The sequence below is a fragment of the Desulfovibrio sp. genome (assembly GCF_034006445.1).
Taxonomy (GTDB): Bacteria; Desulfobacterota; Desulfovibrionia; order Desulfovibrionales; family Desulfovibrionaceae; genus Desulfovibrio.
In genome coordinates, this window is record NZ_JAVESS010000008.1 from 1 (window position 1) to 57,671 (window position 57,671).

The 57,671-nt window shown below is 59.7% G+C and carries 43 protein-coding genes, 4 tRNA genes and 2 pseudogenes; 30 read left to right on the top strand and 19 right to left on the bottom strand.

The window, feature by feature from the left end:
* Nucleotides 1-94: 94 nt before the first annotated feature.
* The 4 genes from RBR41_RS08575 to RBR41_RS08590 are packed head-to-tail and all read right to left on the bottom strand — an operon-like array spanning nucleotide 95 to nucleotide 4,955.
* Complete coding sequence (locus tag RBR41_RS08575; protein ID WP_320352166.1) at nucleotides 95-2,680, bottom strand: L,D-transpeptidase family protein; 2,586 nt, start codon at nucleotides 2,678-2,680, stop codon at nucleotides 95-97.
* The gene (pyrE, locus tag RBR41_RS08580; RefSeq protein WP_320352235.1) at nucleotides 2,628-3,185 is read right to left on the bottom strand and encodes an orotate phosphoribosyltransferase; all 558 of its coding nucleotides are present in this window, start codon (nucleotides 3,183-3,185) and stop codon (nucleotides 2,628-2,630) included. The genes RBR41_RS08575 and pyrE overlap by 53 nt, the downstream gene beginning before the upstream one ends.
* A 32-nt stretch (nucleotides 3,186-3,217) precedes the next feature.
* A complete protein-coding gene (gene purB, locus RBR41_RS08585) occupies nucleotides 3,218-4,528 on the bottom strand; it encodes an adenylosuccinate lyase (RefSeq protein ID WP_320352167.1) in 1,311 nt (436 codons plus the stop codon).
* A 7-nt stretch (nucleotides 4,529-4,535) separates the two neighbouring features.
* A complete protein-coding gene (locus RBR41_RS08590) occupies nucleotides 4,536-4,955 on the bottom strand; it encodes a zinc ribbon domain-containing protein (protein WP_320352168.1) in 420 nt (139 codons plus the stop codon).
* Between the two features lie 221 nt (nucleotides 4,956-5,176).
* Between RBR41_RS08590 and RBR41_RS08595 the strand changes: the two genes are divergently transcribed.
* A complete protein-coding gene (locus RBR41_RS08595) occupies nucleotides 5,177-5,347 on the top strand; it encodes a hypothetical protein (RefSeq protein ID WP_320352169.1) in 171 nt (56 codons plus the stop codon).
* A gap of 335 nt (nucleotides 5,348-5,682) precedes the next feature.
* Here the strand turns inward: RBR41_RS08595 and RBR41_RS08600 are convergent, their stop codons facing one another.
* The 3 genes from RBR41_RS08600 to hisH all read right to left on the bottom strand — a co-directional run bounded on the left by RBR41_RS08600 (nucleotide 5,683) and on the right by hisH (nucleotide 8,282).
* Nucleotides 5,683-6,693, bottom strand: coding sequence for a PP-loop family protein (locus RBR41_RS08600; RefSeq protein ID WP_320352170.1), 1,011 nt, complete (start codon nucleotides 6,691-6,693; stop codon nucleotides 5,683-5,685).
* A gap of 169 nt (nucleotides 6,694-6,862) precedes the next feature.
* A complete protein-coding gene (gene hisF, locus RBR41_RS08605; RefSeq protein ID WP_320352171.1) occupies nucleotides 6,863-7,642 on the bottom strand; it encodes an imidazole glycerol phosphate synthase subunit HisF in 780 nt (259 codons plus the stop codon).
* Nucleotides 7,632-8,282: an imidazole glycerol phosphate synthase subunit HisH gene (gene hisH / locus RBR41_RS08610; protein ID WP_320352172.1), complete on the bottom strand. Its 651-nt coding sequence runs from the start codon at nucleotides 8,280-8,282 to the stop codon at nucleotides 7,632-7,634. Before hisH ends, hisF begins: the two co-directional genes overlap by 11 nt.
* A 337-nt stretch (nucleotides 8,283-8,619) precedes the next feature.
* Between hisH and RBR41_RS08615 the strand changes: the two genes are divergently transcribed.
* From RBR41_RS08615 to RBR41_RS08650, 8 genes are all read left to right on the top strand, one after another.
* Entirely contained in the window at nucleotides 8,620-9,543 is a 924-nt protein-coding gene (locus RBR41_RS08615; protein WP_320352173.1) for a sulfite exporter TauE/SafE family protein, read from the top strand.
* 45 nt (nucleotides 9,544-9,588) lie between these two features.
* A complete protein-coding gene (murI, locus tag RBR41_RS08620) occupies nucleotides 9,589-10,467 on the top strand; it encodes a glutamate racemase (protein ID WP_320352174.1) in 879 nt (292 codons plus the stop codon).
* A 355-nt stretch (nucleotides 10,468-10,822) separates the two neighbouring features.
* Entirely contained in the window at nucleotides 10,823-11,098 is a 276-nt protein-coding gene (locus RBR41_RS08625) for an HU family DNA-binding protein (RefSeq protein ID WP_022659096.1), read from the top strand.
* A 343-nt stretch (nucleotides 11,099-11,441) separates the two neighbouring features.
* On the top strand, nucleotides 11,442-12,545 hold the full coding sequence (locus RBR41_RS08630) for a hypothetical protein (protein ID WP_320352175.1): 1,104 nt from the start codon (nucleotides 11,442-11,444) through the stop codon (nucleotides 12,543-12,545).
* Nucleotides 12,546-12,609: 64 nt separating this feature from the next.
* On the top strand, nucleotides 12,610-13,416 hold the full coding sequence (locus RBR41_RS08635) for a hypothetical protein (protein WP_320352176.1): 807 nt from the start codon (nucleotides 12,610-12,612) through the stop codon (nucleotides 13,414-13,416).
* Nucleotides 13,417-13,738: 322 nt separating this feature from the next.
* Nucleotides 13,739-13,828 (top strand) — tRNA-Ser (locus RBR41_RS08640).
* A 368-nt stretch (nucleotides 13,829-14,196) separates the two neighbouring features.
* On the top strand, nucleotides 14,197-15,957 hold the full coding sequence (locus RBR41_RS08645; RefSeq protein WP_320352177.1) for a methyl-accepting chemotaxis protein: 1,761 nt from the start codon (nucleotides 14,197-14,199) through the stop codon (nucleotides 15,955-15,957).
* 453 nt (nucleotides 15,958-16,410) lie between these two features.
* Nucleotides 16,411-18,210 carry a methyl-accepting chemotaxis protein gene (locus tag RBR41_RS08650; RefSeq protein WP_320352178.1) on the top strand — a complete coding sequence of 600 codons (1,800 nt, stop codon included), beginning with the start codon at nucleotides 16,411-16,413 and terminating at the stop codon, nucleotides 18,208-18,210.
* A gap of 497 nt (nucleotides 18,211-18,707) precedes the next feature.
* On the opposite strand, the gene RBR41_RS08655 is transcribed toward RBR41_RS08650, so the two are convergent.
* The 4 genes and pseudogenes from RBR41_RS08655 to RBR41_RS08670 form a co-directional block, all read right to left on the bottom strand.
* Nucleotides 18,708-18,965 (bottom strand): hypothetical protein, encoded by a 258-nt coding sequence (locus tag RBR41_RS08655; protein WP_179980506.1) that lies wholly within the window; start codon nucleotides 18,963-18,965, stop codon nucleotides 18,708-18,710.
* A 216-nt stretch (nucleotides 18,966-19,181) separates the two neighbouring features.
* Entirely contained in the window at nucleotides 19,182-20,705 is a 1,524-nt protein-coding gene (locus RBR41_RS08660; protein ID WP_320352179.1) for a sigma-54 dependent transcriptional regulator, read from the bottom strand.
* Nucleotides 20,705-22,273: a response regulator gene (locus RBR41_RS08665; RefSeq protein ID WP_413785146.1), complete on the bottom strand. Its 1,569-nt coding sequence runs from the start codon at nucleotides 22,271-22,273 to the stop codon at nucleotides 20,705-20,707. The genes RBR41_RS08660 and RBR41_RS08665 overlap by 1 nt, the downstream gene beginning before the upstream one ends.
* A gap of 3 nt (nucleotides 22,274-22,276) precedes the next feature.
* Nucleotides 22,277-23,661 (bottom strand): annotated as a pseudogene (locus RBR41_RS08670) (ATP-binding protein); the annotation flags it as partial.
* Nucleotides 23,662-24,323: 662 nt separating this feature from the next.
* Here RBR41_RS08670 and RBR41_RS08675 point away from each other — a divergent pair.
* From RBR41_RS08675 to RBR41_RS08690, 4 genes and pseudogenes are all read left to right on the top strand, one after another.
* On the top strand, nucleotides 24,324-24,791 hold the full coding sequence (locus RBR41_RS08675; RefSeq protein ID WP_320352181.1) for a NapC/NirT family cytochrome c: 468 nt from the start codon (nucleotides 24,324-24,326) through the stop codon (nucleotides 24,789-24,791).
* Nucleotides 24,784-26,368, top strand: a pseudogene (locus tag RBR41_RS08680) (ammonia-forming cytochrome c nitrite reductase subunit c552). The gene RBR41_RS08675 and the pseudogene RBR41_RS08680 overlap by 8 nt, the downstream one beginning before the upstream one ends.
* Before the next feature lie 330 nt (nucleotides 26,369-26,698).
* A complete protein-coding gene (locus tag RBR41_RS08685) occupies nucleotides 26,699-27,109 on the top strand; it encodes a thioesterase family protein (protein ID WP_320352182.1) in 411 nt (136 codons plus the stop codon).
* 132 nt (nucleotides 27,110-27,241) lie between these two features.
* A complete protein-coding gene (locus tag RBR41_RS08690) occupies nucleotides 27,242-27,787 on the top strand; it encodes an NADPH-dependent FMN reductase (protein WP_320352183.1) in 546 nt (181 codons plus the stop codon).
* A gap of 511 nt (nucleotides 27,788-28,298) precedes the next feature.
* Here RBR41_RS08690 and RBR41_RS08695 read toward each other — a convergent pair.
* On the bottom strand, nucleotides 28,299-28,586 hold the full coding sequence (locus tag RBR41_RS08695; RefSeq protein WP_320352184.1) for a FeoA family protein: 288 nt from the start codon (nucleotides 28,584-28,586) through the stop codon (nucleotides 28,299-28,301).
* Between the two features lie 669 nt (nucleotides 28,587-29,255).
* On the opposite strand from RBR41_RS08695, the gene RBR41_RS08700 reads away from it, so the two are divergent.
* The 3 genes from RBR41_RS08700 to RBR41_RS08710 all read left to right on the top strand — a co-directional run bounded on the left by RBR41_RS08700 (nucleotide 29,256) and on the right by RBR41_RS08710 (nucleotide 34,685).
* Nucleotides 29,256-30,182 carry an acyltransferase gene (locus RBR41_RS08700; RefSeq protein WP_413785145.1) on the top strand — a complete coding sequence of 309 codons (927 nt, stop codon included), beginning with the start codon at nucleotides 29,256-29,258 and terminating at the stop codon, nucleotides 30,180-30,182.
* Nucleotides 30,183-30,220: 38 nt separating this feature from the next.
* Nucleotides 30,221-33,610: a DEAD/DEAH box helicase gene (locus RBR41_RS08705; RefSeq protein WP_320352185.1), complete on the top strand. Its 3,390-nt coding sequence runs from the start codon at nucleotides 30,221-30,223 to the stop codon at nucleotides 33,608-33,610.
* A gap of 142 nt (nucleotides 33,611-33,752) precedes the next feature.
* Nucleotides 33,753-34,685, top strand: coding sequence for a Dyp-type peroxidase (locus RBR41_RS08710; protein ID WP_320352186.1), 933 nt, complete (start codon nucleotides 33,753-33,755; stop codon nucleotides 34,683-34,685).
* A 441-nt stretch (nucleotides 34,686-35,126) separates the two neighbouring features.
* On the opposite strand, the gene RBR41_RS08715 is transcribed toward RBR41_RS08710, so the two are convergent.
* The gene (locus tag RBR41_RS08715; protein ID WP_320352187.1) at nucleotides 35,127-36,242 is read right to left on the bottom strand and encodes a polysaccharide deacetylase family protein; all 1,116 of its coding nucleotides are present in this window, start codon (nucleotides 36,240-36,242) and stop codon (nucleotides 35,127-35,129) included.
* 274 nt (nucleotides 36,243-36,516) lie between these two features.
* Here RBR41_RS08715 and RBR41_RS08720 point away from each other — a divergent pair.
* Together RBR41_RS08720 and RBR41_RS08725 are read left to right on the top strand one after the other, a co-directional pair.
* Nucleotides 36,517-36,592, top strand: a tRNA-Val gene (locus RBR41_RS08720).
* 8 nt (nucleotides 36,593-36,600) lie between these two features.
* Nucleotides 36,601-36,677 (top strand) — tRNA-Asp (locus tag RBR41_RS08725).
* 651 nt (nucleotides 36,678-37,328) lie between these two features.
* On the opposite strand, the gene RBR41_RS08730 is transcribed toward RBR41_RS08725, so the two are convergent.
* Entirely contained in the window at nucleotides 37,329-39,581 is a 2,253-nt protein-coding gene (locus RBR41_RS08730) for a putative bifunctional diguanylate cyclase/phosphodiesterase (RefSeq protein ID WP_320352188.1), read from the bottom strand.
* A 128-nt stretch (nucleotides 39,582-39,709) separates the two neighbouring features.
* On the opposite strand from RBR41_RS08730, the gene rimO reads away from it, so the two are divergent.
* Nucleotides 39,710-41,038, top strand: coding sequence for a 30S ribosomal protein S12 methylthiotransferase RimO (gene rimO / locus RBR41_RS08735; RefSeq protein ID WP_320352189.1), 1,329 nt, complete (start codon nucleotides 39,710-39,712; stop codon nucleotides 41,036-41,038).
* Nucleotides 41,039-41,202: 164 nt separating this feature from the next.
* Here the strand turns inward: rimO and RBR41_RS08740 are convergent, their stop codons facing one another.
* Complete coding sequence (locus RBR41_RS08740; RefSeq protein WP_320352190.1) at nucleotides 41,203-42,096, bottom strand: flagellin; 894 nt, start codon at nucleotides 42,094-42,096, stop codon at nucleotides 41,203-41,205.
* Between the two features lie 389 nt (nucleotides 42,097-42,485).
* Here RBR41_RS08740 and RBR41_RS08745 point away from each other — a divergent pair, with 389 nt between their 5' ends.
* Together RBR41_RS08745 and RBR41_RS08750 are read left to right on the top strand one after the other, a co-directional pair.
* Nucleotides 42,486-43,004 carry an Hsp20/alpha crystallin family protein gene (locus RBR41_RS08745; RefSeq protein ID WP_320352191.1) on the top strand — a complete coding sequence of 173 codons (519 nt, stop codon included), beginning with the start codon at nucleotides 42,486-42,488 and terminating at the stop codon, nucleotides 43,002-43,004.
* A 315-nt stretch (nucleotides 43,005-43,319) separates the two neighbouring features.
* Nucleotides 43,320-44,216 carry a flagellin gene (locus RBR41_RS08750; RefSeq protein ID WP_320352192.1) on the top strand — a complete coding sequence of 299 codons (897 nt, stop codon included), beginning with the start codon at nucleotides 43,320-43,322 and terminating at the stop codon, nucleotides 44,214-44,216.
* Nucleotides 44,217-44,629: 413 nt separating this feature from the next.
* Here the strand turns inward: RBR41_RS08750 and RBR41_RS08755 are convergent, their stop codons facing one another.
* Genes RBR41_RS08755 through RBR41_RS08765 form a run of 3 tightly spaced genes read right to left on the bottom strand, consistent with a single transcriptional unit; the run spans nucleotide 44,630 to nucleotide 46,087 of the window.
* Complete coding sequence (locus tag RBR41_RS08755) at nucleotides 44,630-45,325, bottom strand: metal-dependent hydrolase (RefSeq protein WP_320352193.1); 696 nt, start codon at nucleotides 45,323-45,325, stop codon at nucleotides 44,630-44,632.
* Nucleotides 45,326-45,360: 35 nt separating this feature from the next.
* Nucleotides 45,361-45,933 (bottom strand): UbiX family flavin prenyltransferase, encoded by a 573-nt coding sequence (locus RBR41_RS08760; RefSeq protein WP_320352194.1) that lies wholly within the window; start codon nucleotides 45,931-45,933, stop codon nucleotides 45,361-45,363.
* A complete protein-coding gene (locus RBR41_RS08765) occupies nucleotides 45,926-46,087 on the bottom strand; it encodes a hypothetical protein (protein WP_320352195.1) in 162 nt (53 codons plus the stop codon). The genes RBR41_RS08760 and RBR41_RS08765 overlap by 8 nt, the downstream gene beginning before the upstream one ends.
* A gap of 304 nt (nucleotides 46,088-46,391) precedes the next feature.
* On the opposite strand from RBR41_RS08765, the gene RBR41_RS08770 reads away from it, so the two are divergent.
* From RBR41_RS08770 to nrfD, 8 genes are all read left to right on the top strand, one after another.
* Nucleotides 46,392-46,468 (top strand) — tRNA-Arg (locus RBR41_RS08770).
* 212 nt (nucleotides 46,469-46,680) lie between these two features.
* The gene (gene phnD / locus RBR41_RS08775; RefSeq protein ID WP_320352196.1) at nucleotides 46,681-47,589 is read left to right on the top strand and encodes a phosphate/phosphite/phosphonate ABC transporter substrate-binding protein; all 909 of its coding nucleotides are present in this window, start codon (nucleotides 46,681-46,683) and stop codon (nucleotides 47,587-47,589) included.
* Nucleotides 47,570-49,834, top strand: a complete 2,265-nt coding sequence (locus RBR41_RS08780; RefSeq protein ID WP_320352197.1) for a sigma 54-interacting transcriptional regulator — start codon at nucleotides 47,570-47,572, stop codon at nucleotides 49,832-49,834. The genes phnD and RBR41_RS08780 overlap by 20 nt, the downstream gene beginning before the upstream one ends.
* Nucleotides 49,835-50,404: 570 nt before the next feature.
* Nucleotides 50,405-51,598 carry an alpha-hydroxy-acid oxidizing protein gene (locus RBR41_RS08785; protein WP_320352198.1) on the top strand — a complete coding sequence of 398 codons (1,194 nt, stop codon included), beginning with the start codon at nucleotides 50,405-50,407 and terminating at the stop codon, nucleotides 51,596-51,598.
* Nucleotide 51,599: 1 nt separating this feature from the next.
* Entirely contained in the window at nucleotides 51,600-52,724 is a 1,125-nt protein-coding gene (locus RBR41_RS08790) for a substrate-binding domain-containing protein (protein WP_320352199.1), read from the top strand.
* Between the two features lie 15 nt (nucleotides 52,725-52,739).
* On the top strand, nucleotides 52,740-53,261 hold the full coding sequence (locus tag RBR41_RS08795) for a hypothetical protein (RefSeq protein ID WP_320352200.1): 522 nt from the start codon (nucleotides 52,740-52,742) through the stop codon (nucleotides 53,259-53,261).
* Entirely contained in the window at nucleotides 53,258-54,013 is a 756-nt protein-coding gene (gene dsrO / locus RBR41_RS08800; protein ID WP_320352201.1) for a sulfate reduction electron transfer complex DsrMKJOP subunit DsrO, read from the top strand. The genes RBR41_RS08795 and dsrO overlap by 4 nt, the downstream gene beginning before the upstream one ends.
* Nucleotides 54,010-55,194: an NrfD/PsrC family molybdoenzyme membrane anchor subunit gene (gene nrfD, locus RBR41_RS08805; RefSeq protein WP_320352202.1), complete on the top strand. Its 1,185-nt coding sequence runs from the start codon at nucleotides 54,010-54,012 to the stop codon at nucleotides 55,192-55,194. The genes dsrO and nrfD overlap by 4 nt, the downstream gene beginning before the upstream one ends.
* A gap of 286 nt (nucleotides 55,195-55,480) precedes the next feature.
* Here the strand turns inward: nrfD and RBR41_RS08810 are convergent, their stop codons facing one another.
* Nucleotides 55,481-56,506 carry an aldo/keto reductase gene (locus RBR41_RS08810; protein ID WP_320352203.1) on the bottom strand — a complete coding sequence of 342 codons (1,026 nt, stop codon included), beginning with the start codon at nucleotides 56,504-56,506 and terminating at the stop codon, nucleotides 55,481-55,483.
* Nucleotides 56,507-56,698: 192 nt separating this feature from the next.
* Between RBR41_RS08810 and RBR41_RS08815 the strand changes: the two genes are divergently transcribed.
* The gene (locus RBR41_RS08815; protein WP_320352204.1) at nucleotides 56,699-57,625 is read left to right on the top strand and encodes a LysR family transcriptional regulator; all 927 of its coding nucleotides are present in this window, start codon (nucleotides 56,699-56,701) and stop codon (nucleotides 57,623-57,625) included.
* The last annotated feature ends 46 nt before the right edge of the window (nucleotides 57,626-57,671 follow it).

Consider the following 57,671-nt stretch of genomic DNA (forward strand, 5'->3'; position numbering starts at 1 on the left):
CACAAAACAGTGTAAAAAAGGCCCCGCCGTACGCGAAAACTGCGCCGGGGGCCGTTATCCCTCATAAAAATGATGGAGAGACTTTCCTTGTACTTCAAGGTCTGCTTTCCTCTGCTCCCCTGGCCTGCGCCATGTCAGTGGGGTTGCCGGTGGCGGCGGGCATGGGCGCCCAGTCTTCACGGACAATGAGCCACTGCTTGCCGTCATACTGGAGCAGCAATGTCTTGGTTCCCCGGTCGCTGTGCCCGGAACTGTCGGCATAGGTCTGGCTCATGTCGGCGCGGATGCCCTGCTTGTCCACAACGAGCCGCAGGCCCGAAAGCTGCACCTGAGTGGGCTTGACCCGCCCCCACAGTCCTTCTTTCTGGTTGCGGATGTTCTTGGCCCCCCAGCGGCCCTGCTGCACGGCGTTGCTGGCGTAATAGGCCATATAATCGTCCAGATTGCCCACTTCCCAGGCTTTGCGCCAGCCCTCAAGGGTTTCGCTCACTGCGCCGCCGACCTGGTCAAGATAGTCGGCAGCCAGGCCCAGGTCCTGCGGTTTGAACTGTGCGGCCACGATGCGCAGGTCGCCGTCATTGCCCCTGCGCCACCAGAGCGTGCGGATGCCTTCGCTGATGCCGCCGGGGCTGGCAATAAGTTCTTCGCACCGGCTGGTGACAAGGTTGCCGTGCGCCTCGAAAACGGGCTTGCGGCTGATATAGCGCAGCCAGGGCGCGCCAAGGTGCTTCTCAAGCTCGCGCCAGGTGCTGTTGTACGACAGGCCACGGGGCGTACCGGGTTCGCGGTTGTAACGGGCATGGTCATAAAAATCGGCGAGCGCGGGCGAACGCGAGGCCAGGGCCGCGCCCCATCCGCTGACTGCCTGCTGCAATTGCGCCTGTACCTGCGGCGTCAGGCCTGTATCCTGCGCGGCAAGGGCCTGGGGCGCAGGCTCCTGGGTTGCGACCAGCTTTTCGGCGGCACGTTTTTCAGCGGCCAGCTTTTCGGCAGCCTGCTGTTCTGCTGCAAGCTGTTCGGCTGCCTGTTTTTCAGCCGCGAGCTTGTCAGCCGCAAGTTTTTCGGCAGCGAGTTTTTCCGCGGCCTGCTGTTGCGCAAGCAGTTTGGCCTGCGCCTCCTGGGCGGCTTTTTCAGCAGCAGCTTTTTCGGCGGCAAGTTTTTCGGCGGCGAGCTTGTCAGCCGCGAATTTTTCAGCCGCAAGTTTTTCAGCAGCGGCCTTTTCTGCGGCTGCGCGGGCCTCGGCGGCCTGTTGCGCGAGCCGTTCTTGTTCAGCCTGCTGGCGCTGCGCCAGTTCTTCGGCTGCGCGCTGTTCAGCCGCCAATCTGGCGGAATCTTCCATGGCGGGGCGTGCGCCCCAGTTGACTTCCGCAGGAGGCGGCGTTGTCGAACGGCGCGGCACAAGGGGATCGCTCAAAGCCACAGATTTGCCGGGGACGGCCTCGGAGGCTGGCGTGTCCGACGCGGTTTTTTCCGGCGCGGCCTTGTCGTGCACTTTGCCGTTATCGGCGACGGCCTGGGTGGCGGCCTCGGCCGTCATGTCGCTGGCGGCTTCGGGCATATCAAGGCGCGGCGGCTGTGGCGCTTCGGAGTCAGCATCCGAGACCACCTGCAAGGGAGCCTCGGCCACAAGCTGCCCACGCTGGTACGCGGCGCGCATGCCGAGATCGCGCGGGGCCCACTCCATGCCGACGATACGGAATTTCTTGTCCTTGCCGCGCTGCCAGTACAGGCGGCGGATGCCCTCGGAGGAAAGGTTGGACGCAGCATAGAGCTGCTCTGACCAGGTAACCCAGTACCCCGGCCCTTCGAGCACATGTATCTTGCGGTTGTAAATCTTGACAAAACTGAGGATTTTGAACAGCCGTTCCTTGTTGAGCCTGAAAGCGGCAAAACTTTCGGACATGGCCTTGGTATAGGACTCGGCGTCATAGAACTCGAACATTTTATCCGAGCGCGCGGCCCAGGCGTTGCTCCAGGCCTGCATGAGGCGGCGCAGTTCACGGGCAGTGCCGCTGTCGGACTGCAGCATGGTGGTTTCGTCCAGCTTTTCAGCCAGCACCACTGCCGTTCCCGGCACAAGGTTCGGCCCCACCTCGTCAATTTCCTTGAGGCCGATGGCGACGCAGCCGCGCGTGGAAAGGGGTTCGATGCCCAGCCCCTTGCTGTGAATCCAGATGCCGTGCCCGGTTTTGCCGCGCAGCTTGTCCACGGGATTGGGATAGTTGAGCGTATAGGCTATGCCGCCGTATTCCTTGAAGTCCAGACCGCTGGCAATCTTGTATTCGACAAAATAGATGCCTTCCGGGGTGCGCAGGTCATTGAGGGACTGCTTGTCGCCGGGCAGCTGGCCAGTGGTGCAGGGGTAAGTGTAGCGGAGTTTGAAGGGGCTTTTTTTTTCGAAAAACATGAAGGTCTGGCGGTTCTTGTCCACAGCCACCAGATGCGACGGCAGGCCCTCGTTGTACAACGAGGGCTGCCATTCCGCAGAGTATGCGGAAAGTGGGGCCAGGGCGCACAAAAGCGCCGTCATGAAGCCCATAAGCCCGCGCATGGCAAAAACAGAAACTATGCGCAAATGCCGGAACGCAGTCCGTCTGACCGCGCCCCAGCCCACAGGGCTGGCAGGCTCAGCGAGCAAGGGCCACCAGTTCGGCGCGGGTGAAGAGGGCAAGCAGTTCATATCCCGCCTCACGGAGCTTTTCGCGGCCACCTTCTTCCCTGTCCAGGATTGTGCACACGGCGACGATATTCAGCCCCGCGTCGGTTACCCTGTGGCAGGCGTTGAGCAGCGAACCGCCCGTGGTGACCACATCTTCAAGCATGGCGACATGGTCGCCAGCGTTAAAATTACCAAGTCCCTCAACATACTGTCCGGTGCCGTGGCCTTTGGCCTCCTTGCGCACCAAGAGTCCATGCAGAGGCCGGCCCTGTTCGTGTGAAATGACTGTTGTGGCGGAAACCAGCGGGTCCGCCCCAAGGGTCATGCCGCCCACGCCCTTGATATCAAGGCCTTTGAGCATGTCGTTGAACAGGCTGCCGATAAGCCAGGAGCCTTCGGCATGCAATGCCGTGACACGACAGTCAAAATAATAGTCGCTTCGGCGGCCCGAAGCCAGCACAAAATCGCCTTCGCGATAAGATTTTTCCACCAGCAGCCGCGCCAGACGGCGCTTGAGTTCCATCATCTGTTCTTGACCGGCGCGCATCATGACCTCGACTAGCTCAATACGGGTTTGCTGTTGAACACACGGGCGAAAATTTCGTCCTCGTGCTGCAGATAGTAGGAGGGATCAAAAAGCTCATCAAGTGCGGCCTCGCCGAGGCGGGTGCGCATGTCTGCGTCGGCCCGCACAAGTTCGGGAAAGGCCACGCGGGTTTCCCAGCTTTGCATGGCAAGACGCTGCACGGCCTCATAGGCCTGCTGGCGCGGCATGCCGGTGGCGATAAGGGCCGTGAGCACACGCTGCGAAAAATACAGGCCAAAAGAACGATCCATATTTTCGAGCATGCGCTCGGGCTTGACCACCAGCCCGTCCAGAAGGCGGGTAAGGCGGGTGAGAATATAGTCCGCCAGGATGGTGGAATCGGGCATGATCACGCGCTCCACCGAAGAGTGGCTGATGTCGCGCTCATGCCAGAGGGCCTGGTTTTCGAGGGAGGCCAGGGCGTTGGAGCGCAACAGCCTTGAAAGCCCGGTCATGTTCTCGGCGGAAATGGGATTCTTTTTGTGTGGCATGGCCGAAGAGCCTTTTTGCCCCTTGGCAAAGCCCTCTTCCACTTCCAGCACTTCGGTGCGCTGCAAATGGCGCAGTTCAACGCAAAGGCGCTCAATGCCGCCGCCAAGAATGGCCAGCGAGGTAAAGAAGTGCGCGTAGCGGTCGCGCTGGATGATCTGGGTGGAGTGCGGGTCAACCCCAAGGCCCAGATGGATCAGGGCGCGCTGCTCCAGTTCGGGCGACAGAAAGGCGTAGGTGCCCACCGCGCCGGAGATTTTGCCGACGCGCACGCTTTCGAGCCCGGCCTGCACCCGCTCCAGATGGCGTGAAAATTCGGCGTAAAACCCGGCCATCTTGAGGCCGAAGCTGGTGGGCTCGGCATGGATGCCGTGGGTGCGCCCCATGCACAGCTGCCCCTTGTGACGGCGGGCCAGGGTTTCAATGCTTTGCAAAAGCGCGCGTATGTCCTTGAGGATAAGCTCGCCCGCCTGCACCAGCAAAAGGGCATTGGCCGTATCCACAATATCGGACGAAGTGCAGCCAAGATGGATGTACCGGGCGTCTGGCCCCACCTTTTCCTCAAGGGAGGTCAGAAAGGCAATGACGTCGTGCCGGGTCACTTCTTCAATTTCAAGAATGCGGTCAACGTCGATGGACGCCTTGGCGCTGATGTTTTCCACGGCCTCGGCCGGGATGCGGCCCATTTCGCTCCAGGCCCGGCACACGGCCACTTCAACGTCAAGCCAGGCCTGATAGCGGTTCTGCAGCGTCCAGATATTGCTCATTTCGGGGCGGGAGTAGCGTTCGATCATGACTGCCTCATGGAGCCGGTTTGGCGGCGCTGGCCTTGGGGGCCACGGTTGTAGGGGCTGGCGTGGGGGCTGGCGTGGGTACAGGAGCGGCAGCAGGCGCATTTGACGGGGAGGACGCGGCGCTGCCGCCGGTCTTCTCGCCGCCGCCTGCCGGCGCAGATGAAGCCTCCCCCGCGCCGGACGGCGAAGACCCTTCAGATGAGGTGGAAGACGCAGAAGGTGCGCCTTCGTCCTTTATGCCCTTGCGGTAGCCATAATCGTCAACATACCAGCCGCCGCCCTTGAGGACAAAAGAGGTCTGCGACATGATGCGCGGCGAGGCCGTGCCACATTTGGGGCAAGGCTCCTCGCCCTGGGCGGAGGGGCTTTTTACCCATTCCTCAAAGCGGTGCTGACACTGGGGACATTGATATTCGTAAATAGGCATGATTACGCTAAAAGACGGCTAAACACTGTTTTTGTTACGACCGCGCGCCACAGGCTTGCGCCTGTGCCGCCCGTCAAATGCCCAGGCCCGCCACGTCGGGGAGTACAAGCCCCCTCCGGCGACCGGAAATGCATGCGCAATTCACGCGCGCAACCTGCTCAAACTTGCACATGACACAAGAGGGCTGCTGCCGATGCAGCCCCCTCTTGGGCAGAGCACCCTTGAGAACCTGCATTCCCAAAGGGTACGACACGCCAGTTCTGACGCTTGCCAGCGCGGATGAACCGCGCCCGCGCCTTCACGGCGAGCGCCTGCTCACGCGGCCGCCAGAGCAGATTCACCACGAAAATGCTCCAAGCGACACGGCCCTGCGGGCCTCATCAAAAACCTGAGCCTAGGCAGCAGCCTTGGCTTCACGCACGCGCTGCTTCAGGCGCTGAGCGCGACGATGACGGCGACGGGCCAGTTCTTTCTTACGTTCGATCTTTTTGTGAGCCATGTTTCCCTCCGGGGTGAGCCCCATTGATATAAGTCGGTATTCATAGGCCCTTTCTTTTGCAAAGTCCAGCCCCATATGGCCGGAATGCGCGGCGGGCGCGCTTTTGCACAAGGAGACGCCAAATTTTTCCCTTTCGGGCAACGCGGCGGGACAGAAAAAAAACAGGCCGCGCACCGCCTTATGGCCCGCGCCACGCCTGACACGGCCAAAAGCAATGGTGGCTGGCGCTCATTCCAAAGAAAGGGCCTCCCGGTCAAAATACCCGCTGATGCTCTGCCCCACACACAGTTCACAGCCCGTAAATCCGTGCTGGACAAGAATCTCCTGCACCCGGCCCGCAAGCTCCGGGGGCAGCGCTTCCACCTGAAGCACAGGGGCTGGCGTAAGCCGCAGGCGCAGATCGCCCAAGGGCGAAACAGTTTTTTCAGCGTCAGCCCCGTGGCCCGCGACGCTTTCTCCATGTGCCGCACCTGGCGCGCATGTCGAGCATGCCGCGGCGGTGGGGGCCTTTTCAGAAAAACGCGGCGCTTCCAGATCTGCCAGCCCTGACAGCGCTTCTTCGGCAGCGGCCAGTCGCGCCAGCACGTCCGCATCCGGTGCAAGACCGTAGGCCAGCCGGGTAAGCAGGCAGGGCCGCGCACGCTGCTCGGGATCATCCAGCCCTGTGGCCCGCGCCGCCGCGCGGATGGCGGCCTTGTCCATGCCCGATTCCGCAAGGGGCGACATTACGTCCGCCTCCTGCAAGGCGCGCAGACCGGGCCGATACGCCACGAGGTCGTCGGCGTTGCTGCCGTCACAAAGAACGCGCCCCTGCTGACCGGCCTGCGCCAAAGCCTTTCCGATGGCCGACAGCAGGCCAATTTTACAGGCGTAGCAGCGCTGGTGGCTGTTGGTGGCCACTTCGGGCAGGGACAGGGGGTCGAAATCCACCACAAGCAGGGGCAGGCCGCGCCTCCTGGCCCAGGCGAGCGCATGGGCGCTTTCGCCAGCCGGAATATGCGGGCCGCGCACATGCACGGCCAGCACGTCGCAACCGCTCAGCAAGGCCGCGTGACTGAGAAAGCGGCTGTCAATGCCGCCGGAAAAGGCCACCACCAGTGGCGGCATGGCCCGCAGCCGCCGCGCCAGAACCTGGGGCAGAACCTGGGCCGCGTCCGTGAGCCCGGTTGCCGGGGCGTTTTTCACCGTGCTGACGGCTGCCCCGCCAGGGGCGTTTGTGGCGTGGTGCTTGTGGGTCATATGGTAGTGGCGCTCCTCTGGCTCTTCTCTGGCACTTCTCCGACACTGCTCCGGCGCTTCTGGAGGGGGAGGGGGGGGAAAACAGGCGGCATGCAGATCAAAAACGCCATACATGCGTCGAGGGGGCCGCACAGGCCCCCGTCCAAAAACCCGTTCCCGCTGCCCGCCCTTACCAGGTCAGGCGCATCTTGGCCCCGTGCGCGGCCATGTATTCCTTGCACTCGCGGATGCTGTACTGCCCATAGTGTACAATGGAGGCAATGAGGGCCGCCGAAGCCCCGCCCGTGGTCACGGCTTCCAGCATGTGGCGCGGTTCGCCCGCCCCGCCCGAGGCTATGACGGGCAGAGACACGGCATCCACAATGGCGCGGGTCAGTTTGAGTTCATAGCCGTCCTTGGTGCCGTCCGCGTCAATGGAATTGACGCACAGTTCGCCAGCGCCCAGTTCCTGACAGCGGCACGCCCAGGCAATGGCGTCCAGCCCCATGCGCTTGCGCCCGCCGTGGATGACAATTTCATAGCCGGACGGAATCTCGGCGCTCACGGGCACGGCCAGCACATCCATGCCCACCGTTATGGCCTGCGAGCCAAAGGCGTCGGCCCCCTGACTGATGAGGCGGGGATCCTTGACCGCTGCCGAATTTATGGAGACCTTTTCCGCCCCGGCCAGCAGCACGGCGCGCATGTCGGCCACGCTGGAAATACCGCCACCCACGGCAAAGGGAATGAAAATCTGTTCCGCGACGCGCTCCACCACATCCAGAAAAATGCCCCGCGCCTCGGCCGAAGCCGTGATGTCGTAAAAAACGATTTCGTCCGCGCCTTCTTCATAATACCGACGCGCGCTTTCCACAGGATCGCCGATGTCTTCGTTGCCCACAAACTTGACGCCCTTGGTCAGACGGCCATTACGCACGTCCAGACAGGGAATGACCCGCTTACTGAGCATGACGCGCCTCCCGCGAATTCTGGCAGTATTTGTGATAATTGCGCAGCAGATTCAGGCCGGGCCGTCCGCTTTTTTCCGGGTGAAACTGGGCGGCCCAGAGTCCCTCGCGCCCGTAAAGCGAGCAAAAGGTGCGCCCGTAGGTGGTGGTAGCCAGCACAAGCGAAGGATCGGGTTCCACATAATAGCTGTGCACAAAGTAATATTCCGCCATGGGCTCTATGCCTTCAAGCAGAGCGCAGGGCGCTACGGCCTCAAGACTGTTCCAGCCCATGTGGGGCACGGGCGCAGGGGTGCCGTCCTCCTGCAGCATCCCGTCTTCAAAGCGGCGGCAGATGCCGGGCACGATGCCAAGGGTTGTGGTGTCGTTCTCTTCACTGCGTTGCAGCAATATCTGACAGCCAAGGCATATGCCGAGCAGGGGCTGGCCCCTGCGCACAACCTGCCGCAGGGCTTCGTCCATGCCGGATTCCGCCAGCGCGCCCATGGCCTGCCCCGCAGCCCCCACGCCAGGAAAGATAACCCCCCCGGCGCTTTCAAGCGTTGCGGGGTCCGCAGTTATGGCGCAGGGTATGCCGAGATGTTCCAGAGCGCGGCGCACGCTCGTCTGATTGCCCGCCTTGTAATCCAGAATGGCCAGCATGGTGCTTCCTTACTGTGTTGCGCAGCCCAGGCCAAAGCCCCGACTGCCTTGTGCGCGAAGAAGGCGCAAGCATACATTTTTGCAGGACGACAGGCAACGCGCCGCCGCCGACCCTGGCGGCGGAGATCGCGTTGCACTGCTTTGTGGGGGAGGAACCCTTTTGCAAAAGGGTCTCCTCCCCCACGCCCCCTCCCCCCAAAACTTTCATTACGCCCACCTGCCCTAGTGACAAGAATTAAAATCACGCTTATTATAAAAACCGTGAAGAACACTATGGCTATTACACTGTTCTTTAAAACTTTTTATATTTTTATTTTGACAAAACCCGGGAGTCGCCATGTATTTTCCCACTGCGGGCATTGAGTGCAGTCCGCTGCTGCCCTTTGGCGTGGCCCTGGGCATCTCTTTTTTTACGTCCATGGGCGGCATCTCGGGCGCGTTTCTTTTGCTCCCTTTTCATATGAGCGTGCTTGGGTATGTGAACCCCAGCGTCAGCGCCACCAACCAGTTTTTCAACGTGCTGGCCTGTCCGCCCGGCGTCTGGCGCTACTGGCGTGAGGGCAGGCTTGTCTGGCCATTGACCCTCACCGTGGCCGCCGGAACCCTGCCGGGGGTTTTTATCGGGGCGCTCATCCGCATCAACTGGTTGCCGGATCCGGCAAAATTCAAGATATTTGCAGGGCTGGTACTGCTGTATGTCGGCGGGCGCATGGCCCTTACCACCTGGAAGACCCGGCGCAACAAGACAGAAAACATGCGGGCAGGCGGATCGGCAGCATTACGCGCCGCAGGTCGTCCATCGGCTGCTGACTGCTGTTCCGTACTGGAGTGGAACACCCGTACTCTTGTTTTTGTTTTTCAGGAAAAAAAACACAGCGTCTCTACCCGCAAACTGGCCCTGCTCAGCCTTGCTGTCGGCCTTGTGGGCGGAATCTACGGCATAGGCGGCGGCGCCATCATGGCTCCTTTTCTGGTTTCCTTTTTTGCGCTTCCGGTTTATGCCGTGGCCGGAGCAACACTTTTTGCCACCTTTCTTACATCAGTGGCAGGGGTGAGCTTTTACTTTTTGCTGGCCCCCTTTTATCCGGACATGGCCGTCGCGCCCGACTGGCGCATGGGTCTGCTGGTGGGGCTGGGCGGCATGTGCGGCATGTATCTTGGCGCATGCTGCCAGAAATACATGCCCGCCACTTTGCTGAAGTGCCTTCTGGCGGCCATTTTGCTCTTTACAGCCATACGGTATTTGGGCCAAGGTTTCTAACGGTCGCCTGCCTTTGTCTGGGGCGGCCCATTCAAAGGATACGGCATGAATTCGAATTCCCGGCTGCCCATTGGACTTTTCGATTCCGGCATGGGCGGCCTTACCGTTTTCAAGGCTCTGGCCAGGCGCTTGCCCGGCGAAGATCTGCTCTATCTTGGCGATACGGCCCGGTTGCCCTACGGCACAAAAGGCCGCGAAACCATCATCCGCTATACGCTCAGCGCCGCGCAAAAGCTGGTGGACATGGGCGTAAAAATGCTGGTGGTCGCCTGCAACACGGCTACAGCCGCTGCCCTGCCCGCCCTGCGCGAGCATTTTGCCCCTCTGCCCGTTCTGGGCGTGGTGGAACCAGGATCACAGGCAGCGGCAGAGGCCAGCCGCAACGGACGCATCGTGGTGCTGGCCACAGAGGCCACCATCAACGGCGGCGCTTACCAGCAGGCCATTGCGCGCATCCGGCCCGATGCCGTGGTGCTGACGCGCGCATGCAATCTTTTTGTCTCGCTGGCTGAAGAGGGCTGGATGAACGGCCCCCTGGTGGAAGGCATCATCCGCCGCTACCTTGAAGGGCTTTTTGATGCGCCGGAGAATACAACCGCCAATGACGCCGCGCTTCTGCCCGACACCCTGGTGCTCGGCTGCACGCACTACCCCCTGCTTCAGGACGCATTGCGTCAGGTCGTGGGGCCGGACGTGCACATTGTGGACTCCGCCGCCACCACAGCGGAATTTGTGGCGCAAGAGCTTGGCAAGCTGCATCTGTTGCATCCGGACAGGCCAGCTTTCGCCAGCGACGCCACTGACAAGCGCCAGGGTGAAAGCCATTTTCTGACCACAGACCATGTGTCCCGGTTTATCCGCACTGGCAGCTTGTTTCTTGGCCGAGAAATGACAGAGGGCGAAGTAACCCTGATAGATTTATAGATTGGAATTCTTATTTTCAAATATTTCATTAGACTATCAGTAATCATACGCGGACGAGCAGCCTCGCCAAATCGGTTTTTTTTTGGTACCGTGAGCCAAAAAGCTTGAACGGCGCGCATTTCACGCTTTTTCGTTGACAGAAAAACAGCGCTAACGTAATGAGACAACAGTCTGACGGCGCAATAAACGTCAATGTTCAGAATCCCCCATGGCGCGGCTATGCCGGGTTGGCATATCCGTAGCAATCCCATGCGAGATCGGCCCGTCGGGCCAACGCCTTATGGACATACCTTTGCGTATGGCCCAGTAAGGCATCAATCAGGGAACAAACCGAAATCCTTTATGGAGAAGCATCATGACTAAAGCTGAGCTTGTTGAAAAAATCCATGCCAAAGCCGGCCTTCCCACCAAGGCTAAAGCCGAAGAAGCCCTTGACGCTGTAGTGGCCTCCCTGCGTGAAGCCCTGGCCTCTGGCGAATCCGTGACCTTTACCGGCTTCGGCAGCTTCAAAGTTGTGGAACGTGCCGCCCGCAAGGGTCGCAACCCCCGCACCGGCAAGGAAATCACCATTCCGGCCAGCAAGGTTGCCAAATTCACGCCCGGTAAGGGACTGAAAGACGCCATCAAATAAATTTGACGTAATTTAGTTTTTGCGGCGCGCTCACCCTCCGGGGAGAGCGCGTCGTTGTTTTTCGTGGGGCCGTCAGAGTCGCAACCCCAAGCACCTGCCTGTTTACAACAGCGGGACAATCCGCGCCGCCTTTGCGTGAGGCCCTGCGAAAAGAAGCAAAGCGGTTGATCGCGGCGATCTTGAAAAGCGGGGAGTCACAAAAGAAGCACCAAGAACGTAAAAAACAAATTCATTAAAAACAGCCCAATCAGCTTAAATTCTCACGTGCTAATTGGACGTTTCTCCATGCTGAGTTGACTTTTATTCCAAATTTGCTCCAGTGAATGTAAAGCAAGGAGCAAATATGCGGCAGGAAGAATTTCGAGTCTGGCTTTGTCAGGTAAAAGGGTACAAAGCATCCACAGCCGGAAGCAGAGTGTCAAACTGCATGACAGTGGAAAAGCATGAAGGCCCTCTTGACGCCTTGTTCAAGCGAGACCAGTTTTCCGCTCTTTTGGGCAAGCTCTCCTACAGCAAAGAAGATCAACACCAAAGTCATCCTCCCCGGCATGTCATTCCCATAGACGGCGACATATACAACGGGACGGCAACGCTCCGTTCCGCAATTCGCTTATATCAAGAATTCTTGGGCACCGAATCCGTGCAGCCACTTGCAGAGCTTGTCATGCCCCCACAGCCACAAACGCGCAAGAAAGCTACTGGTGATTGGCCCATATGGGAAATCCCCTCATCGGATACGGCCTTAAAAATGGTCAAGATGGTCACGCCCTACGTCCGTTTTTTACATCCAGATATTGTAGGCGCAATTGTTGAAAACAATGAAAAAAATCGGTTTGCTTGGCGCAAAAAACTTATCAGCCGTGGTATTGACCCAGATTTTTACCTTTGGGAAAAATCAAGTTGCGCCTTTCCCGGCATCCGTCGCTACACAGGCAGCAAAGAGATCGCCTATTATCGCAAGCAAATAGCGCAAGATAATTTTCAGGTTTCAGATGCCCTGCGCCTGGATGACAATTCTTTCCCCAAGCATCTTTGGTCATTCCTTTTTCGAGGCAAAGTTTTTCAAAACTTTGGGCCAGAGGGATACTCCCTCGCCCATCTTGCAGACCATAAAGACTATAAAAATAGGAGAGATGAGGAGTTTGAAATAATCGGCGAGGCACCGGAAAAGCTTTACGGACTGTACAGTTCTGCTTCAAATACAGCCTACATGCCAACCAACCTACTTAAACTGACCGATTTCAATTCAGAAACAAGACTTTTATTACTTAACAAGGCACAGGATTTGTACGGCGAAATATGTAATATCCTGCCGCCCTCCTTGCGCGTGAAGCAACCAGCTCCAGAGTGGAATCTCGGTGATTTTGAATGGGCAGATCCGGTAGGCGCAGGGGCTTCTCTTGATAGCTTTTTTGAATTCCGTTTCAACGCAATAAATGTTTTGTAGGAGGCGGCATGGTGGGAATCCGTAGACGAGAAAAAAGCAATTTGCGGAGGAGTCGAAGAACAAAATGTCTACACTAAAAATGCATGAAAAATCTATAGTTGAAAAAATATTTAACCGCGGTGGCTATGTACTTGACTTCACGGACAACACATATTCAGCTTTTTTTCGTGAGCACCGTGTAAACATTGATGACCCCAAATATAAATTTAATGGCCAATCAAAGATGAAACGTCTCAGAGCTTTCTGGGAAATAGAGCCTGATTTTTTAGTTGGACGAATCCTTCACGCTCTGCTTGAATATGCATGTACAATTGACACTGTACATTCAGAAGATAAAATAAAAGTTGAAAAAATAATTAATCGCTTACTTGAAAAATCTACTTCAACTGCTGAAAGTTCATCAGAAGATAATTTTTTGGAAAAGACGTTCCCCCAAATAGGGTTACGTAATATCATTCAAGACCCTTGCTTGTTAGATGTTATTGAACAACGAATTCAAGAAATACAAAAGTCAATCCATATTGCTCCACTAGCGACTATCTTCTTGTGCGGTAGTACCTTAGAGGGGCTACTTCTTGATATTGCATGTGCAAATCCTAAGCAATTTAATTCCGCGAAGTCAGCCCCAAAAAAGGAAAACTGTGTTTTGCCATTCCAAGAATGGAATCTTGCTTCGCTTATTGATGCGTCTCATGAGTTAGGCTTCATTGGTCTTGATATTAAAAAACATGGGCATAGCTTGCGGGATTTTCGAAACTATATTCATCCCCGCGCCCAGGCAACGCAAAAATTCAATCCTGATAAGCATACCGCACGAATATCGTGGCATGTCCTACAAGCTGCAATTGCAGATTTGACAAAGAAAAGATGAGAAAGAAAAATAGCACCAGGGGGCTGCCCCGAAAGGTTCACACGTTCAGCGGCTTTCAAATGGATTTTTATTAAATAACTATTGCCACATACAAACTTTATCCAAACATTTAATATAGATGCTCGCCCATAACAGTTTTGAAGACTCGGAGGTTTTCAACGCCGGTGGAACCGATTTGAAGCCACTGAGCAAAATTCTTTGAATTTTCGCAAATTACTGCTGGAATGCTATCCTTGTAGCTGTAAGAAATCCATTTGTGTTTTTTCCGTTAATACCTTATAGATATCAGCTCTTGGAGCGTGTTTAGTCGCGCGCACCCTGCGGAGGGGTGGCAGAGCGGTTGATCGCGGCGGTCTTGAAAACCGTTGAAGGTGTGAGCCTTCCGGGGGTTCAAATCCCTCCCCCTCCGCCACAAAAGCATTGCATGCAGCCCCATAAAGCCCCAAAGGCCGTATGGGGCTTCTTTAGTATCCTGCGCTTTTTCTCAATTTTTTAGGGTGTTTTGCCGTTTCCCCAGTTGCGGAATACTGTGGAGGCTGCTACAAAAAACACATTGATCACAGCTAAGTATACAGAGGCGGGGCACAATGCCCGCCCTCTCTATCTGCGCCCTGTCCGGCCTTAATCAGTCAGGACAGGACTCCAGCGGAAGGCATCCCCCCACATTCCGTGTCATGACGGAATGGCCAAGTAGCCCGCAGTCTGGTCTGTCGGGCTTTTTTTGTCAGATGCAGGGCGCGAGCCCACGCATCGTACACCGGCCATCGTGAAGGAGAGCCAATGAAGTTGGGCGTCAAACTTACGCTGTCATTCCTGTCTGTCATCGCCATACTTCTTGTTCTTTCGGGCGTTGGCCTCAAAAACCTCGACGCAATGAACGCACGGGTGCGTGAAATCGACAGCACGTGGCTGCCAGCGGTCATCGCCGTTCAGGGCATGAACATCCAGCTCAATGCCGTTCGGGCTGACCTCGCCGCCATCATGTCGCAAAACTACGCGGACGAAATCCGCAAGTATGAGGCAAGAATCCAGCAGTCCCTGCAAATCATGCAGGAAAACCACGACGCATTTCTCACGCTCATGCAGACCCTGCCCGCAGGTCTTGGCAGCACGGACAAGGAACTCATGGAACGCCTTGACGCCATGTCTACCGAGGCCGCCGAAGTGCGCGAAGGGATGATCAAAAACATGCTCAATGGTCGGCGCGGCCTGGCGGCATCCACTTTTGACAGCAAGTACCGTCCCCTTTTCGACAAAATGGCCGACGCCTGCGCCGAACTGGTCAAACGCAACGTCAGCGGCAGCCAGCAGGCCGCGGCCGATGCCTCGGCCATAGGCGAACAGGCGCGCGCCACATCCCTGATTCTGGCCGCTATCGCCATCATTTGCGCGGCGGGCATCTGTATGAATCTCACGCGTTCCCTCAGCAGGCAACTTGGCAAGGATCCCAGCCAGTTGGCCCTTATCGCCCGGCGGGTGGCCGGAGGCGATTACAGTATGGACAACGACACGTCACGGCGCGGCGTCTACGCCGACATCGTCGCCATGGTGAAGGCCCTGCAAAAGCACATAGAACGGGCACGCCGTGAATCGGAAAAGGCCGTGGAGCAGTCGCGCATGGCGGCGGAAGCCCTGACCAAGGCGGAAGCCTCGGAAGAAAACGCAAAAAAGAAAACAGCGGCAATGCTTGCCACAGCCCAAAAGCTCGAGCGGGTTGCCGAGGCCGTGAGCGCCGCCTCCACCCAGCTTTCTGCGCGCATCGAGCAGTCCGACAAGGGGGCGGTCGCCTCGGCCCGGCGGCTGGCCGAGGCCGCCAGCGCCATGAACCAGATGAACGCCACCGTGCACAATGTGGCTCGCAACGCCGCCCAGGCGTCAGCGGCATCGCTTGATACGCGCGAAAAGGCCGTGGCGGGAGCCAGCATAGTGGAACAGGCCGTGCACAGCATAAGCCAGGTGCATGAGGTCTCGTTGCGACTCACGGAAAATATGGGGCAGCTCAATGACCAGGCCCAGGCCATCAGCAAGATCATGAACGTCATTTCCGACATTGCGGATCAGACCAACCTGCTGGCCCTCAATGCCGCCATCGAGGCGGCACGGGCCGGAGACGCCGGGCGCGGTTTTGCGGTTGTGGCCGACGAGGTGCGCAAGCTGGCCGAAAAAACCATGATTTCAACGCATGATGTGGGCAATGCCATCAGGGCCATCCAGGAGAGCACGGCCACAAGCATGGCTGCCATGGGCACCGCGGCCGCCCAGGTGAACAAGGCCACGGAATTCGCCAACCAGTCCGGCCAGGCCCTGGGAGAGATTGTCACCACTGTTGAAGGAGCGGCGGATCAGGTCAATGCCATTGCCGCAGCCAGCGAGCAGCAGTCAGTTGCCAGCGACGAAATCAACCGCAGCATCTCCACGGTCAACGAGGCCGTGCAGCAGACGGCTCTGGCCATGAGCGAAGCTTCACGGGCCGTTGGCGAACTGAGGCTGCAAACCGGCACCCTGACATCTCTTATTGCGGAAATACGAAACGAGGAGTAAAAACAGTAAACATTTCCGGTTAAATGTATTCTGAGGCCGAGTCGAGCGGCTTCAAAAGAATGCCATGCGTCGCCGTGTCTGCTTTTCAGGTAGGCTGGCGAAGTGCTGCACGCGTGCAGGCATGGACTGTTCTTTTTTTGTAATGCCATGAACCAGAACCTCAATCCCACGCTCACGTGGCTGTGGCTACCCTGCCCGGCCGCGCTGTACGCTGCTTGCTCACAGCCCATCCGGCCGTTATCAGGCAAGCGCCATTACCTCCCCTTTCCCAGCCCACCTTCCGGCACGGTCCCAATGCGGACCTGACGCCTGATTGTCTCAAAACTGCGGCATAACGCCCCATGTCCGGCGCGACCAGGATTTTCTTTCGCGCCCCCCTCAGCAACACCGAACCCGCTGTTTTCACACGGCTGCCAGGCGGAAAGTCCACCCGGACCGACCCGGAGAATCGCCATGCTCAGAGCCATCAACATTTCACAGCGCATCACGTTTTTTGTAATTCTTATGATAGCCATGACCATAGCCATGGCTGTTCTGTCCTTCTTTATGACCAGCAGCGTCATCAGCGAAGGAACCGTTGTGGCCAGAAATGAGCTGCTTGCCTCGCAGCGCGCGCGCATCAAGGATGTGACCCACTCCTCTGCCCTGGGGCTGGCGGCCATGACAAAGGGGCTGCCCCAGCAGGAGCAGTTGCGCGTCATTGCCGATTATGTGGAAAAATCCCGCTTTGAGGACGATGCTTCAGGCTATTTTTATGTCTATGAGGGCACCGTCTGCGTAGCCCACCCCACGCAAAAGCAGATCATCGGCAAGGACCTGTCCGGCACGGCCGACAAGCAGGGCGTGCACTATGTGACGGAACTGAGCAAGGCATCGGCCAAGGGCGGGGGTTTTGTGGATTTTGTCTTTCCCAAGCCTGGCGCAGGTGACGTGTTCAAGCTCGGCTATGCCGAAAACGTCCAGGGCACGCCGTACTGGATAGGAACCGGCGTCTACATCGACAATGTGGACAGGGACGAAATCAAACTGCACAACACCATGCACGCGCTGCTCACAGAAACGCTTACCACCTATGGCGGCGGCTTTCTGGCCATCCTGCTGCTTCTTGTGATTCCCCTTTCCTACCATCTGGTGACATCCATCACCCGGCCTCTGGGCAGCATCACCGGCCAGGCCCGGGCTGTGGCCGCTGGCGATCTTGATGTACACATCGCGCCCACGGGCAAGGATGAAGTGGCTGTGCTGGAGCAGGCCCTGCGCGACATGGTCGGCAATCTCAAGCGGCTCATCGGCCAGGCTGCGGAAAAGAGCCGTCAGGCCGATGCGGCGGCCGCAGAGGCCAGAGCGGCCCAGGGCAAGGCCGAGCAGGCTGGCAAAAACGCGCAGGCCAAGACTGACGCCATGCTTGTGGCCGCCGACAAACTGGAACAGGTGGCCCATGTAGTCAGCACGGCCTCGACCCAGCTTGCGGCCCAGATCGAGCAGTCCGACAAGGGCGCGCTGGATGCAGCCAGCCGCCTGACCGATGCCGCCACCGCCATGAACGAGATGAACGCCACGGTGCAAAGCGTGGCCCGCAACGCTTCCGAGGCTTCCGCCGCTTCGCGCGACACGCGCGAAAGGGCCATTGCCGGAGCGCATATTGTGGAGCAGTCCGTGTACAGCATAGGGCAGGTGCACGAGGTTTCGCGCCGCCTCACGGAAAATATGGGCCAGCTCAACGACCAGGCCCAGGCCATCAGCAAGATCATGAACGTCATTTCCGACATTGCCGACCAGACAAACCTGCTGGCCCTTAACGCGGCCATCGAGGCGGCCCGCGCCGGAGACGCCGGACGCGGCTTCGCCGTTGTGGCCGACGAGGTTCGCAAACTGGCGGAAAAAACCATGGCTTCCACCCATGATGTGGGCAATGCCATCACTGCCATTCAGGAAAGCGCGACCAAGAGCCTCACCGCCGTGGAAAGCGCGTCGGAGCAGGTGGAGCAGGCCACGCAATTCGCCAGCCAGTCCGGCCAGGCCCTCGGCGAAATTGTCACCACGGTTGAAGCCACGGCAGATCAGGTCAATGCCATTGCCGCCGCCAGCGAACAGCAGTCCGCCGCCAGCGAGGAAATCAACCGCTCCATCACCTCGGTCAACGAAGTGGTGCAGCAGACAGCCCAGGCCATGACCGACGCGGCACGGGCCGTCAGCGATCTGGCGCTCCAGGCGCACAGTCTCACCGACCTCATCGCGGACATGAAAAAATAGCCCCGCAGAGCCCATGCCAGCGCCAGGCTCGCGGCCAGGCTCGTGGCCAGGCTCGGGTGATGTCCAAGGCTCGCGCCCATGCTCCCGCCCATGTTCGCGTGATGCTGCGCAAGGCTCAGGCGGCCGTGAAATGCCCTACCCCATGCTGACAGTAAAAGTCCCTCCGCCCATACAGGGCGGAGGGACTTTTTGCGCAACAAAAGGGTGAATCACTCTTGCGCCGCTGCAGTATTTGTGGCGCAAAAAGGCGCGGCGCGAACAGCACGCACATGCCGCAGCAGAGCACAGGCCTTTTTTCAAGGGTAAACGGCTCTGGCCGCGGGCGCGCTTTGCCCGTGATTTGACCGGGCCGCAATGGGCACAACGTCAGCGCCGCAACCACTGCCGCAAGGGCAACATTGACAGTTAGTTATGCATTCACGCGCCGTAACGAAGGTGTTGCAAGCTTTGAAGATGGAGGTTCCCAGAGTTGCTCTGCCCTGAGAAGGGGGATGCGTCTATTCTTCAAGCCAGGAATCGTCTTCAAGCACAGTGTAGCCGCGCACCACGAGGTAGTTCACGCCATCGACCTCTTCATGCTGGCCGGTCACCTCCACAGGAAGGCTGACTTCATCGTCAAGGTCAACACCAGCTCCACGAGGTACAATACGGTATTCCACATCGTCCTGGATCACGGCCACCCTGGCCTGCCGCGCGTCCACAGAGCGCGGCACTGCCGTAACATATCCTTTGATAGTAAGGGGACTCTTGTTCATATGCTGTCTTATTGCCTTTAATAAGCCGATTTTTTTCGCTATAGCGCCTTTCATGCGGCGATGCAAGGTTTCTGGGCCCTGTAAACTGACCTTTTTTTTGCGCGGCCAGCCACAATAGAGCCTGCAAACTTTGAAAAAGGTGAACACCCTGACGCTGCACACAAATGCAGCGCGCCACAAAAAGGCAAGCGACATAAAACCAGCCCAACGGGCATATTACAGGCCGCACTTCTTCATAAGCTCATACCAGTGCCCGCGCGATATGCCAGCCCGCGTCGCAGCCTTGCGCACGTCGCCGCCGCTGACGGCCCATACGCGGCGCACATAGGCTTCTTCGGCCTGAGCCTTCCACTGGCGCAGCGCTGGCAGGCTCTCCTCCGAACCGGAAAGCGGCGGCAGACCGCCCGCTATGCCGCCCGCTGCGTCGCCAGAAGGGACGCTGGAAGCGCCCGCAAATACTCCCGCAGGGCCGCCGGACGGGACGCTGGAAGCCTGAAATCCGCTGGCAACGGGCTGGGAGGCACTACTGGCGGCAGATTCGGCAAAAGCGCCTTCCTGCCCCCGGCCCATACGGCGACGGGCCTCGTCCACGCGCATACGGGTGGACATATGCACGGGCAGAAGCAGATCGCCCTGTCCGGCGGCCAGGCAGGCGCGCTCTATGCAATGGATAAGCTCGCGCACATTGCCTGGCCAGGGATATTCCATAAGCATGTCCAGCACCTGCCCGGAAATGGCCTTGCCCGGCAGATCATTGTGCAGGCAGAAGCGGCTGACGGTCTGCTGGGCCAGCGCGGGGATCTCGTCCCTTCTCTCGCGCAGGGGCGGAATGACGATGGTGAGACCCTGAAGGCGGTACAGCAGATCAGAGCGAAAGGAGCCGTCCCCGGCCATGACCTCGATGTTTTTATTGGTGGCCGCCACAAGGCGAAAGTCGCTGCTGACCTCGCGCACTTCACCCACGGGCCTGAACCGCTTGAGCTCAAGGGCGCGCAAAAAAGCGCCCTGCATGGGCTGGGGCAGGTCGCCCACTTCGTCAAGAAAAAGCGTGCCCTTGTGGGCCGCCAGCAAAAGCCCTTCCCGCGCCCTGTCAGCCCCGGTGAACGCGCCACGGCTGTGCCCGAAAAGGTGGCTCTCCACCAGGGTTTCAGGCAGCGAGGCGCAGTCCACCGTCACAAAAGGGCGCGCGGCCCTTGCGCTGTTGCGGTACAGGGCCTTGGCAAAAACTTCCTTGCCAACCCCGGTTTCGCCCAGCAAAAGCACGTTGACCTCGCTCTGCGCGGCCTGGGCCAAAAGCTTCAGGGCATGGCTCATACCCACGCCCGCTCCCAGGATATGGCCGCTGTCCACCAGGAGGGATTCCGGCCCCGGAACCCTGTTTTTGCGGAAGGTCAGCACATGGCGCAGACACTGCTCGATGTCGCGCACCTTCAGGGGCTTGGTCAGAAACTCCCAGGCCCCCGAGCGCAGGGCAATTTCGGCGGCGTCGCCGTCGCCGTGCCCCGTAATGATGACCACATCGGGCATGCCGGGCAGATGGGCAAAGTCGCCCTGCCATTCAAGGCCGCTGCCGTCGGGCAGCCAGACGTCAAGAAGCACGACGTCCACGCCCTGTCGGCCCATCTCCAGCCCCTGGCTGAGGTTCTCCGCCAGCAGCACTTCGTGCCCCATGCGCGTGCACACCACCTCAACCATGGTGCGCATGAGGGCTTCGTCATCCACCACGAGAATACGGGCCATCAACAGCCTCCCTTGCAGCCCGCCGGGGCCGTGCCTGCCGCGTAACCCGCCCCAGTGCCCGCCCCAATGCCCGGCACAGGACACGGAACAGGACACGGCACAAGCGTTGTACCCGACATGGCGTCCACGCCGTTCATATCTTTGCCCAGATCTTTGTCCAGTTCTTTGCCCAGTTCTTTGTCCAGCATACCCAGAGCCTCCCGCAGAGCGGTGCGCATCTCGGCCACGGCCTGCTCAATATCCGTTTTTTGCGCGTGCTCCACATGGCAGGCCCGCTCCCGCAGCACATCAAAGCGCATGGTTCCGGCGGAGTTCTTGACGGCATGCCCCAGCCGCCGCAGGCAGGCATCGTCACCCGCGGCCAGGGCCGCTTCCAGTTCCGCGTCACGAATGCGCAAATCCCCCCGCAACACTCCGGCCAGCTGCGTCAGCAACTCAAGGTCGTCATCCAGAGCGTCCATGGCCGCCTGCCTGTTCCAGAGCGCCAGAGCCTCTTCCCCTTGCGGGTCAAGATCGCCCCCAACCTTCGCTTCGCGCCCACGTGGCGCGGCAGGGGCAGAATATCCGGCAGGAGCAGAATATCCGGCAGGGGCAGAATGTTCAGCAGGTGCAGAATGTTCGGCAGGTGCAGAATGTTCGGCAGGTGCAGAATGTTCGGGCTGGCAGCGCAAGGCGTGCGCACTGCCTTCAGTCCCCAACAGGGAGGACAGTTTTTTGCGCAGCACGGCAAAGGTCAGGGGTTTGAGCAAGACGAGATCAGCCCTCAGGTCTTTGCAGCGCCGCCGGTCTTCCGCGTCAAGGGCGGCGGTGTAAATGACGGTTTTTTGCAGCACCGGAACGGCGGCATGGCCGAGGCGCACGGCCTGCAGCACGTCAAGCCCGCTCATGTCGGGCATGCGCGCGTCAAGAATAACCAGATCCCACGGGCCTTGTGCCAGGGCGGCCAGAGCGGCCTTGCCGTCACGCGCCATGTGCACGCACGCGCCCTCGGCCCGCAGCATATGTTCCATTATGTACCTGTTGGCCTCATTGTCTTCGGCCACAAGAATGCGGCGGCCCGCAAAACAGCCGTTTTCTGAACCAGGATCGGCCCCGCCGCCAGCGTCTGCGTCAACATCGGCGGCAGGGTCTGTGACAGCATCGGCGGCAGGATATGTGGCAGCATCCGCCAGTGCGCATTCTGCGGCACAGGCCAGGAATGAGGACCAGGCAGGGGGCGACGCGGCGAACGCCGCAGACCCGGCCGACGACTCCGGTTTGGTGGAAAGCGTGGTCGCTGCGGGCGACTCAGGCCCGGCCGACAATTCTGGTTCAGCGGACGGCGCAGGTTTGGCAGACGCGTCAGGCTCTGTGGAAAACGCCGACGAGGCAGGTAGACCAGACGCCCCGGCGGCCCCAACGACAGTCCCCGGCGCTGCTTCCGGCGCTGCGCAGGCACTGTGCGCCGACGCTGCGACGGCGTGACAGTCGGGGCTGCCGCTCTTTTTTCCTTCAGCGCAGCCGTGCAGTTGCAGGCACACCTCAAGGGTAAAACAGGAACCCCTGCCCGGCGCGGAATTCACCGTCACATCGCCGCCCATGCGGCGGGCAATGGTGCGCGCGATATACAGTCCAAGCCCTGTGCCGGGAGCCGACGACGCATCGCTGCCCCGCTGAAAGCTTTCAAAGATGCGCTCGGCTCTTCAAGGGGCAGACCCGGCCCTGTATCCTGCACCAGAATCCTGAGACACAGGGTATCCGCCGAGCCAAAAGGAGTGCTTGCGGGTTTTCGCCCGGCAGGCCCCACGCAGACGCGCACACGCCCAAGTTCGGTAAACTTCACCGCGTTGCTCACAAGGTTGCCCAGGGCCTGACGCAAACGAAAACTGTCGCCCACAACGGCGTCCGGCAGTTGCGGGTCCACGTCCAGATCAATATCCAGCCCCTTGGCCTCTGCCACCGGCAAAAACAGGACGATGCAGTCATCAAGGGCCGCACGCAGGGAAAAGGGGGCGGCCCGCAGTTGCAGCGCGCCCTGCTCAAGACTTGCGTGGTCGGTAACGTCGCGCACCATTTCCAGCAGAGCGCCGCCCGCCTGCGTGAGATAGCGCAGGGCGTTCTTGCGTTCCTTTTCCGGAGCGCCCTTTTGCTGCAAAAGTTCGCTCATGCCCAGTATGGCCGTCAGCGGCGTGCACATGTCGTGACTCAGGCGGGCCATGAAGGCGCTCTTCATGCGGCTGGTTTCTTCGGCCAGCCAGCGCCGCCGCGTGAGGTTGAGCGTAAGCCCGCCGATGGCAAGCACGCCCGTCAGGCCCAGCAGGGAGTAGAGCAGGCGCATGTTGCGCTGTTGCAGACCAGCGTTGTGCATATAGGCTTCGGCGTTCTGGCTGACGCTGATGCCGCCGAGCACCTCGCCCACCTTGCGGCCCTGGTGGCAGCGCAGGCAGCTTTCCTGCGCTATAAGCACGTTGAGCAGGCGCAGTTTGCCCTGTCCGTCCGTTTCAGGAGCGCTGAAGATTTCCCGCGCCCCCTCTGTACACTGGACAAGGGCGTCGGACTCCCAGGCGTCAGCCTTGTTTTCTGGGCGCAGGGGCACATTGCTGATGATGCTGATGCCAATGCCCGGCTCCGAATTTCGTTCAGCCAACTGGCGGCTCATATAGGCGGGATTTATGAGCACAAGGGTGCGCCCGTCCGCTGTTTCCACGGTGCGTTCAGCTTCGGGCAGCCAGGGATTGGGCTGGCCGTATGCGCTTTTCAGCACATAGACGCCGCCGTGGACAGCATTCCAGTTGCGGGCGTCCATAAGTTGTCGCGCAACGGTGGATAATCTGGTATGTTCCAGCTCAAGCCTGTGGGCTTCATCAACGCGCGCGGCCTGCCGGTAGAGTGCGAGGGTGAATACAAGCCATAAAAAACAGGCCAGTAGGGGCAGCCAGATGGCCGGGCCATTCTTTTTTGCGGCAACGTGCGCCATGAAAACCTCGCGTTTTGAGGAGGAGCAGGAGCCAATCTGTTGTCATAATTTAATGAAATTTTGTCATTTTTATCTGAATATAGCAAGGCCGGCAGCCTCCATTGCCAAAAAAATCACATAACGCCTAAGTTTATTACGCTTTTTTCAAACCCTAAATATCTGTACAAATGGTACACTTTTTGATGGTATAGTGGTCGAAATTGTGTTGCCATGGTGGCAGCATACTGGGCGGTCTGCCTGGATTAACCGACCACCCGGCGACTTATTCAGAGCATTTTCATTGTGAAATGCTCTGGCGGCTGAATGGGCAGACGCCCGCCGTTACGGCCCATGTTCCCTGTCTGTCTGGGTACATACTGTGGTACATGCTGTAATGGTTGTGGGTTAACCTTTGGGAACGCCTGTTCTCAAAATCTGCTTCAGCGGTTGTCAGCGCTCATGACTACGCAGGCTGCCAAGCCTGCCAGTGGGCGATACCCCGCCCTGGGAATCTGGGTTTTCAGGGCACATCTGCACTAGAGCGGTTAACAAATGAATTGTGTTAACTGCTCTGCAAGGATTTTCGTGAAAATCCTTGTCACGAAATGCACGCAGGCAGGCTTTGTCTGACGTACGCGGGCATTTCAAGTGTTAATGCTCTAGGAGCGAGTGAAGGAGGCTCTATGGGTACACCCCGCAATGGACCCTGGCTCAAATGGCTGATGGGCGGCGTTGCGGCGGGCATGGTGCTACTGGGCGTCATGGCGTATGCCATGATTACCACGGACCAGCGGCCGTTCTGCGCCAGCTGTCATATCATGCAGGAAGCTGCCGTGACCCAGAAAATGGGTATGCACGCCAAGCTCTCGTGTAATGAGTGCCATGCCCCGCACAATCTTTTGGTCAAACTGCCGTTCAAGGCAAAAGAAGGGCTGCGCGACGTAGTGGGCAACATCTCGGGTCACGATGTTCCGCATCCCCCAAGTCTGCACACCCGTGATGTGGTCAACGCCAACTGCAAGGCGTGCCATGCCCAAACCAACATCAACGTGGCCAGCATGGACGCCAAGCCTTATTGCGTGGATTGTCACCGGGGCGTCACCCACATGCGTACGCGGCCTATCAGCACAAGGACGGTAGCCTATGAATAAGCGAATTGTGACCACGGCCCTGGCTCTGGCCACGCTGCTGGGCGTTGCTTTGCTCAGCGGCTGTCAGGATGTTTCCACCGAGCTGAAGGCCCCCAAATACAAAACAGGCATCCCTGAAACGGAACTCAAGATGTCGGCCTTCAAGGGCCAGTTTCCCCAACAGTACGCTTCGTATATGAAAAATAACGAAGACACGGTCATGACCGAATATAAGGGGTCGGTTCCCTATCACAAGAATGACAACGTGAATCCCCTGCCCAAGGGCTTCAAACATGCCCAGCCCTATTTGAAAAACCTCTGGCTGGGCTATCCTTTCATGTATGAATACAATGAAACGCGCGGGCACACCCACGCCATTGACGACTTTGTGAACATTGACCGCATCAACCGTTACGGCGCCGACGGCAAGGGCAACATGCCCGCCACCTGCTGGAACTGCAAAACCCCCAAGATGATGGAATGGGTCGGCAAGTACGGCGACAAGTTCTGGTCCATGGACGTCAATGAATTCCGTGGCAAGGACAAGATCAGCGCCCATGAAGAAAGCATAAGCTGCGCCACCTGCCACGACCCCGGCACTATGGAACTGCGCCTGTATTCCGAACCGCTCAAGGATTGGCTCAAGCGCAGCGGCAGAGACTGGCAGAATATAAGCCGTAACGAAAAGCGCATGCTCGTCTGCGCCCAGTGCCATGTGGAATACTACTTTACCCACAAGGACAACGGCCCGGCTGCCAAGCCCGTCTTCCCCTGGGATAACGGCATGAACCCCGAAGACATGTATCAGTACTACAAGGGGCACGGCGCCAAGGGCGCTGACGGCAAGCCCGGCCCCTTTGCCGACTGGGTACACGCTGCCTCCAAGGTGCCCATGATCAAGATGCAGCACCCCGATTACGAAACCTTCCAGGACGGCCCCCACGGCGCGGCCGGCGTTGCCTGCGCCGACTGCCACATTGCAGTACGTGCGTGAAGACGGCAAGAAGATCTCCAGCCACTGGATGACCTCGCCCATGAAGGATCCCGAAATGCGCGCCTGCCGCCAGTGCCACGCTGACAAGACCGCTGACTACCTGCGTGGGCGTGTGCTGTACACCCAGAAAAAGACTTACGAGCAGTTGATCAAGGCACAGGAAATCTCCGTCAAGGCCCATGAGGCCGTGCGCCTTGCCAATGCCTATGACGGCCACCGCGCTCCCAACTATGAAGTCCTCATGACTGAAGCGCGCGACATGGTGCGCAAGGGCCAGCTGTTCTGGGACTACGTCTCTGCTGAAAACAGCGTGGGTTTCCATAACCCGGCAAAAGCCCTCGACACCCTCATGACCAGTATGGAATGCAGCCAGAAGGCCGTTGACCTGGCCACCCAGGCCACGGAATTTGGCATCGCCCCGGCACTGGCCGGCGACATCAAGGAAATTGTGCCGCCCATCCTGGACATGAGCCGCAAGCTCCAGCAGGACCCGGAATTCTTGCAGAAGAATCCCTGGACCAAGCTCCTGCCCGTGCTGCCCAAGGCTGAACAGGTCTGGGAAGGCCAGGATCGCCTGAGCTCCCAGAATGGCCAGGCCAAATAGTTTCACGCAGCCCATAACCTCCATGCAGCCATAACCTCCACAGGCTTTGTCTGCACACATCCGCCCGCGAACGCCACTGGCATTCGCGGGCGGACACTTTTAGAGCATTTTCGCATTGAGAATATCCATTCTCGCGGCAGCCCTTGGGCGGCGAAGAAGCCTTACGGATGGCGACAGCATCGCTAGTGACGTTGCTCTACGGCCAGACTTGATAGTGCCCCGTATCTTTTCTACTATCTGCCGTAACACCCCCCAAGCGGGCCCCCTGGCAACCCTCCAATGCATGGCCTCCCGGCCTGATCCAGACCGGGCAAGGCAAACGAGGCAAGAATGAAAAAAATTCTGGAACCGGGCATTACCGGCACATCCGAGATCACTGTCAGTGAAAAAATGCTGGCCTGCCACGTTGGCAGCGGCCTTGTGGAAGTTTTTTCCACAGCCATGATGATAGCCTGGATGGAAGCCACCGCCGTGGCCCTGGTGCAGGACGCCCTGCCCGAAGGCATGACCACCGTGGGCACCAGGGTGGACGTGGCCCATGTGGCGGCGACCCCCTGCGGCATGAAGGTGACCTTCACCGCCGAACTGACGGCCATGTCCGCCAACGGCAAAGGGCTTACTTTCAAGGTCAGCGCGCATGACGAGGCAGGGCTTATCGGCGAGGGCGTTCACGAGCGCGTTGTGGTAAACAGGGAAAAATTTGAAAGCCGCACCCGCGACCGCAAGGGCAGCACCTGCTGACAGATGGCCCATCCGAAGGGCTGCGACTGCTGACAGCAGCCCGCCATCTGGAGCCAACCTAATCCATAGGCTTTCGCCATAAAACTTGTTAGGCTGGGGCTGTCCGCACAGTCGGACACAAGGAGAATACCTATGAGCACTCTGACCTTCGTGGGCATTTCAGGCAGCCTGCGCCACGCCTCCCGCAATTCGGGACTGCTGCGCTGCTGCGCCGCCCATCTTCCCGAGGGCGTCCGTATGGAAATAGCGAATATTTCCGCCCTGCCCTTTTATAATGAAGACATTGAAAAACCCCAGGCCGCCAAAGACCTCATCGCGCAGGTCACCGCCGCGGACGCCCTGGTGCTGGCCTGCCCGGAATACAACTATTCCCTGGCCCCGGCCCTGAAAAACGCGCTGGACTGGGTTTCACGCGAACCCAACCTCGCGCCGCTTTCGGGCAAGTCCGTCTGCATCGTGGGCGCGGGGGGCGGCATGGGCACCTGCCGCAGCCAGTACCATCTGCGCCAGGTCTGCGTGTACCTGAACCTGCACGTGCTGAACAAACCCGAACTGTTTTCCAATGCCTTCAGCCCCTGCTTTGACGACAAGGGCAATGTGGTGGACGAGGCCCTGACCAAACAGACCGCCGAGGTCATGCAGGCCCTTGCACAGTGGACACGCCAGCTCAAGAAGTAAGTTTTGGAGTAGTTTCACGGTGCACTGCACGGTGAACTGTGCGGTGAAATGCACGGTGAAATGCGCGGTGAAATGCTTTGTGGGGGAGGGACCCTTTTGGAAAAGGGTCTCCTCCCCCACACCCCCACCCCCTAAAACTCTTAGTGTATTTTAGTAGAATACAACGGAGTTCTGATCTGAGGTGGGAGTTCCAGAGCAGCTTCTTCCAGGCATCACGCCATCTCAACGCTACGCTGCTTTAAGCTTTTTACACAGTGAACTGAAAACCCGCTCCGGCATGCCGGAGCGGGTTTTCAGTCTGCCATTGCGGCAATGCACGGCTGACAGGGTGGAGGCGGCTTTTTTTACTGTGTACGGTCTGCGGCGTGACCAGCGCCGGAAATGTCATGCGAGCGGTTTATCACTAAAAAGCTCCGACGGCTGCGGGAAAGACGCGCGTCGCGAGACAAAACTCAATACATTCATGCTGCTACGCGGAGGCACGAGAGACTGAAACCCTGTTCTGCCGCGCTTACCGTTTTGACGCTTTTGCAGCGGCTGGCGCTTGCGGCTCACTGTTATGGCGCACCATGATGGCCTTGGCCTCACGACGCCGCAGGGCAATGGTGACTTCAGCGCAGCGCAGGGCCAGAGGGTCGCGCAGGGGAGCATAACCCACCACGGAAACAGGCATACCCGAACCAAGCCCCATGTCGCGTATCCTGCGTGCCAGTTCACCCCTGGCATTAATGCTTACAATAAACGCAGGCTCGCCAACCTTGAGGGCTGTGATCGGAAAAATATTTTCAGTCCTGTCCATATTCCCCCCAACAACAAAAGGACTTCGCCCACGCGCTCCATGCGGCAGCAGCCACTGGCAGTACCGACTGGCAGTACCGACTGGCAGTATCGACGCCCCGGCCAGTGGCCGATCAGAGGGCTGGCAAAGGGGCTGACAAAGAGGCCAGCCAGACGCCGCGCCACACAGACGTTTGAACCTGAACCAGAGCGCACACAGCGTGCGCTGGCCAGGGATTTTTAACGGGACGCAAAAACAAAAACAAATTTCATTTTCAACCTATTCCAAGCAGCATCCGCCGTCAAGGCTGGCTGCAATTATTTAAATAAATTATTTCATATGGTAACAACAATTATTTCTGGCTTGCCGCTGCGCCCCTGCGCCGACCTCTCGACCACCGGGGGCAAGTCTGGCATTCTTGCCCGGTGGTTGAGGGCAAACCCACGGCGGTTTCGCGCAAGGGGCGTGCTCCTGATCACCACAGACTTGAGGAAGCACTGATTAAAGAGCCTCCTGAAAACGCGCTGGTATTTTCTTTGGCAAGGCGCGATCTTTTTTCAAGCTGGAGTGGACTCTTCCGTCCTCCACTGTTTCAAAAAAAGTGAAGCAAGGCCGTCAAACGGAAGACATCAGTGTTTCCTTAACAGAAAAATCTGGCACCCGCCAAAACGCCGCCAGAGGAAGCTCGTCATGAACATGCTGCAAAAAGCTCTCAGCCGGGGTCTTACCCCTGCCAATATCATTAGTTACGCCAGCCTTCAGGTTATGACGCGCTGGGGCCGCTTTTTTGGCACCCTGCGGCTGCGCTGCAAGGCCGCCCTTCTTGGCGTGCCCGTGGGTTCCGGCGTGACTGCGCACGGCCCGGTGGGCCTCATGCGCTGGCCGGGCAGCCACATCACCATCGGCGCGGGAACCAGCCTCATTTCTTCCTGGCGGCGGGCAACAGCAGCGGCTCTGGCCACACCAGTGCGCCTGCGCACCTTCGGCCCCGGCGCGCGCATAGATATCGGCCCCGGCGCGCAGCTCAGCGGCACGTCCATTGCGGCACGCTCCACAACCATCAGCATAGGGCGGCAAGTACTCATCGCGCCCAACTGCATCATTGTGGATTCAGACTTTCACGCCCACTGGCCGCCCGAAGCCCGCGCCACCGAACCGGGCATGGAAGGCGACAGGCCCGTGACCATCGGCGATTACGCCTGGATTGGCCTTAACTGCATCATTCTCAAAGGCGTCGCCATTGGCGAGGGAGCCATCATCGGCGCGGGCAGCGTGGTCACAAAGGACGTGCCGCCGCACAGCCTTGCCGTGGGTTCGCCCGCGCGCGTGGTGCGCTCCCTTGTTCCCGGCCAAGACCGCGCGGCCGCCGCGCGCCCAGCCAGCCACGCGACGGATGCCGGACAGTCCCAGGCCGCGCAATTCCAGGCAGCGCAGTCCCAGGCCCCGCTGGCTGAGGCCGCGCAATTCCAGGCAGCGCAGTCCCAGGCCGCGCAATCCGAGGCCGCGCAATGCGAGGCCCCGCATGCCGGGAACGCGCAGACTGCCGACCCCGCAACCCTTGCCCCGCAATCCCAGGGCGCGCCGTCCGAGGCCCCGCAGGGGGGCTTTGGTCAATGACCCTTTCCTTAGCGAAAGTCCCCTGCATGGAAGCGTAAATGTCTGTTGGTTCCTATATCGCCGCCCTGCTGGCTTCCGAAAAGCTTGGCGGGCAGGTTACCTGCCATCGCCTGCTGCCCGCCGCTGATCCGCAGTATGCGCAAACGCGCCTGCCCTGGCCCACGGCCATCAGCCGCATCCTTGAGCAGCGCGGCATTGCCGGGCTGTACAGCCATCAGGCCCTGGCCACGGATCATATCCGCGCGGGGCACTCCATTGTGGCGGCCACGCCCACGGCCAGCGGCAAAAGCCTCATTTACAACCTGCCCGTGCTGGAGCGTCATTTGCGCGACCCCGACGCGCGCGCCCTCTATCTTTTCCCCCTCAAGGCCCTGGCGCAGGATCAGCTTGCCGCCTTCAACGCCCTTACAGCCACATGGCCCAAGGACGCCCGCCCCGCCGCCGCCCTGTATGACGGCGACACCACGGATCACTTCCGGCGCAAAATCCGCCGCGACCCGCCCGCTGTGCTCATCAGCAATCCCGAAATGCTGCACCTGGGCATCTTGCCCCACCACGAGCAGTGGGCCGCCTTTCTGGCGGGCCTCACCCACGTGGTGGTGGACGAAGCCCACACCTATCGCGGCGTGTTCGGCGCGCACATGGCGCAAGTCTTCCGGCGGCTCAACCGGCTGGCCGGACGCTACGGCGCAAAGCCCGTCTATGTGCTGTGTACCGCCACCGTGGGCAACCCCGGCGAACTGGGGGCCGCGCTCACCGGCACGGCATACCCCGCTGCGGACGAAAACATTACGACAGAAAACACTGCGCCAGGCGGCACAGGCAGCGGCACAGCCCGTAGCGCACCTGACAGCATTGTCAGCGCCACAGCAACTGCCCCGGTGTTCCAGACCGTGAACCCGGCCGCGCCGCCCCCCGTTGTCATCGACAAATCCGGCGCGCCCCAAGGGCCTCGGCATTTTGTCTTTCTCAATCCGGAGCAGAGCCCGGCCACGGCGGCCATTGACCTGCTCAAGGCGGCCCTGGCGCGCAACCTGCGCACCATTGTTTACTGCCGTTCGCGCCGCATGACCGAGCTTATCAGCCTGTGGGCCGGGCAGTCCGGCTCCTTTGCCAGCCGCATTTCCGCCTACCGTGCGGGTTTTCTGCCCGAGGAGCGCCGCAGCATCGAGTCGCGCATGGCCAGCGGCGACCTGCTGGCTGTGGTCAGCACCAGCGCCCTTGAACTGGGCATCGACATCGGCGGGCTGGATGTCTGCATCCTGGTGGGCTATCCCGGCACTGTCATGGCCACCTTGCAGCGAGGCGGCCGTGTGGGCCGGGCGCAGCAGGAATCTGCCGTGATCATTGTGGCGGGCGAGGACGCGCTGGACCAGTATTTTGCCCGCAATCCCGACGATTTTTTCAGCCGCCCGCCGGAAAAGGCCGTGGTCAACCCGGACAACGAGGTCATCCTGGCCCGGCATCTGGAATGCGCCGCCGCCGAAATGCCCCTGCGCCCCGGCGAGCCCATGCTGGCCAGCGCCGCCGCCCTGACCGCCGCCCGCCAGCTCAATGCCCAGGGTCTGCTGCTGCAATCGGCGGACGGCAGCCAGCTCATGGCTTCGCGCAAGCGCCCCCAGCGACATGTGGATCTGCGCGGCACAGGCCAGACTTTCAGTATTGAAGACGAGCAGGGCCACATCATCGGTTCTGTGGACGGCTTTCGCGCCTGGCGCGAAACGCATCCCGGCGCTGTCTACCTGCACAGGGGCCGCAGCTACATCATTGACGACATGGACCCGGCCCGCGCCCGCATCATGGCCAAGGAGGCCAAGGTGGGCTGGTTTACCCGCACACGTGGCCAAAAAACCACAGACATTCTTGAGGAAACCGCGCGCATGTCCCTGGGGCGCGCGCTGGTGTGCCGGGGCCGCCTGCGCATTATCGACACCGTCACGGGCTATGAAAAGCGCTCCACATCGGGCAACCGCCTGCTGACCATCACGCCGCTGGACGCCCCGCCACAGGTTTTTGAAACCGAAGGCCTGTGGTTTGTCATCCCCGACAACATCCGCGCGGAGATGGAAGACAACTTCATGCACTTTATGGGCGGCATCCATGCGCTGGAGCACGCTGCCATCGGCATGCTGCCCCTGCTCATCATGGCCGACCGCAACGACTTTGGCGGCATATCCACCCCCATGCACGCCCAGTTGGGGCTGTCCGCCGTGTTTATTTACGACGGCCTGCCCGGCGGCGCGGGCCTCACGCGCCAGGCCTTTGGCGATGCCCGCGCCCTGTTGGAAGCCACCTATAAAACCGTGGCAGCCTGCCCCTGCGAGGACGGCTGCCCCTCCTGCGTGCATTCGCCCAAATGCGGCTCCGGCAACCGCCCCATTGACAAACGGGCGGCCCTGGAACTGCTGCGCCAGTTGCTGACGCCCGGCACAGAAGGCGACACGCTGCACGAAAAACTGGTCATCAGCCCGCCGCCCCCGCGCCCCGAACTTGAGTTTGTGGCAGCCGGGGTCACGGCGGATTTCCAATCCCGGCCCCATGCCGCTGCAAGCCCGCACAACGTGCCTGCGCCCGCTGCTCGCGCAGGCAACGGCTTTTCCACAGACACGTCCGCACCTTCAGGCAACGCCGCTCACGCACACAATGGCCTTCCCACAAGCAGCGCCACGCCCGCAGGTAGCACCTTTCCCGCAGGCTGCCCCGCACCTACAGACAGCACCGCCCCTGCGGGCAGCCCTGCAGAAACCCCGCCGGCCAGGGCAGTCAGGGCAGGTAGCGCGCTCCCCCATCATGCCGCAGGCCACGGCGTGAACCCCGCACCAGCCAGCACTGAAGGAGGCTCCCCCATGACAGATCTTATGGGCTACATATCCTTGCCGCCGCCAGAGCATTTTGTGGTTTTTGACGTGGAGACGCGCCGCTCCGCAGCCGAGGTGGGGGGTTGGCACAAGGCTGGCGACATGGGCGTCAGCGTGGCCGTGGCCTATGACAGCCGCAATGATGATTTTTTCAGCTACACGCAGGACGAGTTACCCGCCCTGTTTGAGCGCATGCGGGCATCCGGCCTGGTGGTGGGCTTCAACAGCCTGCGTTTTGACTATGCCGTGCTCGCCCCCTTTGCGCCCTTTGATCTGCGCACCCTGCCGAGCCTCGACATCCTGCAGCGCATCAAGGACAGGCTGAGCTACCGCATATCGCTGGACAACCTGGGCCAGGCCACTCTTGAAGCGCCCAAGAGCGCCGACGGCCTGCAGGCCCTGCGCTGGTGGAAGGAAGGCAAGATGGACGAAATAGCCGCCTATTGCCGCATGGACGTGGATCTGACCCGCCGCCTCTACCTCTACGGGCTGGAACACGGCCACCTGCTGTTCACCAACAAGGCCGGGTCGCGCGTGCGCGTTCCAGTGGATCTGCGCCCCGCCAGATAACTACAGCGCTCCTTCAGGGCAGCCCTTCGCGGCTCCAGGCTCACGCCCCCCCTGAGCATTTTTTACACTGCGCGGCTGCTGTGCGATCAGCACCGAAACACACGTACAACAACCCTCTTACAACTACGCACAAAGGCTGCAGATGAAACCGCAAGACGTCACCAATACTCCGGGCGAACACGCTATTTTCATGGTTTTTGGCCTGCGCGACACCAAGGACGCGCCCACTAAAGTCAAAGAACTGTGCGCGGATTTTTCCGCCGTCGCCAGAAGCATGCGCACCCGCCTGCCTGCAGCGGCCATCAGTTGCATCATGGGCTTTGGCGCGGATGCCTGGTGCAGGCTTTTTCCCCAGCGCGGCAAGCCCGGCGAACTTGAACAGTTCAAGGAAATCAAGGGAGACAGGCACATTGCCGTTTCCACGCCGGGCGACATTTTCTTCCATATCCGCGCAGCGCGGCTCGATGTCTGCCTTGAAGCGGCCTCCATCATCAGCGCAAAGCTGCAAGGGGCGGTGTATCCCATAGATGAGGTGCAGGGCTTTCGCTATTACGACGGCCGCGCCATCATCGGCTTTGTTGACGGCACCGAAAACCCCGAAGACGAAGCGCGGCTGACGGCTGCCGTCATCGGCGCTGAAGACGCGGACTTTGCGGGTGGCAGCTACGCCTTTGTGCAAAAATACCTGCACGACATGGACGCCTGGAACGCCCTTGCCACCGAAGAGCAGGAAAAAGCCATCGGCAGGCGCAAGTTCAACGACGTTGAACTCAGCGATGAGGAAAAGCCCGAAAATGCGCACAACGCCGTTACCAACATTGAGGACGAGCACGGCAACGAGCTGAAAATCGTGCGGGCCAACATGCCCTTTGCCAATCCCGCCAAGGGCGAGTTCGGAACCTATTTTATCGGCTATGCAGGCAAATTCTCCACCACGCGCAAAATGCTTGAAAACATGTTCATCGGCGAGCCCGTCGGCAACACCGACCGGCTGCTGGACTTCAGCACGGCTGCCACAGGTACGCTGTTTTTCATTCCCTCGGCGGAACTTCTTGAAGAATTGGGCGAAGACTAGAGCAGTTTACGAATGAAATGAGTTAAATGCTCTAGGGGCCGAGGTAGAAAATTTTGTAGGAAAATGCTTTGTGGGGGAGGGACCCTTTTGCAAAAGGGTCTCCTCCCCCACACCCCCTCCCCCTAAAACTCTTATATGTGTTTCAGTGGGTTACAAGGGGCAGCCAGATGCGGGACACGGGGCCGCAAGCAGGGTCTTCACGGCAAACACCTGCGCGCCAGCCAGCCGCGACGACCCGAAAAAGTCCTGAAAATGCAGAACCGCCCGTCGTTGGCCTGCCTCACAGAGGCAAACCAACGACGGGCGGTCGTGTATTTTCGTTAGCGCTTTTGGCTTTTTTTAAAGGTAAAACTGGACAGTGTCGTAACGAGATGAATTTCCAGTCATATCACGGCGAAGTTCACGCTGAAATACCAGAAAAGGCGCGCGTGACAACCCTGCCTAGGATTTTGCGCTGCCGCCGGAGTTGGAAACAGTGCCGCCTGCAGGCAGGCTGGAATTGGGGCCGGGGGCCAGCGGCGCTCCGCGGACCGGGCTTTCGGCAGGCTGCTGCACCGGGAGCCTGATTTGCTTGCCTTCGGCATTGCTGGCCTGATTGTCCCCCTGAGCATTCTGTTGTGACTCGCCTGCTGCCGCAGTGTCGTCAGACTGCCAGGGACGGCTGGTGCGGGCCAGAGGAAGGGCGGCGGTGCCAGCCGGATAGCTTTCTGGCGGCAGCTCCTGAAAACTCTCCCTGGCTTCAACGGGCTTGTCGGATTTGCCGGCCGTCGCTTCTGGCGCGAGACCCTCCGGCCCCATATTGCCCGGCTGACCGGTGGGTTGCGTGCGGCGGGTCATCAGCATGCCCGGCTCTGGGTCAAGCAGGCCGTCCAGATAGTCGCTCACGGTCACAAAGCGCTGACAGCCGCCTGCGCGCAGATCGCTGATGATGCGGGGCAGGTCTTCAACCGTGCGCTTATGCGAATCATGAAACAAAAAAATGCCGCGCAGGGTGCCTGGCGCATAAATGGTGCCCCGTGTGCTGCGCAAAGTAGCATAGTTGGGGGGCAGGCTTTTCCAGTCGCGGCTGTCCAATGACCAGAGCATTATGCCCAGGCCCAGCTCTTCGGCAGCAGTCACGGTATATGCGTCATAAGACCCGTAAGGAGGCCGCAAAAAGGTAGGATTGGCCCCAAGCGAACGCAGGATGCTGTCTGTACGGGCAATTTCGTGCGCCTTGTTTGCAGGGGAAAGCAAACGCAGGTTGGGGTGCGAGTAGGAATGGTTGCCCACCTCATGCCCTTCGGCCAGGATGCGCCGCACGGTGTCGGGGTAGCGCTCAGCCTGCTTGCCCAGAAGAAAAAACGTGGCCGGTATGCCGTATTCACTTAACATGTCCAGCAACTGCGGAGTGTGGGGGGAAGGGCCATCGTCAAAGGTCAGCGCACACAGGTTTTCACGCATGTGCTGATCCATGATGACGCTGCCATCCACCACGCGGGCCTCAGCGGCAGGAGCCGCAAACAAAGCCAGCCCGAAAAAAAATACCGCCAGACGGTGAATCCATTGGGAGTTCATTACAATGCCTCGAAAAAACTGCTGTCACTCCATCATTCCGGCCTTTCCAGCAGCGTGTTTCGCCCGCTAGCAGAAGCCAATCGCAAGAAGTGCTAAGGGAGGGTCTAGCACTCAGCCCGCCCTGGCGCAAGGCAATGAACCGGCTGAGAACCCTGAATTTTGTGTTTATTTAATTATTTCAGCTAGATAATTTTTTTTCTTTGTAAAAATTTTTTTACCACATAATTTTCTCTTGACTCTTGGGGGGCTTTTGCATAGAAACGTGTCTCCGGGAGGGCAGTTAGCTCAGCTGGTAGAGCACCGCCTTCACACGGCGGGGGTCACAGGTTCAAGTCCTGTACTGCCCACCACAAAATCCGGAGCGGTAGTTAAGACGGTTATAACGCCGGCCTGTCACGCCGGAGGCCGAGGGTTCAAGTCCCTTCCGCTCCGCCAGAAAGTTGAAGAGGAGTCAGTATACTGACTCCTCTTTTTCACTGGTTCCCCTCCCACCTGCCGACGCTGCTGCCCCGCCGGGCCGCCACGTCCCCCTTGCCTCTCCTGCGGCATTGACGCCGCAAAAGCACACTCGCCACATATACGGTTCGCCTTCGGCGCGTAACAGCGCAAAATAAATAGCGGTTCTGTCTTCGCGGCAGCCGTCGCCCGAAGGCCTTGCCTGAACCCCCGAAGGCCTTGCCTGTGAACCATTGAAACGTCACCCGAGGCAGAACAGCACCGCTACGGATGGCGGCAGCATCGCTGATGAAATTGCTCTAGAATCCTGCGTACCTCATTTGCCCGAACCCACGCACGTTGCGCGTTCTATACTCACGTACAGCGTCAGAGCATGCTTCAAATGCAATAAGAGTTTTAGGGGGTGGGGGCGTGGGGGAGGAGACCCTTTTTTAGAGCATTTAACTTTAATAAAAGTTAAATGCTCTAACGCTGCACGAGAGTGCAGCGCGCCACAACGTGGCGTGGATTCAGCCGAAAATCACATTTTCGGCTGAATGACAACTTTGAAATGTGAAGCATTTCAAAGTTAATCTGGTCTAAAAGGGTCTCCTCCCCCACAAAGCATTTTATGTAATGAGGATACGAGCGCTAAAAGTCGCAGAAGGTATTTTCGTCGCTGAGGGGCAGCCCTTTTTCGCGGGCGTCCTTATCCAGCAGCGAGTCAACCCAGAAGGCTTTTTCCTGAATAAAGGACAAGACTTCAAAAGTGGCTTCATCCAGAGGCTGGGAATAGTAGAAGCCCTGGGCGCAGTTGCACCCGCAGGACATGAGGAAGCGGGCGTGTTCAAGGGTTTCAACGCCCTCGGCCACAATGCTCATTTTCAGGTCTTTGGCCAGGGCGATGGTGTTGCGGGCCACGATCTGCCCGCGTTCATTGTCGGTGCCGTCACTGATGAACGTGCGATCCAGCTTGACGATATTAAAAGGCAGATCGCGCAGGGAACTCAGTGAGGAATAGCCCGTACCAAAATCATCCATGGAAAAGACGAAGCCCCTGCTCTGAAGCTCGTACATGCATTGGATGAGCGCATTTTCGTTGTCAAAAAAGGCGCTTTCGGTCAATTCCAGTTCCAGGAGATGCCGGGGCAGGCGATACTTGTCCGTCAAGTGCACCAGCTTGTCGATCAGGGTGCCGTCGTTGAAGTGTAGCCGGGATACGTTGACCGACACGGGCATGGCCTTGTAGCCCTTGTCCAGCCACATGCGCAGGTTCTGGCAGGTGAGATCCCAGATGTATTCATCCATGCGCACGATAAAGCCGTTGCGCTCGAAAAGCGGCACAAAGCGCCCGGGAAGGATGAGTCCGTCCTGGGGGTGCTGCCAGCGCACGAGCGACTCGGCCCCGACGATGCGCCCGCTGGACATCTCCACCTTGGGCTGCAGATAGAGCCTGAACTGCTTGTGCTCCAGCGCGCTGTACATCTGGTCGGTGATATAGCTCTCGCCGTGCAGGCGTTCGCGCAGGGCATCGTCATAAAAGGCATAGTTCGTAAGGTCGCTGCCCTTGATGGTTTTCTGCGCCAGGTACGCCCAGTCGCAGAGCACATGGGCTGGCGTGCGGCGGTTTTCCACCGGGCAGACGCCAAAGAAAAGCTTGACCCTGAACGTGTCCGAATAGTGCTCGAGCCTTGTTGAAAGCGCGTGGATGAAGTGCTGTATCTTGTCTTCGCCGCCAGTGATGCACACGGCGAACACATCGGCGGTCAGGCGGGCAAAAGCCTCATTTTCAGGATTGAGGCGCTGGCGGATCAGGCGGGCGATAGCCCGCAGCAGGCGGTTGCCTTCCTCCAGGCCAAAGGCCTCGTTGATGGCCTTGAAGCCCGCCACGTCAAACCGCAAAACCGCATAGGGCTCGCCAGGGTTGTCGCGCAGCACGGCTTCAACTTTTTCAAAAAACGTCTGGGTATTGTACGCGCCGGTCAGGGGGTCGAGTTCGGCGCGCAGGCGCAGGGCCTGCTCGGTGCGGGTCACGCCATCCACATCGTTGAGAGTGCCGATGTACCGGTCGCCAGGGGTGTCGTCGGACAGATAGGTGTAGGTGACCTTGCACCAGATGAACTGCCCGTCGCGGCGGCGCAGGCGAACGGTCATCTCGCCGGAGCGTATGCCCAGCGCAAGGCGCGAAAGGCACGTATCAAAAGCCGTGCTGTCGCCGGAGTACAGCACATTGTCCTCGCGCCAGACCTCAAAGGGGATGCGCCCGTTGTAGTCGCCAGCCAGCAGTTCTGCAATACGCGGGCTGATGTAGCTGAGTTCATTGTCACGCCATTCGAACACCAGGGTCCGTGTATGGTCAACCACTGCCTTGTAGCGCAGGTTGTCCAGCTTTTGGCGTTGCAGCAGGTCGTTTTCATGAATGATGCTTGAGGCCCGCTTGAGATCGTCCACATCCTGCACGCACACAAGGTATACCCCGTGATCCATGCCGGGCTGGCGGATGGGAAAGGCCGTGATCCGCACCCAGCGGTATTCCTGATTACGGGATTTTCTGCGCATATCAAGAGTGGCAAAGGGTTGCCCCTGCGCCTCAAGTTCATGACGGGCAAGAGGATCCCAGAAGCGCATCATGGCTTCGGTATCGTCAGGATGCACAAGACCTTCTGCTGCCTCGGCAAACAGGTTTGCCAGCGAGACGCCTTCCTTTGGCGGCAGGAAAATGTCGCTGCCCCTGTACAGCACGCGCGCTTCATCTTTGACAAAATCAAGCAGATATATTTCGTCGTAAACATTACGCAAGACACTGGAGTAGCACTGCGTTTCCACTGCACCAGAGGAAAGGCACTGCATGCCGGCGTTGTTGGCAGGTAATTCGGGTTGGCGTTGAAGAAAATTGATTTTCATAATTGCATGTTTGCCCATTTATGGCGTTCTTGCGAGAAATTCCTAACTTATAGCCTAACACTTAGGTTCGTATTATGCAAATAACCAGTACTGGTGACAAGGCGTCCCCTCATCTGTAGAATCCCCTCATGACATACAAAACAAGCCTGAAAAAACTTAAAGTCTGGACACTGAGCCTCGGCTGCCCCAAAAACAGGGTGGACAGCGAGCGCCTGCTGGGTTCATTGGGCGTGCCCGTGACCCATGTGGAGCACATGGGCCGCGCCGACCTCGTCTTTATCAATACCTGCGGATTTATCGATCCTGCGGTTCGGGAATCCCTGCGCGCTGTTCTGGATGCCGGACAGCGCCTTGGCTCCTGCAAAAAAAAGCCTCTGCTTGTGGTGGGCGGCTGTATGGTCGGCCGCTATGGAGCGGAAGGACTGGCCGAGGATCTGCCCGAGGTGGACCTGTGGCTGCCCACGGCGGCCCTGCCGCTCTGGCCGTCCATGGTGGCGGATGCCCTTGGTCTGCCGCGTCCGCCGGAGTCTGTGCCGGGCGGGGGCCGTCTGCTTTCCACAGGGCCGTCCTACGCATGGCTCAAGGTGGGCGAGGGATGCAGGCACAATTGCGCTTTTTGCACCATTCCTTCCATCAGGGGCGGGCTCAAGTCCCTCACGGCCGAGCACATAGTTGACGAGGCCAGGGCACTGCTGGGACAGGGCGTGCGTGAACTGGCGCTGGTAGCTCAGGATCTCACGTCCTGGGGCGCGGATCTTGGTTATAAAAACGGTCTCCCCTTGCTGCTGGAAAAGCTGGTGGGGCTAGAGGGGCTGGCATGGCTGCGCCTCCTGTATCTCTATCCCACCGGGGTAAACCCGGAACTGCTGCAACTTATCAGGGATACCGGAGCACCGCTCCTGCCCTATCTGGACATTCCCTTGCAGCACGCCCATCCCGATGTGCTTTCCCGCATGGGGCGGCCTTTTGCAGGCAATCCCCGGCGTGTGCTTGATACCGTACGGCAAATTTTGCCGCAGGCGGCGCTGCGCACCACCTTTATTGTGGGCTACCCCGGCGAGACGGAAGAGCACTTTGAAAGCCTGTGCCGCTTTGTGGAAGAAAGCGCCTTCCAGCATGTGGGCGTTTTTGCCTATTACGCCGAAGACGGCACCCTGGCGGCCACCCTGCCCGATCAGGTGCCTGACGAGGTAAAACAGTGGCGGCGCGACACCCTTATGGACATACAGGCAGACATCAGCGAGCGCCTGCTGGCAGCCCACGTGGGCAGCCGCATGCAGGTGCTTGTGGACGCGCCGCATCCCGAATGGCCGGGCCTGCACAGCGGGCGCGTGTGGCTTCAGGCGCCGGAGGTGGACGGCATCACCTATGTAAGCGGCCCGGGTGTTGCACCCGGCGCCCTTGTCGAATGTGATATTGTTGAAAATACGGAATATGACCTGACTGCCCTGGCATAAACGCGCAAGATCCTTTGTCCGTCTGACAAAGCAACCACTGAAACATTTTCTATTGTGACAGGCGGGTGCCCTGTACGCAAGTATCCCCGGAGGTTGCCCTCCGGGGACATTTGTGTGCGTGCAGGGGCACGCCCTCAACCATGTCCGGCCTGGGCCGATCCATGTTAGCCAATAAGCTTCATGGCCATCTGAGGCATGCTGTTGGCCTGCGAAAGCATGGCCACAGCGGACTGGGTGAGGATCTGGTTGCGCACGAATGACGTCATTTCCGTGGCCACGTCCACGTCGGAAATGCGGGATTCGGCAGCCTGCAGGTTCTGGGACTGGGTGGTAAGGTTGGAGATGGTGTTTTCCAGCCTGTTCTGCAATGCGCCAAGGTGAGCACGGATCTTGTCCTTGGAGACCACTGCGGCATTCAGCCCCACCAGAGCCTTCTGCGCGGCTTCCTGGGTGGAAACCGTACGGGCGTCAGCAGTGCTGCTGTGAGCGGTAGCCTGGTTGCCCACACCCAGAGCCGAGGCGGTGCTCGTGCCGATCTGGATGTAGTAGTAGTCTTCCGCCGAGTCGTTCATGGTTCCGAAGTGGATCTTCATCTTGCCGGTCGATTCCATGGCAGACCCGCTGTGCGTGTCGCCAGACAGGCTTCCGTCCAGCAGCTTGAGACCGTTGAAGTCCGTGGCATTGGCAATTCGGGTAATTTCCGAAGCCATGGCCTGGTACTCCGAGTCGATCATCAGACGCTGGGTGGAATCATAGGTGCCCGTAGCGGCCTGTTCAGCCAGTTCCTTCATGCGGATGAGCTTTTCGTCGATGACGCTCAGAGCGCCGTCAGCCGTCTGGATGAGGGAAATGGCATCGTTGGCGTTACGCACACCCTGCTGCAGAGCGGCGATGTCGGTACGCATCAATTCGCGAATGGCGAGGCCGGCGGCATCGTCAGCCGCGGAGTTGACGCGCAGACCCGTGGACAGACGCTGCACCGAAGTTGACAGCTTGCCATAGTTCGATGTCAGCGTATTGGCCACCTGCGTGGCCATCTGATTGTGATTGATATACATGACATTCCTCCTTGAATGTTCTGCATGCCCGGCGGCGCTTGCGCGCGTCCGCTTCCTTGCGGACTGCCGCCGCACAATGTTCGAGTAACGAACGGATGATGGTTTGACCTGTTAACCCCGCCACATCTCAATGCTGGCGGGCCCCCAATCATATGGGCCTTTTATTTCCTGCGGAATTCGTGGCCGCGAGGTAAAAACTGCCCCCCTAACCTGCGCATGTGCTAAAGCAGGAATCATGCCAGTTGTGGATACGCGGTAAAGTCAAATTATTGTCAGCCGCCTCTATTGGATGGCGCACAATTTTCAAAAAAGTTTTCAACATGGTCTTGACAGATATAAAGTTATATTTATCTTACAGATATAACTTTTTCCACAGGAGGTTTTGCATTATGCGTAACAACCTGCGTCTTATCCCCAACCGGTGGTTTGTACCGCGCGAAGCACTGCGTCAACGCGAAGGAACTGGCCATAAGGTCGATGACATTGACAGATTCTTCCAGGGCCTGTTTCAGGGCATGTTGACGCCCTGGGACAGCATGCGTGGCGACTGGCCCAGGCAGAAAGAGGACGAAGCCCTCAGCCCCAGCATGGACATGACCGGCGATGAAAAAGCCTATGTCCTGAACGTGGAGTTGCCGGGTGTGGAACCGGAAAACGTGGATGTTTCCGTGAAAGACCGTGAGCTTGTCATAAGCGGCGAGAAAAAGCGGGAGACGACGGAAGAAAATGAAAACTGCTGCGTGTCGGAAAGGGTGTTCGGCTCCTTCCGAAGGATTTTGGCCCTGCCGGAAGATGTGGACATAAACGGCATAAGCGCCACCCATAAAAACGGCGTGTTGCGCATTGCCATCCCCCGCAAGGCTGAAGCCCTGCCGGAAGTGAAAAAGATTGAAATTGCCAAGGCCTGATCCGGCGTAGACGCCGGAACGCAGACCAAAAACCACCGGGCCTTGAGCCCGTGAGCGAAGCCGCGCATATGCGCGACGCCCTATCCTCCTCCGCGCGGGTCTGACGCTCCGACCCGCAAGGGCCTCCGCCACTGTGGCGGAGGCCCTTTTTATGCGGCAATAATTGCCGCCCCGCGAAACGCCGTCCAGAGGGAATTTTCTTCTCCCCCTAATGCCTCTTGCATTATGGCCGATAGGACTGGCAGAGGCGGTACTACGCAAGGACGCGTTGGCATTTCGCGCCGCCTGGGACGTACAGCATTCATGGAGGAATGTATGTATATCAATCACAACCAGATGGCCACGCAAGTGACCAACACGTTGACAGCCAACTATGGCAATCTGCGCACCTCGGTGCAGCGCCTGTCTACGGGCCTGCGCGTCAACTCTGCGGCTGACGATGCCGCCGGCCTCGCCATTCGCGAACTGATGCGCACCGACATCGCCGCCCTGCAACAGGGCGTGCGTAACGCCAATGACGCCATTTCCCTCATCCAGACAGCTGACGGCGCTCTGAGCGTCATCGACGAAAAGCTCATCCGCATGAAGGAACTGGCCGAACAGGCCGCCACCGGCACCTATGACTCCACGCAGCGCCTGATGATCGATTCGGAGTACCAGGCCATGGCTTCGGAAATTACCCGAATCGCCAATGCCACGGACTTCAACGGCATCAAGCTGCTGGACGGCAGCCTGTCTGGCGACACGCACAGCGGGGCTGCCATGGAATCGACCGGCAAGATGAAGGTCCACTTCGGCACCATGAACGACTCGGCGGAAGACTACTACTACATCAAGATCGGCACGAGCACCGCCTCGGCCCTGGGTGTGGGCAACCAGGCCAAGGCATTCACCACCGAGTCTGACGCCCGTACGGTTTCCACCCAGGAAGCCGCGCAGAAGGCCCTGGTGGGACTCAATGCCGCCGTAATCTCCAAGGACAAGATCCGTGCTCACCTTGGCGCTTTGCAAAACAGGCTGGAAAACACCATTTCCAACCTTACCACCCAGTCCCAGAACCTGCAGGCTGCCGAATCCCGCATTTCCGACGTGGACGTGGCCACGGAAATGACGTCATTCGTGCGCAACCAGATCCTCACCCAGTCCGCTGTGGCCATGCTTTCGCAGGCCAACAGCATGCCTCAGATGGCGCTTTCGCTCATCACAAGGTAGGTCTGGACAACCACGTGGTGGAGGGCGTTTGCCCATGATGGCCCTGCGGCAGGGGAGTGCCGCGAGGCAATAAAAAATAATGACGGCCGGTCTGCCATGGCAGACCGGCCGTCCTGCTTTTAAGGAAACGCTGATTTATTCCTTTTGGCGGCGTTGCTTCGCTTTTTTTGAAACAGTCGAGGACAGAAGAGTCCACTCCTGCTTCAAAAAAAGATCGCGCCTTGCCAAACGAAATACCAGCGCGTTTCGAGAAGGCTCTCTAAAAGGCTCTCTAACCCGTGCTTCGTTAATGCCCTTGCCCTGCGCGGGCCACGAAACAATGCGAAGTCACGCGGCGCCGTTGCCCGCCGTGCAGGCGCACGCCAGCGTATCCCGCCTGTCTGCTGGCGCAGTTACCTCACTCATTGCATTCTTTAGCGGCCATCAACGGGGAATGAAAGCGTCTGCCCTGGCTCCATGGTCACGCAGGCGCAGGGCAGAGCAAGTTTTGCCAGCTCCGCTTCAAAGGCCTTTGTATTCTGCGCCAGCACGGGAAAGGTGCCCCAATGCATGGGCACAACGCTTTTGCATCCGAGCAGCTTGCAGGCCAGGGCGGCCTGGGGGGCGTCCATGGTGAAAACGCCGCCGATGGGCAAGAGGGCCACGTCAATGTGGTACAGCTGCCCCCACAGGGCCATATCGCCAAAAACACAGGTGTCGCCGGAATGATAGACCGTGAGGCCATCGGGCATACGCACTATGTAGCCTGTGGGACACCCGGAATCACTGGTATGGAAGGCCTGGGTCATGGTCACGCTGATGCCCTTGTGCGTCACCGTACCGCCAATATTGAAGCCTATGCCGTTGAGTATCTGACTGTCGGGCAGCCCGGCGGCGGCCTTGTGGGCCGTGCCCACCACAGCGCCCAGCATGGCCCCTGTGGCCTGGCAAATATCCGCGGCTGCGCCCACATGGTCGCCGTGGTCGTGGGTCACGAGCACAATATCCGCAGGGCCCACATCGGCAACCGTGAGGCCGAATTGCGGTGCCAGAAACGGATCAATGACCACATGCGCCTCATTGCAGCTGATCTTGAACGCTGAATGTCCCAACCATCTGATATCACTCATAAGTATCTCCTCGTGGCTACGATCTGCCGTGTCCGTCATCCGGGCCAGCGGCCCAGAGCATGCGGCAGACCCACCTGATCAAGTATGCGGCCGCACATGTACAGCAGCATGTCGTCCAGGGTTTGCGGATTCAGGTAAAAACCGGGAGAAAACGGCATGATGACGGCCCCGGCCTCGCTCAATGCGAGCATGTTGCGCAAATGTATGGCCGAAAGCGGGCTTTCACGCGTCACCAGCACCAGGGGCAGGCGCTCCTTGAGCGCCACGTCTGCCGACCGATGCACAAGGTTGCGCGTGGCGCCTGACGCAATGGCCCCCAATGAGCCCATGGAGCAGGGAACCAGAATCATGGCTGCCGGACTTGTCCCCCTGCGCCACCACGAACCGCTTGACGGCCCGGCCCCAAGATTGTCGGCGTCATAGCTGTGACTGGCAAGCGTGGTCAGCAGTTCGGGCCCGCTCCCGCATTCGGCGCGCAACACGGCTTGCGCGCCGTGTGAGACAACGCAGTGTACGCGCACGGCAGGCATGGACGCCAGGCAACGCAGAAGGCATACGGCCAGCGGCATGCCGCTTGCGCCGCTGACGCCCACCAGAATGTCACGCACAGAAGGATCGGGCGTCTGTGCCGCCTCCGTGCGGGCTGGCTGGCTGGCCGCCCCAGGTACGCATGATGTTGTCGCGCATGGTGTTGTCGCGCATGATGTTGTTGCGCATGGTGTTGTTGCGCATGGCATTGTTGCGCTTGGTGTTGTCGCGCATGGCGGTGAAGGAATGTCTGACATGGTATTCTCCGTAATAACAACCAGCGCAGCCGGTGAAGCCCGCCAGTCTCCCTGCTCATGCATACCCGACAAAGAAGCGCCGTGCAAACAACGGCGCGCCGCCCAATTTTGCTTTGCGGCTTCCCCTGCCTGGGGTGCGTGGCCTGCCTGCTTCTACCATTCTTTTGCTCCATCCAGCGAGCTTGCGTCCCGACAGACGGGGCTTGTGCAGAATCACGGAATCCCCGCACGCAGGCGGCCTTGACAGCAGGAGCGAGTCGGCATATCTAAACAAATCTTGTGCGCCCGTAGCTCAGTTGGATAGAGCGTTGGCCTCCGGAGCCAAAGGCCGTGCGTTCGAATCGCGCCGGGCGCACCATAAAGAATTCATGCCCTTACGACAAAAATCGTAAGGGCTTTTACATTCCCTTCATTTCCTGCTGCTCACGTTGAGCCTTTGCAGCGCAAGACGCCGAAGCTCCCATGGCCCGCTCCCCTGGCGGCGTTTACATACAATGACGCTCAAGCTACCATGGGCGCATCCACCTTTTGCGCGATCCTTCCCCATCCTTTCCGCGCCAGGAGAAGTGAATGATGCATCTTCGCATCCTGCTGTTTTTTTATATACTGCTCTCCACCTGGGCACTGCCGGCAACCACGTTTGCCCAGGATCCGCCGGTTCCGGGCGCAGCCCAGAGGCTCAGGGTGGCTGTGGCCCCCATGATGTCCCCCAGTGACACCTTTGAGTCCTATTTTCGGCTGCTGCAGTATCTTGGCAGCAAACTGGGCATGGAACTCGAATTCGTCCAGCGAAAAACCCATGCCGAGGTGCGCGACCTGCTGCACAGCAACAGCATAGACATGGCCTTCATCTGTTCCGGCCCCTACGCCCTGGACACTGTGGATACCGGGCAAAACCTTCTGGCCATGCCGGTTGTGCAGGGTGAGAGCACCTACCAGTCCTATGTCATCGTACATGCCTCAAGCCAGGCCAAAAGCCTGGACGACCTGCGCGGCAAATCTTTTGCCTTTACAGACCCCGACTCCAACACCGGCTATCTGAGTCCTGTTTTTTTGTTGCGCCAGGCCGGGCAGTCTCCTGAATCGTTTTTCAGCAGCACCATTTTTACCCACAGCCATGACAATTCCATACTGGCGGTGGCGCGCGGCCTGGTGGACGCCGCTGCCGTCAACAGCCTCGTATGGGACTACAGCGAAGCCCGGCGGCCTGAAATAACAGGAAAAACCAGGGTACTTGTCAAATCCGGCACGTTTGCCATCCCCCCTGTGGTCACCGCAGCGGGCATGGACGACAGCAAGCGCGACAAAATCCGCGATATCCTGCTGCATATGCACGAAAGCCCGGAGGGGCGCGCCATGTTGCAGGATCTGCGCATTGACCGCTTTGTGGTGCCAGAGGATGCCTGGTACGCCAATGTGCGCCGCATGGCGGCGCCGCTTTCTCCCGAGGGGCCTTCGCATGGGCAAACTCTCCCTTAAGGCCACGGTTCTGCTGGCAATGGGAGTTCTGGTTGTTTCCAGTTGCCTCCTGACAGCCTTTATTGCAGCCCAGCGCTATTCCCAGAGCCTGGAACAGGCCCTGACCCGGCACGCCCGCAGCATAACCCAAAGCCTTTCCGGCCCCATTGCCGAAATGGTGCTCATCAACGACATCATCGGCGTCCAGCGCCTGCTTGATACGCAGTTTGATCGCGACCTTGATCAGGGCTACGCCTTGCTGGAAGTTCAGGGGCGCGTGTACGCGCACACCCTTGAGCACCGCATGCCGGACATCCTGCTGCCCCCGGCCGTGAAGACGGGAGAAGCGCACGATGCCCCGGCCGAAACCGGGGTGCGGGAAGAAAAAGGCGTCCCCGCTGGCGTTACCGAGCGCATTGTGACCCTGTCCAATGGCAGAAGGTATCACGAAATCGCCTGGCCGCTGCTTGACGGCCATGCGGGCGTCTTGCGCATGGGCTTTTCGCAGCACGACATTGAAATGCGCATCAGCCAGTTGTGGAAAGAGACCGCCGGGCTCACCTTCATCATCCTCCTGCTGGCCCTCGTAGCGGGCACCCTCTGGCTGCGCCGGGTGGGCCGCCCTCTCGCCGCGCTGTCACGTGCTCTGGACTCTGTGGGACGGGGCAACCTCACCACCCGCGTGGCGGTATACGGGCAAAATGAAGTGGCCGTCATGGCCCGCGCGTTCAACTCCATGAGCGAAAAGCTTGAGGGAACCATGCTTTCCATGGAGGCGCAGGCGGCGGCACTGCAACGCTCGCACCGGCAATTACGCCTGTGCAATGACATTGTTACGGCCTTTGCGGCCCTGGACGGGCTTGAGATCATGGCCCGCCGCCTGCCGGACTATCTGAGCGATATAGCCCCTGTTCCCTACTGCCTGCTTTTTCTTGAGCATGACCGAAACTGTGTGGTTACGGCCCAGGGCCGCGCGTGCACGCCCCTCTTTGGCCGCGACGCCTGGGATTCGGCCCTGCAACTGCTTGAAGGGCGCGAGAATATCTTTACCACCAGCGGACTCAAGGAGCCCCTCGCGTCGCCGGAGGTAAGCGCCTGCCCCTGCCAGACCGTAGTGTGCATCGTACACGAGCATGTGCTGTGCGGCGCGCTTATGGCGGGGCACGGCCCCAAGGGCATGGACGAGGCCGATCTGGCGGCCCTGGCCCTTGTGCTGAACCAGATCGCGGGCAGCATCAGCCGCGCCCTGCGTTATGAAAAGGAATCGCGGGGGCAACGCCTGCACGAAGGCGTGGACAACTTCAACGGCATGCTGGGGCGCTCATCCCGCATGCGCGCCATTTTCCAGCGCATCGCCGATGTGGCCTCCAGCGACGCCACGGTGCTCATCACCGGCGAAAGCGGCACGGGCAAGGAACTGGCCGCCAGAGCCATCCACAAGCTCAGCGGGCGTCGAGAAAAGCCCTTTGTGGTCATCAACTGCGCCGCCTACCCTGAAAGCCTGCTGGAAAGCGAGCTTTTCGGCTATGAAAAAGGCGCGTTCACCGGGGCGCTGCGGCAAAAGCCCGGCCGCTTTGAACAGGCTGACGGCGGCACGGTCTTTCTGGATGAAATAGGCGAAATCTCCCCCGTGGCCCAGGTTCGCCTGCTGCGCGTATTGCAGACCCGGCAGTTCGAGCGGGTGGGCGGCGAAGAAACGCTTACGGTCAACGTGCGGGTGCTGGCCGCCACCAACCGCGACCTGGCCGCCGAGGTGCGCAAGGGGCAGTTCCGCGAAGACCTGTACTACCGCCTTGATGTCATCTCCTTGGTAATGCCGCCCCTGCGGGACAGGCCAGGCGACCTGCCCCTGCTGGCGCGGCACTTTCTGGAAAGTCTGGCCAAACGCACGGGCCGCCAGCCCTGCACGCTCAGCCCCGCCGCCACGCGGCTGCTCATGGCTTATGACTGGCCCGGCAACGTGCGTGAACTGGAAAACATGCTGGAGCAGTGCGCCACCCTGAGCCGCCACGGTGCCATCACCCCTGCCGATCTGCCGGAGCGCATGCGCGTCTTCAACGTGCCGGGCGCATCAGGCCGCCCGTCTTCCATCTCCCACTCCGCTGCTGCCCAGACCCTGGAGGACAAGGAAGCGACCGCCATTCGCGAGGCGCTGGAACAGTGCGCCTGGAGCCGCAAGGATGCCGCCGCCCGACTCGGTATAGGCCGAACGACCCTCTATTCGAAGATGAAACGCTACGGCATCAGGCCGCCTGAGACTGCCTGATTGAACACCATACGGGCGTGCGTTCCATTTTTGTTCATTAAAAAATACCTATAAAACCAGATAACTGCATGTATGCGGGATTTTCACGTTCTGAATCGGAACGCGAAAATCCCGTTTTGCGCTATATTTCACGTTTGTTCAGCGCAAAAACCAGCTAACCAACTGAAATAACTAACAAGGCCCATTCCTTGCTCTAGGTTGATGTCATTCAAAGGACATAACGGCGCGTGAGCATGTCCCGGCAAGCGCAAGCGCAGAGCCTTCGTAGCCTGATGGGCTGGCACACCTCCACCAAGCCACCTCACGCGACGACAGCGCAACTGCGAATCACAACGGCAGCGCCTGCGTTTGCCGGGGCATGCGCCGGTACTGCCCGGTACTGCCCGATACTGGCCGGTACTGCCCGATACAGGCAGTTACTGGCAGTTATCTGTCGGTACCGGGGGATATCCTCACGCAGGGGGCACACATTCTCAAGCGTGCCCCGCCGGAGTGAACACGCAGGGCTGCGCCGGGGTCAGAGACCGGCCCACACGGCTTCATGTACCACTAACTCACAAGGAATCAGGCATGGACAAGGACAACAAGATTGATGGTTTTGACCGCCGCGAATTTTTGAAAAACGCCATGGCCATTGGTGCTGGCGTAGCCGTGGCCCCGCTGCTTGCTTCGGAAGTCCAGGCGGCCACCGCCGCTGTGGCCGCTGCGCCAGCCGCCGCGCCCGCCGGTGGCAAGCTGACCATGGCGGAAGTGCTGCGCGTGGCCCGTGAAAAGCTCTACCCCCGCTGCCGCGTGTGCCCCGAATGCAATGGCGTCGCCTGTGCTGGCGAAGTGCCCGGCTTTGGCGGCATTGGCTCGGGCCAGGCTTTCAAGAACAACTATGACGCGCTCAATCATATCAAGCTGAACATGCGCACCCTGCATGATATGAAGAAGCCCGACCTTGCCGTGGAAATCTTCGGCGAAAAGCTGTCCATGCCCCTGCTGTCCGCCGCCACTGGCGGCGTGACGTACAACATGGGCGGCAAGATGACCGAAGAGGACTACATCAATGCCATTCTTGGCGGTTGTAGAGGCGCTGGCACGCTGGGTCTGGCCGCGGACGGCATCGGCGACCCCATTGAAACCTTCAAGCGCCGCATGGACGTGCTCAAGGCTGCCTACAACGGCAAGGGCATCGCCATCCTCAAGCCCCGCACGCAGGAAGAAGTCATCAAGCGCGTGCGCCTTATGGAAGAAGCCGGCGCTGTGGCCTTTGGCATGGACGTGGACTCCGCCGGACGCGCCGCCCGCGCTCTGCCTGGCCAGACCGTGGAGCCCAAAACCTTTGCCCAGATCCGCGAACTTTCGCGCGCGTCGAGCCTGCCCTTTATCGTCAAGGGCATCATGACCGTTGAAGAAGCACAGCGCGCTGTGGACGCCGGAGCCAAGGGCATTGTGGTGTCCAACCACGGCGGCCGCGTGCTGGACTACACCCCCGGCGTGGCCGAAGTGCTGCCCGCCATTGCCGACAAGGTCAAGGGACATACCGTTATTTTCGCCGACGGCGCGGTGCGGCGCGGCACTGACGTACTCAAGCTGCTGGCCCTTGGCGCGGACGCCTGCCTCATCGGCCGTCCCCTTATCCGTGGCGCGCACGGCGGCGGCGCTGCCGGCGTCACCCTGATGCTCGAAGCCATCAAGCAGGAACTTGAAGCCATGATGGTTCTGACCGCCACGCCCAACCTGCGCAATGTTTCTTCGTCCATCCTCATGGGGGCGTAGCATGCGGCATTTTTACAAAACGCTTCTGCTGCTCCTGTTTGTGGCGCTCATGGCAGCGCCTGCCGGGGCAACGGAACGCAAGACCCTCCGTTACGGCGGCGGCGGACAGGGCACGGTCGTTTTTGACGGCCCCTTGCATGCATCCAAGGGCTTTGTCTGCAACGACTGCCATGTCTCCATCTTTCCTCCGGCGCAGAAGGCCCACATAACCATGGAAGACCATTTCAAGGGCGTGGCGTGTTTTACCTGCCACAACCAGGTTGTGGTCTCGCGCGACTGCGGCTTTTGCCACCGCAAGTTTGAACCCGCTCCCCTCTCCACCACCTTCAACATGGCCGACAGCCCCGAAGCCAACGTGCCTGCCCCTGTGGCCCTCAAAAAGACGCGTCAGGAGCTTCAGTCGCCGCTGACGTATGAGGGCGCATCAACCGTGGGCAGCATGATCATGCCCGAAGCCGCCAAGCTGTTTACCGCGCACACGGGTGTGCCCTTTGGCGAAATGGGCATAGCTGGCGCGGGTGCCGGGCTCAAGGCCGTGGCCGCGGGCAAGGTGTCCATGGGCGGTCTGGCCAGCGCCATTACGGACAAGGAAAAAGCTCAGGTCGTGGCATGGCAGGTCATTGGCTACGACGTCATGGGCGTGTTTGTGCATCCCTCAAATCCCGTGCGGACACTGAGCATGGAGCAGCTGCGCGCCATCTTCAGCGGCAGGGAAACCAACTGGAAAGCCTTTGGCGGCCCCGACGCCCCCATTGTGGTGTACAGCGAAGCCCTTGCAGGCGGCCGCGCCACGGTGAAAGCCTTTCAGGATATGGTTCTGCGTGGGGATGCTTACGGCAAGCTGGTGGAACTTGACGACGCGGTCGACTGCGTCGCCGATGTGGCCAAAGACCCTGCCGGTATTACGGCCTCTTCATTGTCCTTTGCCATACCCGGCGTGGAAGTGTTGAAAGTCAACGGCGCTGCGCCGGAAAAAGCCGCCGTGCAATCCGGCGCATATCCGCTCAAGCGCCCCCTGACGCTCATCACGCTGCAACCAACAGGCAACATTCAGGCTTTCTTCGACTTCATGCTGTCGCCCGAAGGTCAGGACGTTGTAAGCAAGCACTTTGTGCCGGTGAAGTAAAACAAAGGACAAGCCATGCAACAGTTCAATACCATAGTGCGGCATCGTCTTTTGCCAGCCTTGCTGCTGGGGGCGCTGCTGGCGGCTGCGGGGGTGTTTTTTGCAACGCCCCCACACGAGGCGGTCGCGGCCGAAGCGGCCCCGCCCGTGCCTCAACAGAAGCTTGTGCGCGGTCACTGGTCTGAAAACCCGGAGATCATGCGCAAAAACCACAAAGAGCTGCTTCTCGACGGCATGACCCATGCCGCACGCGCCACGACGCGCAAGGAAGACAATACCATAGAGCGCTGCGTCACCTGTCACATCGTGCGTGACGGAGAAAAACCCGTGAGCGCGGCCGACCCGCGCCACTTCTGCAACCAGTGCCACGTCAAGGCGGGTGTTTCCATCAACTGCTTCACCTGCCACGCGTCCCTGCCCACCACGGACCCCGCCGTCATGTCGCCCGAAGTGCGCAATGCCGATGTCATAAAGGCGCGCTTGCAGCAATGGCAGAAGTACACGCAGGAACAGGCGGCCAAAGGAGCGGGAAAATGAGCGCCAATGAAAACAGAAAAACCGCGTGCGCAGGGGAATCCTGCATACAGTCGCGCCGCCGCTTCCTGCTGGGAGCGGGCGCAACCCTGCTTGCGCCCGGCGTGCTGCTGACGGCGCGTCCCGCCCTTGCGGACGAAGCCGGACGCCAGCGCTGGGGCCTGCTGATTGATACACGCAAATGCGTGGGCGATTGCACCGCCTGTGTGGATGCCTGCGCCGCCACAAACGGCCTCACGGACAATGGCCGCCCGGCCACCGACGCCCAGTGGATCCGCAAGGTGCAGGTCACTGATCCCGGAACCGGACATGTGGCCCATATGCCCATCATGTGCCAGCACTGCGGCAATGCCCAGTGCGTTGAAGTGTGCCCCACCGGGGCCAGCCTCAAACGCGCGGACGGCATCGTGCTGGTGGACAAGCATTTGTGCATCGGCTGCCGCTACTGCGTTATGGCCTGCCCCTTCAAGGCGCGCGGCTTCACGCATGAAGAGGTGAAGGAACCGAGCCCGATTTCGCCGCGTGGCAAGGGCTCGGCCGAGGGTTGCAACATGTGCGTGCAACGCATCAGCAAGGGGCAGTTGCCAGCCTGTGTGGAAGCCTGTGCCCGCAGCGGCCATGAGGCCATTCTCTTTGGTGATCTCAATGACCCCACAAGCCTCATTGCCAAACGGGTGGTCGCTTTTGGCGCTGCCGCCCTGCGCGCAGACCTGCGCACTGATCCCAGCGTGCGCTATGTGGGGGTGAACTTATGAAATACGTAACCTACCGTCGCATTCTTTTCTCCCGGCGGGCGCTCATTGGCCTCGTCATCTGCGCTCTGGCCACGCTGGCGGGCCTTCTGGCCACCTGGCATATTGAAAGCAATGGCCACTACGTCACCGGCATGAGTAATGCCGTGCCCTGGGGCCTGTCGCTGGCCATGGCCACCTTCTGCATTGTGGCGGCATCCGGCGCACTTAACGTGGCCTCCATCGCCTCTGTGTTCGGCAAACAGGACTACAAGCCCTTTTCACGGCTTTCCTGCCTGCTTGCCCTGGCCCTGCTTGCCGGAGGGCTTTTTGCGCTTCTCATTGATCTGGGGCGGCCCGACCAGATATTCACGGCCCTTACCCACTTCAACTTTACCTCGGTGTTTGCCGTAAACATTCTCATCTATACGGGCTTTTTCATCATTGTCGGCCTGTATGGCATTGTGATGCTCGCCGCGCCCCAGGGCGGCATTGTCCGTCCTTTCGGCGTGGCAAGCTTTTTGTGGCGGCTCATCATGACCACGGGAACAGGCTCGGTGTTCGGCGTGCTGGCTGGTCGCGGCGGAATGCACTCCGCCATCATGCCTCCACTGTTCATCGCCCTTTCGCTTTCTCTGGGTCTGGCCGTATTTGTGCTCGTTCTGGCGGGCCTTGAATACAGCGGGCAGCGCCAGGCCAGGCTTGACGCGGCTTCAGGGCGCATCCGCGGCCTGTTGGCCACCCTCATAGCGGTGTCCTTTTACATGGTTCTGGCCCTGAACCTCATCGGCATTGCTTCGCCCGCACAGCGTGGATACGAAGCCTTTGTGCTCTGCACGGGCGGCGTCTATCCCCTGCTGTTCTGGGGAGGCTATCTGGCGCTGGGAACGGTGCTGCCGCTGATTCTGCTGCTGGCTCCTCCATTCCGGGGCAGCCGCGTCTGCCTGTTGCTGGCGGCTCTTGCCACGGCCGTGGGCGGCATGGCCCTCATGTACGTGCTGACCATTGCGCCCCAAGCCTACCCGGCGGACATCTTCCCGGGCATGCTGGTACAGGGCAATCCCCTGTACACGGGGCCGGCCTCCTATGTGCCCACCATTGGCGAACTGCTGGTGGGCCTGACGGGCTTTGGTCTTGCGGGCCTCATTGTACTTCTTGCCGCAAGGCTTATCCCCCTGCTTCCCCTGGCGGAGCAGGAAGACTAGAGCAATTTCAAAGTGAAATTGCGCTGGGGCATATGCGCTCTCAAGGGTACCCCATGCCCGAAAGGCAACACCCGTGCAAACATGCTGCGCAAACGCCCTCACAGCGGAACGCCTGTTTGTACGGTGGCCTGAGCGTTTCACCTTGAATATGCCGTAGCTGACTCCCTGCTCCCTGCCATTCATGGCAGTTGCCATACAAAACCGGGGCCTGCGTTTTTTGCGCAGGCCCCGGCCTTTATATCGAATACCGCAACTATGTTCTGGCGTGATCTTCGCCAGACAATGTTCAGGCATTGGCCCCCTTCATGCCTTCCTGCGGGTACCTCTGGCCATGCACCGCCTGCTCCGTAAACACGGCGTCCAGCTGCGCACTGTCTTCATGTGGCAGCGCAATATGCGCGGCACGGCAGTTTTCTTCCAGCCGGGCAACGCTGCGTGTGCCGGGAATGACCACAAGGTGCTGGTAACGGCCAAGAAGCCAGGCCAGCGCAATCTGTGCCGGTGTGCAGCCATGCCTTTCGGCCACGGCCTGCAGGGTGGGCAGCAGTTTCAGGTTGTGGCGGAGGTTGTCCGCCTGAAAGCGCGGATTGGAGCGCCGAAAATCTCCCGCCTCAAGGGCCTCCGGCGAAGAGTATTTTCCTGTCAGAAATCCCCGGCCCAGCGGGCTGTAGGCCACAAAACCAATGCCCAGCCTTTGGCATGCGGGAAGGACCTCATGCTCCATTTCGCGCGTCCACAAGGAATATTCGCTCTGCAGTGCCGCCACGGGATGCACGGCGTGCGCCCTGGCCAGGGTCGCCGCAGAAACCTCGCACAAGCCGATGTGCGCAATCTTGCCCTGCTGCTTCAAGTCAGCGAGCACGCCCATGGTATCTGCGATGTCAACATCGGTATTGACCCTGTGCGCGTAGTACAGGTCTATGCGCTCAACGCCAAGACGCTGCAGCGACGCTTCGCAGGCCTTGCGGATATAGTCCGGCGAGTTGTTGATGCTGCGCTTGTACGAATCGGCGGGATCACGGTCAATGCCGAACTTGGTGGCAATACGGATGCGTCCGCTGGCATGCTCCTGAGGGTGACGGGCGACAAATTTGGCCATGAGCCGCTCATTGTGCCCACGGCCGTACATGTCGGCAGTATCCAGCATGGTCACGCCCAGCTCCAGCGCGCGGTCAAGCACCGCCAGGCTGGCTTCGTCATCGGGCGTTTTTCCGTAAAATTCCGACATGCCCATGGCCCCAAAGGAAATGGCTGACGCCGAAAAACCGTCCCCAAGTTCGCGAATGGGCATTGCTGCGTAGTGTTGTGTCATGTGTTCTGCCTCCCTGGCAGTTGGTATTCTTTTGGATTGGGCACGGCGAGTACGGGTATGCACTCCTGCAAAGTGTGCTCTGCGCCCTTATAACCGCGCGCCCTTTTGAACAGATTGACCTGAAAACCGCCCCTGAAACATAGGCAGCCCTGAACGCTTTGCATCATACTTGTTTTGTGATACCTTTTAGGTATGACTAAGACCGTTTCAGAATCAACCCTCGACGCCATAGATGTACGGCATTTTTACTACTTCTCTGTGGTGGCGGAGGAGAACAGCCTGCGCCGCGCGGCGGAGAGGCTGTTCATGGCGCAACCGCCGTTGAGTCGGCAGATCAAGCAGTTGGAGGAACGGCTGGGCGTGACGCTTTTTGTCCGCCACAGCAAAGGGCTTACGCTGACAGACGAGGGCGCGCGCGTGCTGGCCATAGTCAGGCCGCTTTTGCAGATGAAGGACGCGATATACAGACGCCTGCGGGAGGACATCCACCCCCAGGAGCAGCGCCCGCGCATAGGCTTTACCACGGCCTTTGAACAGGGAGTCTTTGCTGGCCTGGAGCGGCGCTTGACGGAGTTCTTTGCTGGCGGGCTGCATATTCAGCGAGAAGCCTCCACAAGGCTCGCGCGCGACATGCGCAAAGGCAGGCTCGACGCCGCCTTTGTGGCCCTGCCGCTGGACGCGCCCGGCCTGCTGCTGCGGGAACTGCCGTACGCTGAACCCATGCTGGCCGCTTTGCCCACAACCTGGTTCGCGCCGGGGGATGCGGCGCCAGAGGCGGTGTCGCTGAAAAATTTCAGTCACAGGCCGCTCTTCTGGTTCAGGCGCGAGAGCAATCCGGGATTTTTCGATTACGCAAAAACCCGTTTTGCGCGCTTGGGCTTCACGCCGCAATATCTTGAGGAGCCGACGGAACACGACGTGCTGCTGGCCCGTATCGCCGCTGGCGAAGGCATGGGGCTTCTGCCAGCCTCCTTTGCTGCCATACGCAGGGACGGCGTCGCCTTTGCGCGGCTGGAAGACGGCCATGCCTTCCATCTGCGGCTTGGCCTTGTTGTGCCGCAGGACAAAGCACCGCTGGCCCAGACGCTGACGGCACTGTCGTCAGCCATGCCCTTGTAGGGCAGGCTGCGGCGTCTGGGACGGCCTTGGGACGGCCTTGGGACGA

Excerpts from the sequence above, each read along its gene's own strand:
- RBR41_RS08575 (WP_320352166.1), bottom strand. The coding sequence starts at position 2,680 with ATGAACTGCTTGCCCTCTTCACCCGCGCCGAACTGGTGGCCCTTGCTC.
- pyrE (WP_320352235.1), bottom strand. The coding sequence starts at position 3,185 with ATGATGGAACTCAAGCGCCGTCTGGCGCGGCTGCTGGTGGAAAAATCT.
- purB (WP_320352167.1), bottom strand. The coding sequence starts at position 4,528 with ATGATCGAACGCTACTCCCGCCCCGAAATGAGCAATATCTGGACGCTG.
- RBR41_RS08590 (WP_320352168.1), bottom strand. The coding sequence starts at position 4,955 with ATGCCTATTTACGAATATCAATGTCCCCAGTGTCAGCACCGCTTTGAG.
- RBR41_RS08600 (WP_320352170.1), bottom strand. The coding sequence starts at position 6,693 with ATGACCCACAAGCACCACGCCACAAACGCCCCTGGCGGGGCAGCCGTC.
- hisF (WP_320352171.1), bottom strand. The coding sequence starts at position 7,642 with ATGCTCAGTAAGCGGGTCATTCCCTGTCTGGACGTGCGTAATGGCCGT.
- hisH (WP_320352172.1), bottom strand. The coding sequence starts at position 8,282 with ATGCTGGCCATTCTGGATTACAAGGCGGGCAATCAGACGAGCGTGCGC.
- RBR41_RS08615 (WP_320352173.1), top strand. The coding sequence starts at position 8,620 with ATGTATTTTCCCACTGCGGGCATTGAGTGCAGTCCGCTGCTGCCCTTT.
- murI (WP_320352174.1), top strand. The coding sequence starts at position 9,589 with ATGAATTCGAATTCCCGGCTGCCCATTGGACTTTTCGATTCCGGCATG.
- RBR41_RS08625 (WP_022659096.1), top strand. The coding sequence starts at position 10,823 with ATGACTAAAGCTGAGCTTGTTGAAAAAATCCATGCCAAAGCCGGCCTT.
- RBR41_RS08630 (WP_320352175.1), top strand. The coding sequence starts at position 11,442 with ATGCGGCAGGAAGAATTTCGAGTCTGGCTTTGTCAGGTAAAAGGGTAC.
- RBR41_RS08635 (WP_320352176.1), top strand. The coding sequence starts at position 12,610 with ATGTCTACACTAAAAATGCATGAAAAATCTATAGTTGAAAAAATATTT.
- RBR41_RS08645 (WP_320352177.1), top strand. The coding sequence starts at position 14,197 with ATGAAGTTGGGCGTCAAACTTACGCTGTCATTCCTGTCTGTCATCGCC.
- RBR41_RS08650 (WP_320352178.1), top strand. The coding sequence starts at position 16,411 with ATGCTCAGAGCCATCAACATTTCACAGCGCATCACGTTTTTTGTAATT.
- RBR41_RS08655 (WP_179980506.1), bottom strand. The coding sequence starts at position 18,965 with ATGAACAAGAGTCCCCTTACTATCAAAGGATATGTTACGGCAGTGCCG.
- RBR41_RS08660 (WP_320352179.1), bottom strand. The coding sequence starts at position 20,705 with ATGGCCCGTATTCTCGTGGTGGATGACGAAGCCCTCATGCGCACCATG.
- RBR41_RS08675 (WP_320352181.1), top strand. The coding sequence starts at position 24,324 with ATGGGTACACCCCGCAATGGACCCTGGCTCAAATGGCTGATGGGCGGC.
- RBR41_RS08685 (WP_320352182.1), top strand. The coding sequence starts at position 26,699 with ATGAAAAAAATTCTGGAACCGGGCATTACCGGCACATCCGAGATCACT.
- RBR41_RS08690 (WP_320352183.1), top strand. The coding sequence starts at position 27,242 with ATGAGCACTCTGACCTTCGTGGGCATTTCAGGCAGCCTGCGCCACGCC.
- RBR41_RS08695 (WP_320352184.1), bottom strand. The coding sequence starts at position 28,586 with ATGGACAGGACTGAAAATATTTTTCCGATCACAGCCCTCAAGGTTGGC.
- RBR41_RS08700 (WP_413785145.1), top strand. The coding sequence starts at position 29,256 with ATGAACATGCTGCAAAAAGCTCTCAGCCGGGGTCTTACCCCTGCCAAT.
- RBR41_RS08705 (WP_320352185.1), top strand. The coding sequence starts at position 30,221 with ATGTCTGTTGGTTCCTATATCGCCGCCCTGCTGGCTTCCGAAAAGCTT.
- RBR41_RS08710 (WP_320352186.1), top strand. The coding sequence starts at position 33,753 with ATGAAACCGCAAGACGTCACCAATACTCCGGGCGAACACGCTATTTTC.
- RBR41_RS08715 (WP_320352187.1), bottom strand. The coding sequence starts at position 36,242 with ATGAACTCCCAATGGATTCACCGTCTGGCGGTATTTTTTTTCGGGCTG.
- RBR41_RS08730 (WP_320352188.1), bottom strand. The coding sequence starts at position 39,581 with ATGAAAATCAATTTTCTTCAACGCCAACCCGAATTACCTGCCAACAAC.
- rimO (WP_320352189.1), top strand. The coding sequence starts at position 39,710 with ATGACATACAAAACAAGCCTGAAAAAACTTAAAGTCTGGACACTGAGC.
- RBR41_RS08740 (WP_320352190.1), bottom strand. The coding sequence starts at position 42,096 with ATGTATATCAATCACAATCAGATGGCCACGCAGGTGGCCAATACGCTG.
- RBR41_RS08745 (WP_320352191.1), top strand. The coding sequence starts at position 42,486 with ATGCGTAACAACCTGCGTCTTATCCCCAACCGGTGGTTTGTACCGCGC.
- RBR41_RS08750 (WP_320352192.1), top strand. The coding sequence starts at position 43,320 with ATGTATATCAATCACAACCAGATGGCCACGCAAGTGACCAACACGTTG.
- RBR41_RS08755 (WP_320352193.1), bottom strand. The coding sequence starts at position 45,325 with ATGAGTGATATCAGATGGTTGGGACATTCAGCGTTCAAGATCAGCTGC.
- RBR41_RS08765 (WP_320352195.1), bottom strand. The coding sequence starts at position 46,087 with ATGCGCGACAACACCAAGCGCAACAATGCCATGCGCAACAACACCATG.
- phnD (WP_320352196.1), top strand. The coding sequence starts at position 46,681 with ATGATGCATCTTCGCATCCTGCTGTTTTTTTATATACTGCTCTCCACC.
- RBR41_RS08780 (WP_320352197.1), top strand. The coding sequence starts at position 47,570 with ATGGGCAAACTCTCCCTTAAGGCCACGGTTCTGCTGGCAATGGGAGTT.
- RBR41_RS08785 (WP_320352198.1), top strand. The coding sequence starts at position 50,405 with ATGGACAAGGACAACAAGATTGATGGTTTTGACCGCCGCGAATTTTTG.
- RBR41_RS08790 (WP_320352199.1), top strand. The coding sequence starts at position 51,600 with ATGCGGCATTTTTACAAAACGCTTCTGCTGCTCCTGTTTGTGGCGCTC.
- RBR41_RS08795 (WP_320352200.1), top strand. The coding sequence starts at position 52,740 with ATGCAACAGTTCAATACCATAGTGCGGCATCGTCTTTTGCCAGCCTTG.
- dsrO (WP_320352201.1), top strand. The coding sequence starts at position 53,258 with ATGAGCGCCAATGAAAACAGAAAAACCGCGTGCGCAGGGGAATCCTGC.
- nrfD (WP_320352202.1), top strand. The coding sequence starts at position 54,010 with ATGAAATACGTAACCTACCGTCGCATTCTTTTCTCCCGGCGGGCGCTC.
- RBR41_RS08810 (WP_320352203.1), bottom strand. The coding sequence starts at position 56,506 with ATGACACAACACTACGCAGCAATGCCCATTCGCGAACTTGGGGACGGT.
- RBR41_RS08815 (WP_320352204.1), top strand. The coding sequence starts at position 56,699 with ATGACTAAGACCGTTTCAGAATCAACCCTCGACGCCATAGATGTACGG.